27 protein-coding genes are annotated in these 51,230 nt (G+C 49.2%); 6 read left to right on the top strand and 21 right to left on the bottom strand.

Going from position 1 to position 51,230, the window contains the following annotated elements; genetic code table 11:
• Positions 1 to 350 precede the first annotated feature (350 nt).
• From QZ327_RS00340 to QZ327_RS00285, 12 genes are all read right to left on the bottom strand, one after another.
• On the bottom strand, positions 351 to 1,403 hold the full coding sequence (locus QZ327_RS00340) for a DUF4831 family protein (RefSeq protein WP_294616147.1): 1,053 nt from the start codon (positions 1,401 to 1,403) through the stop codon (positions 351 to 353).
• A 403-nt stretch (positions 1,404 to 1,806) separates the two neighbouring features.
• A complete protein-coding gene (locus QZ327_RS00335) occupies positions 1,807 to 2,241 on the bottom strand; it encodes a hypothetical protein (RefSeq protein ID WP_294616146.1) in 435 nt (144 codons plus the stop codon).
• A gap of 35 nt (positions 2,242 to 2,276) precedes the next feature.
• Positions 2,277 to 3,974 carry a RagB/SusD family nutrient uptake outer membrane protein gene (locus QZ327_RS00330; RefSeq protein ID WP_294616144.1) on the bottom strand — a complete coding sequence of 566 codons (1,698 nt, stop codon included), beginning with the start codon at positions 3,972 to 3,974 and terminating at the stop codon, positions 2,277 to 2,279.
• 26 nt (positions 3,975 to 4,000) lie between these two features.
• Positions 4,001 to 7,009, bottom strand: a complete 3,009-nt coding sequence (locus QZ327_RS00325) for a TonB-dependent receptor (RefSeq protein WP_294616143.1) — start codon at positions 7,007 to 7,009, stop codon at positions 4,001 to 4,003.
• Between the two features lie 337 nt (positions 7,010 to 7,346).
• Positions 7,347 to 10,184 carry a beta-glucosidase gene (locus QZ327_RS00320; RefSeq protein WP_294616141.1) on the bottom strand — a complete coding sequence of 946 codons (2,838 nt, stop codon included), beginning with the start codon at positions 10,182 to 10,184 and terminating at the stop codon, positions 7,347 to 7,349.
• A 99-nt stretch (positions 10,185 to 10,283) separates the two neighbouring features.
• On the bottom strand, positions 10,284 to 11,438 hold the full coding sequence (locus QZ327_RS00315) for a metallophosphoesterase (protein WP_294616139.1): 1,155 nt from the start codon (positions 11,436 to 11,438) through the stop codon (positions 10,284 to 10,286).
• Positions 11,439 to 11,456: 18 nt separating this feature from the next.
• Complete coding sequence (locus tag QZ327_RS00310) at positions 11,457 to 12,932, bottom strand: RagB/SusD family nutrient uptake outer membrane protein (protein WP_294616137.1); 1,476 nt, start codon at positions 12,930 to 12,932, stop codon at positions 11,457 to 11,459.
• Between the two features lie 21 nt (positions 12,933 to 12,953).
• Entirely contained in the window at positions 12,954 to 16,004 is a 3,051-nt protein-coding gene (locus tag QZ327_RS00305; RefSeq protein ID WP_294616316.1) for a TonB-dependent receptor, read from the bottom strand.
• Positions 16,005 to 16,403: 399 nt separating this feature from the next.
• Complete coding sequence (locus tag QZ327_RS00300) at positions 16,404 to 18,740, bottom strand: glycoside hydrolase family 3 N-terminal domain-containing protein (RefSeq protein WP_294616136.1); 2,337 nt, start codon at positions 18,738 to 18,740, stop codon at positions 16,404 to 16,406.
• A gap of 43 nt (positions 18,741 to 18,783) precedes the next feature.
• The gene (locus QZ327_RS00295) at positions 18,784 to 20,604 is read right to left on the bottom strand and encodes a glycosyl hydrolase family 18 protein (protein ID WP_294616135.1); all 1,821 of its coding nucleotides are present in this window, start codon (positions 20,602 to 20,604) and stop codon (positions 18,784 to 18,786) included.
• Between the two features lie 108 nt (positions 20,605 to 20,712).
• The gene (locus QZ327_RS00290; RefSeq protein WP_294616134.1) at positions 20,713 to 22,935 is read right to left on the bottom strand and encodes a glycoside hydrolase family 3 C-terminal domain-containing protein; all 2,223 of its coding nucleotides are present in this window, start codon (positions 22,933 to 22,935) and stop codon (positions 20,713 to 20,715) included.
• Positions 22,936 to 22,966: 31 nt separating this feature from the next.
• Positions 22,967 to 24,235 carry a glycoside hydrolase family 5 protein gene (locus tag QZ327_RS00285; RefSeq protein WP_294616133.1) on the bottom strand — a complete coding sequence of 423 codons (1,269 nt, stop codon included), beginning with the start codon at positions 24,233 to 24,235 and terminating at the stop codon, positions 22,967 to 22,969.
• Positions 24,236 to 24,852: 617 nt separating this feature from the next.
• On the opposite strand from QZ327_RS00285, the gene QZ327_RS00280 reads away from it, so the two are divergent.
• The gene (locus tag QZ327_RS00280; protein ID WP_294616132.1) at positions 24,853 to 27,735 is read left to right on the top strand and encodes a two-component regulator propeller domain-containing protein; all 2,883 of its coding nucleotides are present in this window, start codon (positions 24,853 to 24,855) and stop codon (positions 27,733 to 27,735) included.
• A gap of 98 nt (positions 27,736 to 27,833) precedes the next feature.
• Here QZ327_RS00280 and nifJ read toward each other — a convergent pair whose 3' ends face one another.
• Complete coding sequence (gene nifJ / locus QZ327_RS00275; protein WP_294616131.1) at positions 27,834 to 31,391, bottom strand: pyruvate:ferredoxin (flavodoxin) oxidoreductase; 3,558 nt, start codon at positions 31,389 to 31,391, stop codon at positions 27,834 to 27,836.
• Positions 31,392 to 31,541: 150 nt separating this feature from the next.
• Positions 31,542 to 32,720, bottom strand: coding sequence for an AAA family ATPase (locus tag QZ327_RS00270; protein WP_294616130.1), 1,179 nt, complete (start codon positions 32,718 to 32,720; stop codon positions 31,542 to 31,544).
• A 211-nt stretch (positions 32,721 to 32,931) separates the two neighbouring features.
• Between QZ327_RS00270 and QZ327_RS00265 the strand changes: the two genes are divergently transcribed.
• The gene (locus QZ327_RS00265; protein ID WP_294616129.1) at positions 32,932 to 34,110 is read left to right on the top strand and encodes a hypothetical protein; all 1,179 of its coding nucleotides are present in this window, start codon (positions 32,932 to 32,934) and stop codon (positions 34,108 to 34,110) included.
• 74 nt (positions 34,111 to 34,184) lie between these two features.
• Here the strand turns inward: QZ327_RS00265 and QZ327_RS00260 are convergent, their stop codons facing one another.
• Positions 34,185 to 35,639, bottom strand: a complete 1,455-nt coding sequence (locus QZ327_RS00260) for a family 10 glycosylhydrolase (protein WP_294616128.1) — start codon at positions 35,637 to 35,639, stop codon at positions 34,185 to 34,187.
• A gap of 219 nt (positions 35,640 to 35,858) precedes the next feature.
• Here QZ327_RS00260 and QZ327_RS00255 point away from each other — a divergent pair, with 219 nt between their 5' ends.
• From QZ327_RS00255 to QZ327_RS00245, 3 genes are read left to right on the top strand one after another with little or no spacing between them, the layout of a single operon-like run.
• Positions 35,859 to 37,280 (top strand): carbon starvation CstA family protein, encoded by a 1,422-nt coding sequence (locus QZ327_RS00255; RefSeq protein WP_294616127.1) that lies wholly within the window; start codon positions 35,859 to 35,861, stop codon positions 37,278 to 37,280.
• Between the two features lie 3 nt (positions 37,281 to 37,283).
• Positions 37,284 to 37,508: a hypothetical protein gene (locus tag QZ327_RS00250; protein WP_294616126.1), complete on the top strand. Its 225-nt coding sequence runs from the start codon at positions 37,284 to 37,286 to the stop codon at positions 37,506 to 37,508.
• Between the two features lie 25 nt (positions 37,509 to 37,533).
• Positions 37,534 to 38,013, top strand: coding sequence for a hypothetical protein (locus QZ327_RS00245; RefSeq protein ID WP_294616125.1), 480 nt, complete (start codon positions 37,534 to 37,536; stop codon positions 38,011 to 38,013).
• A 67-nt stretch (positions 38,014 to 38,080) separates the two neighbouring features.
• On the opposite strand, the gene QZ327_RS00240 is transcribed toward QZ327_RS00245, so the two are convergent.
• Positions 38,081 to 38,329 (bottom strand): hypothetical protein, encoded by a 249-nt coding sequence (locus tag QZ327_RS00240; protein ID WP_294616124.1) that lies wholly within the window; start codon positions 38,327 to 38,329, stop codon positions 38,081 to 38,083.
• A gap of 265 nt (positions 38,330 to 38,594) precedes the next feature.
• The gene (gene uvrA, locus QZ327_RS00235; protein ID WP_294616123.1) at positions 38,595 to 41,441 is read right to left on the bottom strand and encodes an excinuclease ABC subunit UvrA; all 2,847 of its coding nucleotides are present in this window, start codon (positions 41,439 to 41,441) and stop codon (positions 38,595 to 38,597) included.
• A gap of 71 nt (positions 41,442 to 41,512) precedes the next feature.
• On the opposite strand from uvrA, the gene QZ327_RS00230 reads away from it, so the two are divergent.
• A complete protein-coding gene (locus QZ327_RS00230) occupies positions 41,513 to 43,012 on the top strand; it encodes a family 10 glycosylhydrolase (RefSeq protein ID WP_294616122.1) in 1,500 nt (499 codons plus the stop codon).
• Positions 43,013 to 43,048: 36 nt separating this feature from the next.
• Here the strand turns inward: QZ327_RS00230 and QZ327_RS00225 are convergent, their stop codons facing one another.
• The 4 genes from QZ327_RS00225 to purL form a co-directional block, all read right to left on the bottom strand.
• Positions 43,049 to 43,618 carry a chromate transporter gene (locus QZ327_RS00225; RefSeq protein WP_294616121.1) on the bottom strand — a complete coding sequence of 190 codons (570 nt, stop codon included), beginning with the start codon at positions 43,616 to 43,618 and terminating at the stop codon, positions 43,049 to 43,051.
• Between the two features lie 16 nt (positions 43,619 to 43,634).
• Positions 43,635 to 44,195 (bottom strand): chromate transporter, encoded by a 561-nt coding sequence (locus tag QZ327_RS00220; protein ID WP_294616120.1) that lies wholly within the window; start codon positions 44,193 to 44,195, stop codon positions 43,635 to 43,637.
• Positions 44,196 to 44,220: 25 nt separating this feature from the next.
• Positions 44,221 to 48,282, bottom strand: a complete 4,062-nt coding sequence (locus QZ327_RS00215; RefSeq protein ID WP_294616119.1) for a response regulator — start codon at positions 48,280 to 48,282, stop codon at positions 44,221 to 44,223.
• Between the two features lie 214 nt (positions 48,283 to 48,496).
• On the bottom strand, positions 48,497 to 51,230 hold a 2,734-nt coding region (purL, locus tag QZ327_RS00210), incomplete at its 5' end, for a phosphoribosylformylglycinamidine synthase (protein WP_294616314.1).

The following is a 51,230-nucleotide window of genomic DNA, read 5'->3' as shown; positions in this document are numbered from 1 at the left end:
CTCCCGGTTTTACGACTACGGGCAAAGTGACTACTTATTTGCCTACAAATATGAAATTCTAAGAACAGGTTGTCATTCTAATGGATATAATAGGGTACGTGTGATTATGAAGAAAAGTGAGGATGGTGTTTATTTAATTAAAAAATCGCACATTTCTATACATGATAAACTTAAGGCGGAATGCCAAAGGATTTTATAAATTAATGAAAATCAGGTAAGGTTTGAATTATTTGATATTAAAAACAGGATTATAACATACAAGGCTGTATAGTAAGATGCCATTACATTTTTCCCGAGGGTTGAAAGTGGATGAGATATTACCCTACTTTCAACCCTCGGCTTTGAAGTTCTTAATTGTTTTCCCTGTCTACCTTTATCAGTCCGCCGGTAGCTGTATCGAACAGCACCTTTACGGTAGAGTTCTTGTTGAACAATACGGGCGCAAGATATTCCGTGGTGCCAAACTGCGTGACAGGCAGCTCGTCGTCGAACAGTTTCTTGTTGTTTGCAGTCAATGTGATGTGGGCGCGTCCCGGAACATTGTAGGCAATGCCGTCCACTTTCTTCTTGCCGTCGTCTTCGGGGATTGCCGGCGTTTTCATGTCGGTGATGGAGATATAATACGGTTCGCCTGCCAAGTCGTCATTGTCCACTACTCCTAAGTGCTTGGAGAAGCGGAAAGCCACTTCGTTGTTCATTTCCTTAGGAGTGAGACGGATGGTGAATGTTTTCGGTTCTTCTTTCAGCGTGCCGGAAAACATCTCCGTCATGGCGCGTTCTTGCAGATTCAGGTTGTCGAGCATAATTTTGAGTTGTGCGCCATCCTGAGGCATATTGTCGGCTTCGCCACGGAGGAGAGCGTTTTTGCTTTCGCGGATGTTGTAAATTTCTTTGGCTACCAATTCCGCCATTTTGGCTCTGGAACTTGCCATAAGTATCTCTTCCGTAAGAAATTTGCGTGGGTCTGTAATCTCCTGTGCCGCAGCGGTTATCTTGGTTGCCGGTATCGCACGGTTGTCGAGCGGCATGTTGATGGAACGGACAATGCCGTCTTCGGTAAGTTCCATGAGCGGTGCCACGGTCTTGTCTTTCAGTTTCACGAAGTAAACATTGTCTTTGTCTGGCACTCCGGCAACACGTGTCTGCACCTTGTCGATGGTCCAATAGATATCCGGGTCGGCAGATACGTTGTTCAGGTGCAGATAGCGGTCGGCATACTTGCAGAACTCTCCGGGCATATACGTATGTTTGGTAGTTTCCACTACAATCTCTATTTCGGTTTTGGGCAGGAGATAGGTTACTCCGTACTCCTTGCCGCGCATAATGCCGGTGGTGACATCCGTCTGGGCATGGGTGCTTGCGGCTGTCAGGAGCGCGGCAAGCCATATCGTCTTTCTTTTCATCTTTCTCTTTCGGTTTAAGTAAGCAATATAGACATCCGTACTTAATAGGTACAAATGACTAACAAAGTTAACGAAGTTCTTTGGTTTTTGGAAATTTATTTACGAAAGATTAACTAATTGTTAGGAGCCTGACATAACCTCGGGATACACTGAAGACCTGTTGCGGCTTCATGTAATATTCTTACCGAATATAAAGAACCTGTTTAAATTTTCTTCAAAAAGTTTTTCTTCAGCTTCTTCCCAAGTCTCTTTCCGGTCTGTTTTCCTCTTTTTATTCGTCACATAGCCCCCGCTATGCTCCTCATAAAATAGAAAAATATCTTCGGAAAGAACTCTCAAAATAATGCTGAACCAAATTTAAACAGGCTCTGAAACCGCAACAGGTCTTTCTGTTTTTCAGGTTTTATTCCGTTTTTATCGTCACCTTGTATTTAAGCACATTCTTTCCGCTTTGCGAGGTAACTGTAAATTCTTGTGGAGTGCTAAAGTCCATCAGTTTCCCCATTACGGGAGAGATTTTCGCGTAAGAAGATTGTGATGATAAAGTGGCTGTGAGTATCAGCTGTGACAAATCGCTTTCGGGTTTCACTGTCAGTTCTATTTCGGGCGCCGTATCTGCCTCTTTGAAACGTTCGATGCCGTCGGCGTCTACTTTGGTGGCGGGAATGTTTTTGGACACCAGTACACTTTTCATATCTTTGTCATACACATTCATGTTGGAAATGAAAGCTTGGTCGGAAGCCTCACCGATTTCGTGTGTCACATCATTGTAATCGTAGCATGCGCCCGCCAGCAATGACATCAAAACCAGCACTATATGGAAACTATATTTTTTCATTTTTTTCTTGCATTAAAATTCAACATATCATTAACTTACCATTCGGAGTTTTGAATCAAGGCCGGATTTTTGGTCAGTTCGCTGTAGGGAATCGGCATCCAGTACATATAATCTTCAAAGACACAACTGAAATTCGCACCTCCCAGGAATTTGTCTATATCCATTTCTGGGTCATATTCCCAAATGTAGTTACCCTCTTCATCCGTCAGCGGTTTGCCGCTTTCATCCCTTTTGGCGGTGATTCTCATTCCATGCATGCGCTTGCCGTCCATCACTTCCTTGGCTATTTTCCAGCGGCGGATATCGAAGTAGCGATGTTGCTCGAAACATAACTCTACGCGGCGTTCGTTGTAGATAAGTTTGCGTACTTCCTCTTTATCCGTTGTATCGTCCAGAATATCTTCGACATTGGTGGTGATGCCTGCCCGGTGGCGTACTTCGTCCAAAGCCCAAAACACCTCATCGCCGGGACCTTCATATTCATTCAGTGCTTCTGCATAGTTCAGCAGTATTTCCGCATAGCGGATTTCAATGAAACTCTGGTCGCAACCTGTTTGGCGGTCGTATAGAGTGTTCTTTTCGTTGATACCCTTACGGATGTAATAACCGGTATGCGAGCAGAATGATGTGCCGCAGGCATCCACAAAACCTAAATCCGCCCCCTCTACCGAGCAGTTTTGCGGACGTCCGCAATAGTCACTCAGGTGATAGACAATGTCTGCATAGAAGCGTTTGTCACGTCCGGCATATGGGTTCTGGTCATCGTATCCCGAACCTTCCTGATGAGGCAACAGACCGTTTGCCATCGGGAAAGCGTCTACCATTTCTTGTGTCGGATTTGTTTTTGTACCTACGTTGTGGGCGATGGAGAGCGGCTTGTGCATGCCGTCCCAGCCGTGCTCTTTGAATCCCAGCAGATATTGTTTCTCGAAGATGGTTTCACGGTTGTCACGGGTCAGCCAGATGTTGAGATCGTCAGACAGTTCGTAGTCGCCGGCTTTTGCCAGTTTGATTACTTCGTTGGCTGCATCTGCCGCATCTTTCCAACGTTGGGGGTTGTTTCCGGAATTGAACAGCGGGCTTGCCCAGTAGAGCAATACTCGTGAACGCAATGCCCAAGCGGCACCCAAAGTGGCGCGTCCTGCCTCTGTGTCATCCCTGCGTGGCAGATTGGTTATGGCTGTCTGCAGGTCTTTCAAGATAAACTCGAAGGTTTCATCCACTGTGGCGCGGGGAACAAACAGGTCATCGTCCAGTTTTTGGGGTTTGTCAATGATGGGTACTCCTCCATAGCGTTTCACCATGTCGAAATAGAGCAGTGCACGGAGGAACTTCGCTTCTCCAAGATAGACTTTTTTGATATCTTCGCTGAACGTGGCTTTCGTCTCCAGTCCGTAGATATATTCATTGGCCTTCCGCACTTGTGTATATACCCAAAAGCCCATCCAATTGCCCAAAGAGGTAGATGAAGTCCATGCTCCTCGCAGTACATCATCGGCTGTGGTTTTGGCATGGCCGTTGCGCCCTTCATCGGTTATGTTGTTCAGGAAAGGATTATTGCTGGCTTCGTAACCCGGACGATCGGCATACAGTTCGTTCAGGAATTGTTTGGCAAGCGCTGCATCTTCCCAAACAAATGTCTCACTCATACTTGACAAGTCCTTGACGTCAAGCATGTCTGCGCAGGAGGTACAGAGGAAACCTGCAAACAGCGATAAAAATATATATTTCATTCTATTCATAATTGCAAAACGATTAATTAAAATGTTATAGATGCACCGATATTGAAAGTTCTCTGTTGAGGATAGTAAGATCCGCTTCCTTCTGTCATTTCAGGGTCAAAGTGTTTGAGTTTCGACCAAGTCAGCAGATTGGTTCCGGAGACATAGACTCTTAACTTCTGAATTCCGGATTTGGCTATTCCCGGCACCGTATATCCTACTTCGAGTGATTTCAGACGTAAGTATCCCGCTTCTTTCAACCAGAAAGAAGAGTCTCTGTTGTTGTTCGAGTTTGCTCCGAGCCATGCTCTTGGGTATTCTGCATTTCTGTTTTCCGGAGTCCAGTAATCAGTCATGAAGGCATAGTTATTGGAGTATCCTCCGTTAGTGAAGAAGTTACGTGCTTCATCTTTCAGCATCACATTGACTTTGGCTGCTCCTTGTAGCAATGCGGAAATGTCGAATCCGTTCCAGTCTGCATTCAAGAACAGACCATAGGTCAGTTTCGGTGTCTCATGGTTGTATGACAGGATAGTCTTGTCATAGTCGTTTACTACACCATCACCATTCAGGTCGGCATAGCGGATATCACCTACCGTCACAGTCTTGTCGTTGTATTGCAGGGGGGCGTTTGCAACTTCCTCTTCTGTTTGGAAAATTCCCATGGCAACCAATCCTGTGCGATAGTCCAGCGGATAACCGATGTATCGTCCGTGGGGGGCGGCATTGGCGGCTTCGTCCAAGATTACTGCTTTGTTGTTGGCGAATGCTACATTGCCGCGTATTCCGTAATTCACTTTACCCACACGGTTATTGTGGCTTAAAATCAATTCGAAGCCCTGATTATCTACGCGTGCATAGTTTTCGTGCGGAAGGCTTCTGCCGAAGGTTCCGGGGATAGAACGTACACGGCTTCTGAGGATATCGACTGTCTTCTTCCGGAAGTAATCGAATTCCACTCCAAGTTTACCGTTCCACAGGACGGCATCCAGACCGAGGTTCATTACTTTGGCCTTTTCCCAGGTAATGTCATAGTTTGGATAAGTTCCGTATAGGATAGACTGTTGGTGTTTTCCATCGAAGATGGCACCATACGCATTGTCTTTTGTGGTGTAAGTGTACTTGTCGAGATATTGGAAAGCGGTCACCCGGTCATTTCCCACCAATCCGTAGGAACCGCGCAATTTCAGTTGGTCTACGAAAGAGAGGTCCATGTTTTTCCAGAACTCTTCTTCGGACAGCCGCCATCCCAGTGAGAAAGCAGGGAAGAATCCGAAGCGTTTTCCTTTCGGGAAGTTGGCAGAACCGTCATAACGGGCTGAGACTTCTACCAAATAGCGTTCGGCGTAGTTGTAATTGATACGGCCTACATATCCCAGTCGTGCGTTTTCTCCGCCGGTTCCGGTAGTAGACATTTCGTCTGTGCCGCCGGCAAATAATTGGTCGATTGCATTGGAACTGTATTTTGTGCGATAACCTTCGAGGTTGTCCTTGTTGCTGACAAAACCTTCGGTGAGCAACAATACGTTTATATCGTGCTTGCCGAATTTCCGGGCATAGTTCAGACTGAGATTATAGGTGATTTCCTGTGACTGTCCGAAGTATTCTTTCAGAGAGGTTTCCAACCCGTCGGCACCGTTTACTTTCGTTCCTGTAATCTCGTTGTTTTCATTAAAGTCATACGTTGTATAGGGAACGCTGAATGTTTTTTGAAAATCGTAGTATTTTCTGTACGAAGCAAGTCCTGAGACAGAAAGGCCTTTCAGTATAAAAGGCAATTCGTGCTTGAAAGAAATCGTACCGTAAAAGTTGTTATAGTCGTGGTTGTTGTATCCTTTTGTCTTCAACATCTCTGCCGGATGCTCACCGGTGGTATTGATAGGCAGTCCGGTGGCTTGGTTGTAGGCTGTCAGAAACGGACGTTGTTGGATGATGTTGTCGAATATCTTGCCTTCCGCATAGTCTCTTGCTTTCGCTTTACTCAGGTAAGCATCTACATTGACGCTGACTGTCAGGTATTTTGTGATGGCAGCATCCACATTCGAACGAAAGTTGTAGCGGGTATATCCACTTCCGTCAAACATGCCTTCCTGATCGGTATATCCTAAAGAGAAGAAATATTTCACGGCATCGGTACCACCGTTGACGGTCAGGTTGTGTGCCTGCTGGAAAGAGAAATCCTGCATACAGAGTTCCCACCAGTCCGTACCGACCGATCCGTTTGCATACGATGTCAACTGCTCGTTGGTGAAATAGCGCGGGTCGGTATCTTTTATGCCCATGTTACGTAGACCATCGTTGTAGGTTGAAGCATATTCGTAAGCATTCATCAGCCGCGGAAAACGGGTAGGCTGCGTCATACCTACACGGCCGTTGTAAGAGAAACGGGGTTTGCCCGATGCACCGCGTTTGGTGGTAACCAAGATGACACCGTTTGCTGCACGAGCACCATAAATGGCTCCTGCCGAAGCATCTTTCAGAATAGTAATGTTTTCCACTTCATTGGGATCAAGGTCTTTGAAATCTCTGACGATGCCGTCCACTACAGTCAGTACCGAGTTGTTTCCCCATGTACTCTTGCCACGGATAGATATGGAAGCCGAAGCTCCCGGTTTGCCCGTATTGTTGGTTGCAATCAATCCCGGCAGCATACCGGCCAGAGAGTTTGCGATACTGGTATTGGGCATAGAGGCAAGTTGCTTGCTGTCCATTGTAGCTACGGCACCGGTCAGGTTGGCACGTTTCTGTGTACCGTATCCCACTACAACCACTTCTTCCAATTGTTCCAAATCTTCCTGCATGACTACTTTCATGGCACTGTTTACGGTTGCCGGAATTTCCTGTTCCTTATAGCCGATAAAAGAGAAGCGGAGAACAGAACCTTGCTTGGCGTTCAATCGGAAGCTGCCGTCCATTCCTGTTACGACTCCGTTGGCAGTTCCTTTTTCTACTACCGATACTCCGACCATTGGTTCTCCTGTAACGTCCGTTACGTTTCCTGTCACTTGATTTCCCACTTGTCCCTGCACATTTAATATGTTAGCCAAAAATATGGCTGACATTATCAGTTGCCTCAGAAGTGGTACTGACATCCTTTTTGTGTCTTTCATACAAAACATAATTTAAATTTATAAGTAAAAAACAGTAAAAAATAATTTCCGTAAATGTATACTGTTTAATACCGGGTGATATGAAAGATATTTCTCTTTGTTGTCTCATGTTTGTTTTTTGAGACGCTAAAAAAAGGATAAGAGATTTTAATGATAGTAAAAAGAGACTTTGAAAGGAGAGTGCATGAAAATTATCTCTCCTTTCAAAGTCGGGAAATGATGTCGTGTTACGTATTCTTTGGTAATTTTAAACTGGTTCTTATTATTGATTTTCTTATTTTCTGAAAATAACTACTTCCGCTATCTTCACACGGTCATCGTTCAGCACGATGCGCAGGTCGCTGGCAGTGGTTCCTTTGAACGGGTAGGAGACGGGGTGCCCGTATTGGTGGACGGTGCCCGAATAGACCGTGAGGAATTGTCCGCCGCCGCCCGAAAGTTGTATCTCGAATTCTGCCGGCAGTTTGTTGTCGCGTTCGAAGGTAATGGATATTTCGTCTACTTTGGCACCTTTCTCCAGGGCAAAGGTGATGTAATCTCCCTTGTTGCCTTGCCATGCGGTATCGATTTTCCCGTCGAGCACGTTCGCGGCATTTTCCATGTCGGTGCTTGCCGTTACGGGGCTGGCAGGTTTCCGGTTTTCGAGCATTTGCAGGCGGTTCCGGTAATCTTCTACGGTGAGTATGCCGTTTAGCCGGATGTCCTCGGACGAGGCACCTGCCATAATGGCAAATTCTCCCGGTTCCACCGTCCACTTCATGTCGACGTTCAGAAGTTCAAGATGCTTGCGCTCGAGGGTGAAAGTCACCTCTTTGCTCTCTCCCGGTTGCAGGTGGATACGTTCGAAGCCGGCAAGGTTCTTTTCGTAGGTGGTGACGCTGCTCAGCACATCGCGCGTGTAGAGTTGTACCACTTCATCACCCGCACGTTTGCCGGTGTTGGTCACTTTCAAGCGTACCGTGGCTTTTTGGTCGGGGGTGATGACGGCGGGAGTGATCTCAAGGTCGGAATATGCGAAAGTGGTGTAACTCAGTCCGTAGCCGAAGGGGTAGAGCGCGCCGTTGATGCGCGACATATTGCCGTCCGGTCCGGGATTTTTTCCGCCGTCAATCTGCGAAGCCGGTTTGTAGGGAAAGTTGAATGGGATTTGTCCCACGCTTTTAGGAAAGGTCACCGTCAGCTTGCCGCCCGGATTGTAGTCGCCGAAGAGGATATCGGCTATCGCCGTACCACCTTTCGACCCCGGATACCACGCTTCGAGAATGGCGGGTACGAACTTCTCCGCCCAGTTGACGGACAACGGACGCCCGTTAATCAATACCAATATTACGGGCTTGCCCACAGCATGTACTGCTTGGAGCAACTTTAATTGATGTCCCGGCAATTCCAGGCTCGTACGCGACTTGTTTTCGCCGCAAGTACGCTGACCGCCGCCCAGCACCACTACCGCCACATCCGCTTCGCGGGCGTTGGCTGCGGCGCGGTCTATTTCGGCTTGTTCACCGGGAGTAAGGGGATACGCTATGATTTCGCTTTCGGGCCAGTGGGCATCCACGAGGTCGCAGCCTTTGGTGTAGAGCACTTCCGCCTTGCCTTGTACTTTTGCACGGATGCCTTCGAGTACGGTGGTGACCTCTACGGCAAGCGGTCCGTAGTGGGTCAGGGCATAGCCTTCTTCATCGGCATTCGGACCGCAAACGGCAATCTTCTTTATCCGGTTGATATCCAACGGCAGGGTGCTGCCTGCGTTTTTTAGCAATACGACAGACTCGCGGGAGGCTTGCAAGGCAATAGCTTCATTGGCGGCGCTCTCTACCTCCTTGTCCGCACCGGCAAGATCGGTCTGATAGGGAGCGTCGAACAGCCCGATAAGAAATTTTACCCGCAGGATGTCACGTACGCGGTCGTTGATAAGTTCCTCGCTCAGTCCTCCTTCCTTTACGAGTTCGCGCAGCGGAAGTACGAACGAATCGGGCGAGCGGAACGTGCAGCGTACGTTAAGTCCTGCTTCCACACTTTGGCGCACGGCTTCTTTCATATCTTTGGCGGTGTTGTGCTTGGTATAGAGATACTCTACCGCATCGCTGTCCGACACCACGTAGCCGCGAAAACCCATTTCCCGGCGTAGCCGTGTGGTCAGCCAATAATAACTGCCCTGAATGGGGATGCCGTCATAATCGTTGTAGGAACTCATTATGCCCAACAATCCGGCTTCACGGATGACTCGCTTGAAAGGGTAGAGGTGAATGTTCTCCACTTCGCGCGGCGACATTTGCGGGTCGACGCGCGACATGCCTTCGCGTGCACCCTTGTTATTGCTGTATGCGGCAAAGTGCTTGGCAGTAGCCGCTACCTGATGGTTGTGTTGCAGTCCGCGCACCATTTCGATACCCAGTTCGGCAACGAGGTAGGGTGACTCGCCGTAGACCTCCTCATAACGTCCCCAGCGCTGGTCGCGTCCGACATCAAGGATAGGGGCGTAGACATTGGTGTAGCCCAACATACGGGCTTCACGTCCGGTGATGAGTCCCACTTGGCGGATTAATTTGCGGTTCCACGTATGTCCCAATCCCAGTTGGGTAGGGAAGTTGGTGGCTTTATAACTCTCTACGCCACGGATACCCTCGTTGGTGAAATCTACAGGAATACCGAGGCGGGTATCTTCTACGAAGAAGCGTTGCACCTCGTTCAGTGCCCAGGCATGGCGCGAGGCGGGCCATACATTTTCGTTGTCCGAGGGCGGCAATCCCCATTGCTGGAAGCCGTTCAGATGTTCGTCTATGGCGCCGATGCCGTCTTTCCAAAGCATCTGTTTCCATTCGGGAGTGGGCAGGTCGTCTTTCAATACCCGTTTGTAGCCGTAGAGGGTAACCATCTGGCAGGTCTTTTCTTCGAGTGTCATCTGCTGCAAGAGGTTTTCGATGCGGTCATCGAGTGGTGCGGCGGGGTCTTCGTATATATCTTTGATTCCGTTTTTGTTGAAGTCTATCCAACCTTTGTGATACATTTCGCTTCGTGCCGGTTTGTAGTGTGCCGACGCTTTGGCGGTTTGCTGTGCGGGCAGCAGCGTGCCGCTGCCCAGTAGCAAAGCCGCTACAATCAGTTTTTTCATGGCATCTCTTTTATGATTTTCTTCGGATGCCAAAGGTAGGACGTTTTAAAGATAGGAAGAGGGTAAAATAGTCCGAAGTACGGGTACTTATCGTACATTCTACCGTTCTTCGTTCAATAGCTTTTGCATCACTCCCTCATCGCCTACAGCATAGATACCGTCGTTTGTGATGAGAATGCCGCGGCTGCGACGTGCTTCGCGATTTTCGTCATTATCTACGTTGACTCCTATTACCCTGCCGTCATAAAAAGTAGAAACAGCATCGAAGATTGTATGGCCTACGATGATGCGCTGTACCGCATATTTTTGCAGAATCAGGTCTAACGTATCGGAAGCCAATGGCTTGTATTTGGCATCTTTGCGTACCATGCCACGATACCAGATAGGACCTTGGTTGCCGAATAGGAAATAGACCTGCGGGGAAAGGGCTTTTCGTTCGGCTTTCTTCTTGTAAAGACCACGGCTGATCAGTTCATTGACTGTCGGAATATCGAAATCTTGCTCCAAGAACTCACGGCTCACCCCGGCATGGGTAAAGAGGTAATGACCGGTCTGCTGCATCGCATTGCGCGTGCAGAGCCAGCGTCCTAATTCGGATGTCGGGTTGAAGAGGGTGCCGTACTCTATTCCCAACTTGCCGGCAAGGGTGAGGTATTTTTGGGTAACATATCGCAGGTCGTTCATCAATATCATGGGTTCGTGGTTACCCAGCAAAAAGGTGACGTTACCACCGACACAACGTGCTTCTTCTTCCAACTGATAAATGAGCCAAAAGATGGGGAGGACATCATTGCCACGGTCGAATACATCGCCGATAATCACGAGTTGGTTGCGGCCGAAAGTCCAGTGATACTCCCGGTCGATGATGTCGTTGCCTTGCAGCAGGCTGACGAAGCAGTCTAAATCGCCGTGCGGGTCGGACATTACAAAGATTTTCTCCGGCTGTTCGTACTTCCATTGCGGACGGCTTACGGAGTGTAGCTGTACGCGGAAACCATGTTTGCCGCTGTGTGAGGTTACCTCAAAGCTATACTTTTCGGGCAAACGCTCATGCCATTCTTGCTTGATTTTTCCTTGTTGGTCCACTGAGATAATTTGTGCCGCTCCGTTCGGCTCATGCAGGATGTAAGGACCATCGGGGGCAAAGAGCGAGTCTTCGGATACGGAAAACTCTGCCGTTTGTGCTCCGGTCGGCAGACCGGAGCCAAGCAGGCAGAGTATCAAAAAGAGAGAATAATATCTGAATACTTTCATAGACTGTTCAATGGGATTTTATTCGCCATATTCAGGATTTTGAGCGATGTTGGGATTGGCGTCACGTTCGGCCTTGGGCACAGCAAGCACACACTTGAAGTAGTCCCAATTGAAACGTTTCTTCTGCTGGTCGGATAAAGTGAGATGTTTGGTAGTCAGTTCTTCACCCAAGTCCACATCGCGGCGTTCCACATAGCCTCCATCGCGTAAGGCATCATACATGCGGTGGCCTTCACCTACCAGTTCTTTGCGGCGTTCCAGCATTACACGTTCCAGTGTCACGTTAGTGCCTTCTACCGTATTGGCAGGGTTGGCACGGCTTACGATAGCATCAAGATACTTCACCGCCTTTGTGTTATCGTTTGTCTTCACGGCAGCTTCGGCTGCATTGAGGTAAGTCTCCGAGAGACGGAGCAAAGGAACATTGGCATTGTCAATCGTTTCGCCCGCTTGAGGTTGGTATTTGAACAAAAAAGCCCATTTGTTTCCGTCCAGGCGAAAAAGCTGATTGCGCACATCATCGGGGTCTTCCTTCATCATGGCATAGAAACTGCTGGTTACGGCAATGTCGCTGTAGCCATTGGCGTTGTGCAGATAGCCTAAAGATTCTTTACCCGGACCTTCTTCCGTGGTATTTACGATTTCAAAGAGAACTTCGCCTTTTTTAGACTTGCTGGCATCATTGCTCCAGGCGGTAGCATATTCTGCATTGGTCCACAGGGCATACCCTTCGGCTTCGGCGCCTTTAATGGCTTCCTCCGCTGCCTGTAACGCCAAAGCATCGTTGCCATGATAAAGGTATATGCGGCTCAGGAGTGTCAGGACGCCCCAGCGGTTGATGTGCCCTTTGTAATAGCTGTTGCCTTCATCATTGTCCAGCAGGGTGGCAGCACTTTTCAAGTCTTCGATTACTTGGTTGTAGCACTCGGCTACGGTTTTGCGTGAAGGTTTTGCACTTTCCTTCAATACTTCAGTCACAACAGGCGCACCCAGCGAAGCACCATTGTCTTTCTTGTACGGATAGCCGTAGAGACGGGTCAAATCAAAGAGAAACATGCCTCTCAATGCCAGGGCTTCACCTTTATAAGCGTCTCGCAGTTCTGTATCGGCTTCATTGATTTTAAGTTTGTCAATCTGGGTCAGAATAATATTACACATGGTAATCATCTTGTAGGGATATGCCCAATAGCTGGAGGGGGAATTGTCTTTTGTAAAACCGAACGTATAGGCATCGCCGGTACGCTTGGTTGTACTGACAGCTTGCATATCATCGCCTGTGGCGTCGCCGTAATAAACCAGGCGTCCCGTATAGGCTGATGAACTTTGCATAGTGCTGTAAATTCCATTTAGAGCAAGATTTACGTCTTTCAACTCCTTGATGGCTCCATCAGTGCTGACCGATGTGGAGGATTCGAGGTTAAGCCAACCGTCTCCGCACGAACTACCCGCCAGCAGGATAGCTCCCATTATGATGTATTTACTAAAATTCTTCATACTTTAAAGTCGTTTTGTGATTTAGAAATTAACATTGATACCGAATGTAACAGTTTTCAAAGGAGGTGTACCCCAAATGGCTGTACCGCCGCTTACGGCTTCCGGATCGTAGTAATCGTGTTTGGCCCATGTCCAAAGGTTGTTGGCAGAAGCGTACAGACGGACGTATTCCATACCGGCTTTCTTGGTCCAGTTCTTAGGTAATGCAAAGCCGAAAGTCAGGTTCTTCAGACGGATAAAGTCGCTGCTGTGTACACGGCGGGTAGTTGCATAGTCCTTCATCGCATATTGAGGGTCTTCGATAAATACTTCGTACTGCGTAATGTCGCCCGGTTTCTTCCAGGAATCCAGGTAGTAGATGGGAATGTTCAATCCCAGTTCCGAACCGCTGTGTTCGGTCTTCTGTGCCCAGTTGTCGTAAGAGTACCCGCCAAACTGGTAAGTGAACATAAAGTTGAGGTCGAACCATTTGTAGCGCAGGCTGTTGGAAAAACCGCCGGTGATGGTAGGATCTGCATGTTTGTAGGGGATACGTTGGGCATTATCCGCATTTTCGGTAATCTCCTTGATGTAGTTTCCGTTTTCATCCTTCTTATTGGTATAGAAGAGCGGGGAACCGTTGTCGGGATTGATTCCCGCAAATTCAATGAGGTAGAATGTGCGGTAAGGATTGCCTACCTTGCGGATTTGAGAGCCGCTTGGAATTTCAGTTTGGATGCCGTCCAGCGTCGTAATCTTGTTCTTGTTGTGAGCCAGGTTCAGCGTAGTGTTCCAGGTGAAATCCTTTGTGCTGAAGTTGCGGGAAGTGATTTCCAACTCCACACCCTTGTTCTGCACCTCACCGATGTTGTACAGATAACTGTTGAAACCGGTAGTCATGGATACGGGATAGTCCATCAACAGGTCTTTTGTTGTACGGGTATAATATTCTACCGTTACATTTAGGCGATTCCAGAAGCTGAAGTCAAAACCGAGGTTGAAGTTATGGTTGGTTTCCCAAGAGAGGCGGTCGTTGGCTATTTGCGACAGTGAATAAGCAGGACTTCCCATGTAAGAAGAAGATACGCTCATCAAGCCTAGGTAGCCGTAGTAGTCGGAAGGCAACGTACCGTTCACACCGTATGAGGCGCGTACCTTCAAATCGGTCAACCAGTCTTTCACCGGTTCCATGAAATTTTCTTCAATGGCCCGCCAGGCTCCCGATACCGACCAGAAATTACCCCAACGGTTGGCGGCTGCCAAACGTGAGCTGCCATCTCTACGGAAACTACCGCCGAGGAAATATTTGTTCTTATAGTCATAGTTTATACGGCCGAGGTAAGAAACCATACGTGTACGTACGTCAGAGCCGCCGGCTGAAGTAACGGTTGCACCGTTGCTCAAGGCATTCTTGTTGGGATTGGAAAAGTCGATGGCTTCACCACTGACGTATTCACGGGCTTGGTCGTCGATTTCATATCCAATCAACGCATCCAAGTTGTGGTTTTCGCCAATAGTAACGGCATAAGCAAGTTGATTGGCCCATACAAGTTTCTTGCGTTCGTATATATTGGCATACATGATACCGTTATCATCGTCACCGTTGGAAGTATGCGGGTCGCTCCATTCCTTGCCTTTATTTATATTGTAATCGTAACTCAACGTGGTTTTGAACGTAAGGTTGGGAATGAACTCGTATTGTCCGTAAACGGTATTGAAGTGACGGGTAATATATTCTCGTTTGTAGTCATACATCATGGAGAGCAACGGATTACGGTCTTTCAGGTCTATGAAATGACGGTTCCAGTTGCCTTCTTCATCATAGATGGGATCGGAAGGGGTGGCTTTACTTACCGAGGCATAGAAAGGAGCCGTATAAGTGGTACCTTCACTATAGACATCCTGATTGACTTGTGAGAAGAGTATCTTGGTGCCTAAAGTCAACTTGTCATTAGCTTTGTAGTCTACGTTTACGCGACCGCTGACACGTTCCAAACCTGAGTTAAGGGTAATACCCTCTTGTTTGAGATAAGATAGGGAGGTATAGTATTTGATACGGTCTGTACCACCTGAGATAGAACCTTCGTACGTCTGGTGCGAACCTTTTTTAAATAGGGCATCGTGCCAGTCCGTGTAGCCGCTCCAGGGAATGGGGGCATAGTCGTCAATCTCCTTGTCTGCGTATGCAATGGCTTCTTCTTCTGTAGCACCGTCGCGCAATTGTCCCCGTTTCAAACCGTTGTAGATGTACTCACGACGCTGTGCCCCGTTCATTACAGGACGGAATTCCATGGCGAAATCGGAGAAACCCCAGTCGGCTTTCAATGATACTTGCGGTTTGCCCGCCTTACCGCTCTTGGTGGTAATCAAAATCACACCGTTGGCGGCACGTGAACCATACATGGAAGCAGCGGCGGCATCTTTGATTACGGTGATATTCTCAATATCCGTATTGCTTAATGTAGACATGATGTCAAAACCGCCATCCGTATCCAGGGCGGAAACGTTGCCGGACATGACGGGTACACCGTCAATTACATAAAGCGGAGAGTTGGAAGCATTGAATGAGCCCATACCGCGGATGTTCAGTGAGACGGCGGAACCCGGCTGGCCGGAACCGCTGCTCATCTGCACACCGGGTGCTGCACCTTGCAACAAATCCGAGAAACTGGTAGCAGGCACATCTTTCAATTCGGCGGTCTTTACCGTAGAGGCTGAACCGGCATAGGCGGACTTCTTGAATGTACCGTAACCGGTAACGACTACCTCGTCCAACATTTGTGTATCCGGACATAATACGATACGAACCGGCTTGTTGTTTTCTACACTTATTTCTTGTGTGATATATCCAATATACGAAATCTGCAAGGTTACCTTACGGCTGTTGTTAGGTAGACTGAATTGCCCGTTCAAATCCGAACTGACACCGGTTCCGGTTCCTTTTATCAAAACACTGGCGCCGATGATCGGCTCGCCGTTTTCATCTACAATCTGACCTTTGATACCGTTGGTTTGTTGTACACTTTGCAAAGCAATTACATTCCCATTCTCTGTAGCAAATGTCTGTGTGGTGTTCATCAGACAAAATGCCATTGATAAGGAGACAAGACATGTTTTCCCTCTACCAAATCGAATTTTGTAACTTTTCTTTCTCATTACTTGTTTTTTTTAATAAATCGTTCTCTTTAAACGAATATTATCATTTGCGGCAAAAGTAATAATTTTCTAATTTTAGAAAAAAAAAGCTGCAAAAAAGTGATAGCTTTTACGTAAAAAAGTTGCTTTTACAATATTTTCTTACCGATTCTTGCTATTTCTGTTACAAAATATAAGCAGAGAAGGTATTTGACCATTCATTATTCACAAGATGTATTCTATATCTGTATTGTGAATATATGAGAAATTTCTTGAGTAAATAGAAAAGACCGGTTCGGGAAGTTTCCGACTCCGGTCTTTCTATGATTGTTCAGTGCAGATATGTATACCGGTACCTTATTTGTTGGGCGTTTCCCATTTGTGGGTATTCGCACAGGTGACATTCACGGTTTGATTGCCTGTTTGGATGCGGAAGTCGCCTTTCTCCAAAATCCATTTGCCGTCATACCCTACAAAGGCGAGGTCGGAACCTTTCAGTTTTAGTGTCACGGTCTTGGTCTCTCCGGGTGCCAGTTCTATTTTCTCGAAAGCACGCAGGCGTCTGGTGTCGGGAGTGAGCGAGGCGACTAAGTCGCTGCTGAATAGCAGGACGCTCTCTTTGCCTATACGGTTGCCGGTATTTTTCACATCAACGGTAAACGTCAGTATGTCATTGGCTGTGAAGTGCGTTTTGTCCACTTTCAGGTTGCTGTATTCGTAGGTGGTGTAGCTTAAACCGTAGCCGAAAGCCCATTGGAAGGATACTTGTGCATCGTAGTTGTAAGCGCCTTCCATCTGACTGCCGATGTGCTCACAGGGTTTGTAATCGTATGTGTTCAGCGAACATACGTCTTTAGGATATGTATAGGGCATTTTCCCGCTGAAGTTTGCTTCTCCTGCCAGAAGGTTTGCCAGTGCGTCACCACCGTAATTGCCCGGAAGCATGATGTCTACTACCGCATCTGCCAAAGGTTCTATTGAGTTGATGACACGCGGACGTCCTTCATTCAGTATCAGGATAATGGGCTTTCCGGTTTCGGAGAGTGCTTTCACTAAGTCGAGCTGGTTTTTCGAAAGCGTCAGGTCGTTTAGGTTGCCGGGCGTTTCGCAGTAGGAGTTCTCGCCGATGCAGGCAATGATGTAGTCGGCGCTGGCGGCGGCAGCTACGGCTTTGTCTATTTCGGGCATGTTTTCTTCTTGCCAGTTGCCTCCTTTTTTGTAGGTTACGCCCGGTTCGTAGATGATGTGGTCTGTGCCAAACTTGTTGGTAAAGGCTTCGAGGATGGTATTATAGGCTTCTGCGCATTGGTCTGCCTTGTCGCCCTGCCAGGAGTAAGACCAGCCACCGTTCAGTGTGCGCATGGAGTTGGCGTTAGGACCGGTAAGCAATATCCTCTTGCCTTTCTGCAACGGGAGTATATTGTCTTTGTTTTTTAGTAATACCAGCGATTCTTCGGCGGCAAGAAGGGCTGCTGCTGCGTGTTCGCTGCTGCCGAAGCGTGAGAAGTCCTTGCGGTTATAGAACGGCATGTCGAACAGTCCCAAACGGAATTTCATACGCAGGATGCGGCGCACTGCATCGTCAATGCGGGTGAGCGGCACTTCCCCTTCCTGTACCAGTTCCGCTAGGTAGGTACAGAAACTTGTTTCGTAAGGTACCATAGACATGTCGATGCCGGCATTGATGGCGATTTTGACAGCCTCTTTCTTGCTGGCGGCAATGTGGTCGCGGCTGTAGAGGTTGTTGATGTCCGCCCAGTCGGTTACGATGACGCCGTCCCATTGCAAATCTTGTTTCAGCCATTCGGTCAGCAGTTCGTAGTTGGCGTGGAAAGGGAGACCGTTGTTCATACCTGAATTTACCATAACGGAAAGCGCTCCCGCTTTGATACACTCAAGAAAGGGGGTAAAGTGCTTTTCGCGCATGTCTTGCACGGTGATGGAAGAGGGGGTACGGTCTTTGCCGGATACGGGTACGCCATAGCCCATGTAGTGCTTAAGGCATGCCGCTACATGCTGTTTGCCTATCCGGTTCGGATTTTCTCCCTGAAAACCGAGCACTGCTTCGCGTCCCATTTCCGCATTCACGTAGCAATCTTCGCCAAAGTTCTCCCAGTGGCGGGACCAACGGGCATCCCGTGCCAGGTCGAGCACCGGCGCATACGTCCAGGGGATACTTCCGGCTTTTGTCTCATACGCGGAGATACGTGCACCTTCCCGAACCAGTTTCCGGTTGAAGGTGGCAGCCATGTTTATGTTTTGCGGAAAGAATGTGCCGCCCTGTGTGTAGGTCGTTCCGTGTATCTGGTCCACTCCGTAGATGCAGGGGATACCTATCTCACGCATTGATTTTTCCTGTATCTTCCGAATGACCTCTTCCCACTTTTCCGGTGTTTGGGCGATGCCGTTGGGAACATTCAGGATAGAGCCCACTTTGTATTTTCCGATTACGTTGTCGAGTTTCGCATCGTCTATCTGGAATCCGTCGGAAGGATTTCCGCCCTGTTTGGCGATGACATCGATAGCCAGTTCACACATCTGCCCTACTTTCTCTTCCAGTGTCATCTTTTTCAGTAAAGTCTCTACTTTGTTTTCAATTTCTGCATCCCGGGCGATTGCTGGTTTTGCAGGCTGTGCGGTGGTAAGCAGGGTATAGCCTGTCATCACCAGTGTCAATAATGTTTTTTTTGTCATGGCAGTTTATAAGTTTTTTTTAAGTTGGAAAGATTTGTTATTTCTATTCGAAAGGATTTCCTTTTCGGTCCGTGCTTACAATCCAGCGGAAGGCATTGATGAAAAGTAGCTTTTGTGTAGCATCCTGGTACTCTTCATCGCCATGTCCCATGTTCAGGTAAATCATGCGATATTTCCTGTTGGTCCACACCACGGGAAAATCACCATGTTTCACCACATCCTTAATGCCTAAGGGATAGTTCTTTGGAGATATGGAGAGAAGCACCTCAATATTTTTCCCGCATCTTGGGGAAGGAGTCCACATATACCATTCGCTGGCGGGAGCAACAAAGGATTCCGGCAGGTTTTTGGTGACCGGATGTTGCTTGTCAGTCTCTAGCAACACGGGCTGAGGCGGCCAGTTGTTACAATAAAAGACGCCGTTCCCTAAAAACGTCACAAACCATGGCCAGTTGGTGTTCTTGTCGTTGTAAGCAGCGGCATGAAATCCCATCCAGCCACCGCCGTTCTCCATATATTTTTCAAAGGCGGCACGTTCGTGCGGTTGCATGGGATATCCGTTCGGCATGATGATGACTGAATATTCCTGTAATTTCTCGTAACTGTAATGTGAGAAATCGGTCGTAATGTCGAGGTTGAAACCTTGACCGTAGTTCAGTTTCTTAAAAAACTCAATGGTCTGTTTGGCAAACTGCACGTGCGCCTCTTCTGCATGTTCCGTATAATAGATTAACGCTTTGAAGCGGGGACCGTGTGCGTAATTGCCCGGATACTCTTCTTGCGACATGGTATGTGGCCGTGCTTTTTCCTGAACTGCCTGCTGTCCGGCAAGGCATTCGTAAACGGTGCGTTGCAAATCGCCCTGTTCGTTGTCGGCGGCATACTCCCAATACATGCCTCCCAACAGTCCTTTTTGCAGGATATACCGGCATTTGATGGCAAGTGAGCGCGGGTTTTCAAAACCAAACGTAAATTCTCCTTGCGAATTGACCAAGTAGGGGACTTTGGCTCTATTGTCCCATTGTTCTGTGTATTCCGTGGTGGTATTTATCAGTTTATAGTCCCGGAAATCGGCATATTCCTTTGTGCCACGTCCGTAAAAGGGAAGTCCCATTGTCAGCATGGAAGCAGGCACGCCGGCAGCCAGATGCGCATCGACGGCTTGAGAGGCGGTAATCCAACCGCTGTTGTCGGATGGATAAAGGGCAGCATGGTGTTTGCCGGGGCTTCCCATGTCGTAGGACATGATGTTGACAAAGTTGATGTAGGGGAGTATTTCCTTGAAATTGATATATCGGGCTGAGGCTACGGTAGCCAGGGTCAGCAGTCTCTTTTGTCCGATAGCTTTGCGGATATCGCGCATCAGGAGTGTAAAGTTCTCCGTATCGGCAGGCGATGAGGAAATGCCTGCTGCGTTACTCGTAGGATATTCCCAGTCGATATCTATACCGTCCAATCCGTATGTCTTGATTATGCGCCGGCAATCTTTGGCAAAAGTTTCCCGTTTTTGGGTGTCGGCTGCCATCTCGCTAAAACCGCCACTTCCCCAACCTCCGATGGAGAGCATGATTTTCAGTCCGGGCTTCTGCTGTTTCAATGCCAATATTTGCCTGAGACGCGGTTCGTTGGCTATGTGTATGCCGTCGCATGTCTTGTTTACATGCCCGAAAGCATAATTAATGTGAGTCATATATCGGGGATTGGGCATTACGTCACTCCAGGACGTCACATAGGCTACGATGATTTTTCCGGTTTCTTGAGGATTTGCATATCGGGCAGGCTTGCCGGCAGCTTCCGTGCCATAACATTTGAAGCCGGTCATAAGCATCAGGATGGCGCAGTATTTTATTAACAGGGACCTCATGTCTTGGTATTGATTTTAGGTGAGGGCGTGTCAAAACGCAGACAGAATGATATGGCTGCCGGCGTTTTGGCACATCCTCGTTTTTGTTATGTGTATTTGGAATAACCGTTATTTCAGTTCAAAAGTCGCAACTCCTCTGATGTCAGTGGCGGAAGCGGCTATGATAGCTTCAAACTTTCCGGGTTCTGCCGTCCAACAGTGCCGGGCATCATCGAAGTAACTCAATGCCTCCTTGTCGATAGTGAAGGAAACCTCTTTCTCCTCACCCGGGGCAAGGAGGATTTTCTTAAATCCCTTCAACTCCTTTACCGGACGGGGAAGGGTGGATTTTTTGTCGCTGATGTATAACTGTACGACCTCTTGGCCTTCCCGGTCGCCGGAATTCTTGATATTGATTCTTACGGTCAGTGTGCCGTCGGCAGTCATTTCTTTGCTGCTGAGTATCGGTTTGCCGTAGGTGAAAGTGGTATAGCTCAAACCATGTCCGAAGGGGAAGAGCGGTTGCACCTTTTTCTGTTTGTCGCTCCAGCGATATCCGACAAAGATGCTTTCGTTGTACTTGATATCCACTACATTCCGGCTTTTTTCACCGATATATTCTCCCAAGGCATGTGCGGAGCAGTCTTCCAGGCGTGCGGGGAATGTGAAAGGCAGTTTGCCGCTGGGGTTTACATCCCCCATCAATACATCCGCCAGCGCGTTGCCTGCTTCCGAACCTATGTACCAAGCTTGTACGATTGCCGGAACTTCATTTACCCACGGCATGGCTATGGCATTGCCGGAAATGTTCACGACAATCAGGTTTTTGTTGGCTTTTGCCAATGCTGCAATCAGTTCGTCTTGTCCGTAGGATAAGTTTATTCCTTTCCGGTCAGAGTCTTCGCAATCTTGTCCGTTGCTTTTGTTCAATCCTCCGATGAAGATTACGTAGTCTGCATCAGCAGCCGCTTTCACGGCTTCTGCGGTCAGTTCTTGCGGAGTACGGTCATCTTTCAGGTTTTGTCCGGTCACCACGCCGTTGTATTCGCCTCCGGCATCGCCTACATAGCCGCGTGCATAAACAATTTCCGCTTTTCCTGCCACCCGTCGGCGGATACCGTCGAGCGGTGAGATTTCACGCTGTACCTTCAGTGAGGAAGAACCGCCGCCTACTGTCAGCATCTTGATGGCATTTTCGCCGATGACGGCTATCTTCTTTGCCTGTTCCAGACGTATAGGCAGTACGTTGTTCTTGTTCTGCAACAGTACAATGCCTTCTCCGGCTATCCGGCGGGCGGCTTCATAGTGTGCCGGCGGGCAGAGTGCCCCGAAAGGACGGTTGGTGTTCATGGAAGTGCGGAAGCAAAGGCGCAGAATGCGGCGCACTTTATCATCCAGTTCTTGGGTGCCTGCTTCACCGGAACGGATACGTTGCAGGTAGGGATGTGCCAGATAGTAATTGTCGTAAGCATTGCTGGCACCGTTCGACAGACCGTTTGTCCAACTGCCGAACTCCAGGTCCAGGCCGTTTCGGATTGCCTGGTCGGTATCATGCGTGCCTCCCCAGTCGGATACAACTACTCCGTCAAAATTCCACTCTTTTTTCAGAATATCATTCAGCAGATAGCGGTTGTGGCAGCAATGCTCGCCTTTGTACAGGTTGTAGGCTCCCATGATAGACCATGCTTTTCCCTTTTGCACGGCAGCTTTGAAGGCAGGCAGGTAGATTTCATAGAGCGCGCGGTCGTCCACTACCACATTAAGTGTGTGGCGGTTGATTTCTTGATTGTTCAGTGCGAAATGTTTTACGCAGGCAGCCACACCGTTCTGTTGCACGCCATGTATGTAGGGAACCACCATTTCCGACGCCAGATAAGGGTCTTCGCCCATGTATTCGAAATTGCGTCCGTTCAGCGGGGTGCGATAGATATTCACACCGGGACCCAACAGGATGTTCTTGTTACGGTAACGGGCTTCTTCGCCAATGCTTCGTCCGTACAGGAAACCCATTTCCGGATTCCATGTGGCGGCGAGGCAGGTCAGGGCAGGGAATGCCACGCAGGAGTCATTGGTCCATCCGGCTTGTTCCCATTCGTCCCACAGCACTTCGGGGCGGATACCGTGAGGTCCGTCGGTAGTCCATACCTCAGGTATTCCCAAGCGGGGAACTCCTGCGCTGCTGAACTTGGATTGGGCATGAACCATTTTAACCTTTTCTTCCGTTGTCATTCTGCTCAATGCATCTTCCACCCTCTCCTCGAGCGGCTTGTCTGCATCCAGATAAACGGCTTTTTGCTGTGCCGCCACCGTCAGTGTGGCGGCAAGTGATAAACTGAATACTAATCTTTTCATTATAGATACCTTTTTAAAAATTTCCATCTTTTCATTGTTCGGCCCGCCGGGTTGTCATTCCGAGCGATTGGATATATCCTTCCTGTACTTGGCAGTTCTTCAACTTGCAGGCTTCTATAAGTTCCGTCAATATCTTGCGTGAACGCTTTTGTTCGGGGCGTGCTTGGCGTATGTCTTTATAGGAGATACGCGGCGCTTCGGCAAACGTGACGATATCATCCCAACCTTCGGGCGCCACGATAGCCACGAATGAGGAACCGTCCATTTTTTTATAAGGCCAGAAAGTGTATCCTATGTTGTTTTGGCGCATCACTTCGCAGAAAGCAGCCTGCCATTCGTTCGTGTTGTGTCCTATCTCGCCCATATACATCGGCAGGTTTACACTGTCGCGGAAATTGATAATGGACCCGATTGCCTCTTTTGTAGGAGCTCCGCCGTAACGGTGGCAGGTGTACATGATTTTATTGTCGAACCTGGAGTCTTTGAAAGGTTTGAAGTTGCCGTTCCATTGTGCGCCGCCCAGCAGGATGATGTGGTTATTGTCCACCTCCCGAATGGCTGCCACCCCTTTTTTGTAGACGTCTTCCAATTTCGAGTTCAGCTCCTCCATGTTGCTGAAGTAAGGTGCGATAGGTTCGTTGAAGAGTTCATAACCTAAGATGACCGGTTCGTTCTTGTAATGTTCCGCAATGCGCCGCCAAATGTCGCAGTAGAGTTGTTGGCTCTCTTCACTTTCCAGTAACCAAGGATATCCGTAGCTGTCGTCAATGTTGTCACCCGTCTGACCCCCAGGGGCATCGTGCATATCCAAAATCAGATAAAGTTCCGCTTCACGACACCACTCTACAAGTGTGTCTACACGTAAGAATCCGTCTTGATTGGCGGTAATTCCCATATAATCTTCGTCTGTGAACAGTTTGTAGTGAAAAGGGAGGCGTATGGTGTTGGCTCCCGTACTTTTAATGAAACGTATGTCATCGCGGGTGATATAGTTGTCTTTAAAATCTTTCCAGAACTTGTTGGTGAAATCCGGTCCGACTAACTGGCACAGCATTTCATTGATAAATCTGGGAGAATTTGTTTTGCCAAATCGGAACATGTATCCTTCCGGGTTCAACCAGTTGCCTAAATTGGTTCCTTGTATGAAAAGTTTTTCTCCGTTAGGTTTCAGTAAGTCTTGTCCCTGAATGGTGACGAATGAGTTGGCATGCGCGAGCTCTTTGCTCTGGCTTCCGCTGCAACTGCCAAGGCTTGCCAGCAACAGGCAGACAGCACAGCATTTTACTAATATTTTTTTCATAATCTATAATATCTTTGTGTGAGCCAAATTTACGAATAATAAAGATTGTTTTTGGTGAAGATACTCCTTTATATGAAATAATATGCTTCTGAGAAACTTATTATATGACATAAAATGTTTTTTATTAGAACTTTATGCTCTTTTAAGTGAAAGTTAAAATGGGGCATTTGAGAAAGTGAAGATGAGCCGGTCAATTGTGATATGCCCTGATTGGCGGGTTCTTTTCGTACAAGCGGGATGCTTGTGTTGCCAATAGAGTGGCAAGACTCTACTAGTAAAGTGGCAACAACCACCTTGCATAGCCTTCGGTTTGCGGATATGTCTTTTTGAGGAATGCCGTCCGCTCTTCAGGTTTTCTCATTGTCAATACAATTTAAAGGTTTAACAAATATTTTTTCGCTGCAAATGTATATCGCCCAAGAGAAGAATACTTAAAAAATGCTACTTCATAACTTACTCATGAATGTTTCTCGGATACTACATGACTTTCTCTTTGAATTAATAAGGATTTTATAATCAGTGGTATAATCGGAACGTTTGATGCCGGTTACAAAATGCTTTTGTTTTTGTGGGCAAAATGTTTTATTTTTGTTTTTGTTAAAAGAACGTTAACTGCTATGAAACAGAAGATCTCTTGCCTTTCTATTCTTTTTTTACTTATATCCGTCTCTGTAAATGCGGGCTGGCAACGTCCGGTAACCAATTATACCCGCCATGCCTATAAGGCAAGTAACCAAAATTGGAATATCCGTCAACACGATAATGGCTGGATATATTTGGCAAATAATAAAGGGTTGCTCGAATTTGACGGTGTGGAGTGGAACTTATATCCGATTCATAATTCAAAAGTGCGTGCGGTAAAAATAGGGAATGACGGACGGATTTATGTCGGTGGAATGGGGCAATTCGGTTATTTCACCCCGAATCGCCTGGGCGGGTTGGAGTATACTTGCCTTTCCGACAGTTTGCCTTCCGATGTATATGTGGGAATTATATGGAACATTTTGTTGGACAGAGACCGGGTCTATTTCCAATCGGACCGTTGTTTCTTTTATATGGAGAATGGTGCGGTGCATAAGATAGATTATTCATCGGGAATTTATTCTTCACTGGTTTTGCAGAACAAACTGTATATCGTTTCCGATGAAGGACTGTTGATGTTGAACGGCACGGAATTTCGGCGGGTATGTGATGCTTCGGAGATAGGGGCTACGGTGAGGATTGAAGGAGTATTGCCTTATGGAGACAACCTGCTGGTGGTGACCCGCAACAATGGTCTTTTTATGTATGATGGCACTTCTTTCAGGAAATACCTCACGGTGGCGGAAGAGTTCTGCCGTAAGAACCGGGTTTTCTGCGCTGCATTGCAAGATTCGTTGTTGGCGTTGGGCAGCATTCGGAGCGGGGTGTGCCTGTTGGATTTAGCTACAAATGAAATGGAAGTGATATCTACGGAGAATGGTTTGCAAAACAACACGGTGCTGAGCATGATGTTTGACAAGACCGGCAATCTTTGGTTGGGACTGGATAACGGAATCGATTGTATCCATTTGAACGCACGTCTTGTTTCATTGTATGGCGGTAAACCCGTAATCGGTTCGGGGTATGCTTCTTGCAGCTATCGGGATAAGTTCTATTTTGCAACCAATCAGGGCTTGTATTGTTCTCCGCTTTCCGGACAATTGAACGGGAAGGAGCTTATTAAGTTCGTACCGGGAACAAGTGGGCAGATATGGTCACTCAGCCAACATGATGACAAGCTTTTCTGTTGCTCGGACAATGGTATCTTTATAATAGACGGAGAGCGCATGGAATATCTCGGCAATCCAAAAGGAGTGTGGAGGGTGGTTTCGGTAGGTGCACGGAAAGATGTGTTAATCGCTGGAACTTATAGCGGATTGTATTTACTTGCGAAGAAAGGGGAGAAATGGACGTTAGCAGAGCGTATACCGGGCTTTTATCACTCGTGCAAGGATATGCTGGTGGAAGATTCTACCGGTATTCTGTGGGTAGGGAATAAGGAGAATGGGGTGTCGCGTCTGACTTTGTCGTCCGACCTGCGGAGAGTGGAGAAGGTGAAATACTACAATAACGAAGATTTCCCGCGCGGTTATGATGCGTGCCTGTTGCGGATGAAGGACGAAGTGGTGATAGCATCGCACTATGGATTGTGGCGTTACGACCAAAGCCGCGATTGCCTGGAAGCATACACCGGGCTTGAACAACGGTTGGATGGCAAAGCGGCTTATACTTATGTGAAAGCGGATACTTTGCAGAACATTTGGTATGTGGCGGACGGTACCTTGAAAGTACTGCATTATGACCCTGTCAAGCAGGAATATTATCGGGTAAACAATGAATTGTTTTTGAAAGGCGCAATGATAGAGAGCTTTGAAAACGTATATTTCTATAAATCCGATCTGGTCATTGCCGGAACCGAAGAGGGCTTTTCACTGATTAGAATGGATAGCCTGCAGGCACAACATGCACCGCTGACCCTGCAAATCAGAAAAGTCTATCTGACAGGATTACGTGACTCGCTTATCTACGGTCGCAGCTATCAGTATGATGCCGAGCCGATAGTAATTCCTTATTCCCGGAATTCCATAAGAATAGAATACAGCGTGAATGATTATACTAAGGCACAACCGGTTTTATATTCATATCAGTTGAGTGGTGATAGTGAGAAAGGGGTTTGGAGCGAATATAGCGAAAATAATGTAAAGGAGTTTACCGATTTGCATGAAGGCAATTATGTATTCAGGGTGAAGCTGCAGACTGCCGGAGAGCAGGAACCGATAGAGACTTCTTTTGCTTTCGAGATTTTACCGCCCTGGTATTGTACATGGTGGAGCTATCTGATGTATCTGGCGCTTGCCGCGGCATTGTTCTACTATGTATATTACCGCATTTCAGAGGGACATAAGCGCCTGCTGATACAAAAGAAATTGGAACTCTACGAACAGGAACAGAAGTTCCAAAGGGAGAGTGAACTGAAAGATAAAAAAATAGATATTCTGAAGGAAGAGAAATTGCAGTCCGAGTTACGTTATAAATCGGAAGAACTTATCCGTACTACGCTCAATGTCGTGCGTAAGAACGAACTCTTGTCCGACATCAAGAGAGAGGTGCTGGGCATTTCCCGTTCCATTAGCGAGGAAAATCTTGTTTCCTTACGCCGGAAAACGCTTCAGTTGCTGAGCCAGATAGAAACAAATATAAAGCATGATGACGACTTGCAGGCGTTTCAAACTACGTTTGATGCGGTGCATCACGATTTCTTCCGAAAGCTGGAGAAGGCGTATCCGGAGCTGAACAACAAAGACAAACAACTGTGTGCCTATATAAAGATGAATTTACTCTCTAAAGAGATAGCTCCCTTGATGAATATCTCTTTGCGCGGGGTTGAAATCAGCCGCTATCGCCTACGGAAGAAACTGGGATTGGAAGAGGGAGAAAATTTATCGGAATTCTTGCAAAAACTTACCAAGTGCGAGTGAATAGAACCGGACCTCTTATTGTCTAAAAACAAATAGAGACTGTCTTTTTGATTATAAGACAGTCTCTATTTTAGTGTGTATTATTTCAATTACAAGAATTATTCGGCAACTTCAGCGCCCCAGTTTTCTTTGGACAGACGCTTGTAGCTGTTGTAACGCCATTTTGCATTTTCCTCGGCTGCTTTGAACAATTCTTCAGCTTCTTGCGGATACTGTTTCATTACGGATGCGTAACGAACTTCACCCTTCAGGAAGTCTTGGAAACCTGACCAATCCGGTTCTTTGCTATCCAGCGTGAACGGGTTCTTACCTTCAGCTTCCAAAGCCGGGTTGTAACGCCACAAGTGCCAATAACCGCACTTAACGGCTTTTTCCTCTTCTGCCTGGCTCTTGCCCATACCTGCTTTCAAACCGTGGTTGATACACGGAGCGTAAGCGATGATGAGTGACGGACCGGGATATGCTTCTGCTTCGCGGATAGCCTTCAGAGTCTGAGCTTGGTCGGCACCCATAGCGATTTGAGCAACATATACATAACCGTAAGTAGTAGCCATCAGACCGAGGTCTTTCTTGCGTACACGCTTACCGGCAGCGGCAAATTTGGCGATAGCACCTACCGGAGTAGCCTTGGAAGACTGACCGCCTGTGTTGGAGTAAACCTCCGTATCCAGTACGAGGATATTTACGTCCTTGCCACTTGCGATTACATGGTCGAGACCACCGTAACCGATATCGTAAGAAGCACCGTCACCACCGATAATCCACTGGCTGCGTTTTACCAAGTACTGAGCCAAGTTGGCGATAGTCTTGCAGCTGTCGCACTTGTCTTTGGCAGCTTCTACCATCGGAATGATCTTTTCAGCCAATTCCTTAGTCTTGTCTGCATCGTACATGTTTTCAATCCAAGCCTGGAATACTTCTTTGTATTCAGCCGGAGTACCTTCGGCTGCAATGGCTTCTTCCATAGCTTTCACGATACGTGCACGCATCTTTTCGTTGGCAAGTTCCATACCCAGACCGAATTCGCAGAAGTCTTCGAACAGTGAGTTGGCCCAAGCCGGACCGTGGCCCTTTTCGTTCTTTGTATAAGGAGTGGAAGGAACTGAACCTGAGTAGATAGAAGAACATCCTGTTGCGTTGGCTACCATTTCGCGGTCACCGAACAACTGGGAAATCAGTTTCACGTACGGAGTTTCACCGCAACCGGAGCAAGCGCCCGAGAATTCGAACAACGGAGTAGCGAACTGGGAGTTCTTAACGTTAGCCTTGATATCGATCAGGTGTTGTTTGCTCTTCACGTTTTCTACGCAGTAAGTCCAGTTGGCTGCTTCCGGCAACTGACCTTCCAGATGTTTCATGGTCAGAGCCTTGCCGCCCTTCTTCGGATTGCCCGGACAGATGTCGGCACAGTTGCCGCAACCCAGACAGTCGAGAACGTCTACCTGAATACGGAATGTCATGCCTTCGAATGCCTTGCCTACGGCCTTCAACTGAGTGAAGTTGGCACCCTGTTGCTCTTCGGCATCGAGTACGAACGGACGGATGGCAGCGTGAGGACAAACGTAAGCACACTTGTTACACTGGATACAGTTTTCAGCGTTCCATTCGGGAACGAATGCAGCCACACCACGTTTTTCGTATTTGGCAGTACCTTGTTCCCAAGTACCATCTTCGATACCCTTGAATGCTGATACTTTCAGCAAGTCGCCATCCTGTGCGTTGATAGGACGAACCACTTCGTTGATGAATGCAGGGTCGTTGTTTTCTGCCTTGGCGTCGTCAGCCAGGTTAGCCCATGCCGGATCGATAGCCAAAGTCTTGTATTCGCCACCACGGTCTACGGCAGCGTAGTTCTTGTTCACCACGTCTTCACCCTTCTTGCCGTAAGACTTGACGATGAATTTCTTCATCTGCTCAACAGCCTGTTCAACGGGGATTACACCTGTGATACGGAAGAATGCAGACTGAAGGATAGTGTTGGTACGGTTGCCCAAACCAATCTCCTGTGCAATCTGGGTTGCATTGATGTAGTAAACAGAGATATTGTTCTGTGCGAAATATTTCTTCACTCTGTTAGGCAGGTTCTTGGCAAGCTCTTCACCTTCCCAGATAGTGTTCAGCAAGAATGAACCGTTCTTACGCAGACCACGGGTCACGTCGTACATGTGCAGGTAAGCCTGAACGTGGCAAGCCACAAAGTTCGGAGTGTTTACCAAATATGTAGAACGGATAGGAGTATCGCCGAAACGCAAGTGAGAGCAAGTGAAACCACCCGATTTCTTGGAGTCGTAAGAGAAGTAAGCCTGGCAGTGCTTGTCGGTGTTGTCACCGATAATCTTAACCGAGTTCTTGTTGGCACCTACCGTACCGTCTGCACCCAGACCGTAGAACTTGGCTTCGAACATGCCTTCACCGCCCAATGCGATTTCTTCTTCCTGCGGAAGAGAAGTGAAGGTAACATCGTCCACGATACCGATAGTGAAGTGGTTCTTCGGCATCGGCATAGCCAGATTCTTGTAAACTGCGATGATTTGTGCGGGAGTGGTATCCTTAGAACCCAAACCGTAACGGCCGCCTACGATAACCGGAGCATTCTCTGCACCGTAGAAGCAGTCTTTTACGTCAAGGTACAACGGTTCGCCGTTAGCGCCCGGTTCTTTCGTACGGTCGAGTACGGCAATCTTCTTGGCAGTCTTGGGAACGGCAGCAAGGAAGTGTTTGGCAGAGAACGGACGATACAAGTGAACGGCAACCAAACCTACCTTTTCGCCATTGGCAACGAGGTGGTCGATGGCTTCGCGGGCAGCTTCCGTTACAGAACCCATAGCGATGATTACGCGTTCCGCATCTTCTGCACCGTAGTAATCGAACAAACCGTATTTGCGGCCTGTGATTTTGGAAATCTCGTTCATGTATTCCTCAACGATGGCAGGAACTGCATCATAGTAGTTGTTGCAAGATTCGCGATGTTGGAAGAAGTGGTCGGGATTTTCAGCCATACCACGTGCCACCGGGTTCATCGGGTTCAGTGCGCGTGCACGGAATTCAGCCAAAGCTTCCTGGTCAACCAGCGGAGCGAGGTCTTCGTTCTCCAGCATTTCAATCTTCTGGATTTCATGAGAAGTACGGAAACCGTCGAAGAAGTTAACGAACGGTACGCGGCTCTTGATAGTAGAGAGGTGGGCAACGCCTGCCAAGTCCATAACTTCCTGTACGGAACCTTCTGCCAACATGGCGAAACCTGTCTGGCGTGCAGACATTACGTCCTGGTGGTCACCGAAGATACACAGTGCATGGCTTGCCAAAGTACGTGCGGATACGTGGAACACGCAAGGCAGGAATTCACCGGCAATCTTGTACATGTTCGGTATCATCAGCAACAAACCTTGTGAAGCGGTGTACGTGGTAGTCAGCGCACCGGCTTGCAAAGAACCGTGAACGGCACCTGCGGCACCGCCTTCGGATTGCATTTCCTGTACCAATACTGTTTCGCCGAAGATGTTCTTGCGACCTGCGGCAGCCCATTCGTCTACGTATTCAGCCATCGTAGAAGAGGGTGTGATGGGGTAGATAGCAGCTACTTCCGAGAACATATACGAGATATGTGCAGCAGCCTGGTTACCATCACAAGTAATGAATTTCTTCTGTTTAGTCATAACTAAATTGAATTTATTAATAAAAAAATCTCTTTCTCTTTCTCTTTTTTAGATATGAAGAACATAAGTACATATTTTAAAGTCATCCTTTTTTAAACTTTTCTTTTGCTATGTCTTTTTGTTCTTCTGTCTGTAAATCTCCTGTCCGGGCTAATAAAGGAATCCGAACAGCCAGAGCGGTATCTGGTTTCCCCTGCCTATCTCTGCCTTGTGCAAGGCATACGTCACTCCCGGATTGTTCTTGATCCTCATGCCTTCCTGGCAAATCTTGAAAGGCATCACCTCGTCCACCATGAACGAAATGTTTTTGTCGCCCTTGTTCACTTTGTGGTCTTTCCACATGGTGTTTACGAAGAACGTCTCCAGTACATCCTGTTCTTCCACCTTTACGGGATAGATAGAGTACATCAGGTTGGAGTTGTGCATCATTATCTTCGACGGCTTTTTAGGAAATTCTTCTCCTTTGGGATATACCATGTTGATAAGACGTGCGTCCGCCAGATACTTGATGTAGTTCATCACCGTAGCCCTGGATGTCTGTATGTCGTTTGCCAATTGGCTGACGTTGGGTGCTTTCGGTCCTTCCACTGCCAGCAAATATAGCAACTTTTTTATCTTCGACAGATATTTCAGTTCTATTTGTTTGATGAGCAGGATATCCACTTCCACCATCATGTTCATCGTTTTCAACAGATTTTCCGAGAAGTTTCGTTTCTCAAGGAAGAATGGATAGAAGCCGTGGTGCATATAGTCCTGAAAGTAGTCCAGCGGGCGTACTTTGGAGAGGATGCCTTTGGCAATCTGCTCGTGGTTGCTTAGGATTTCTTCCAGTGAGTAGGCATGGAATTTCATGCCGGTCTGCAGGTTCAGGTACTCACGGAATGAGAAACCGCGCAGGTTGTAACTTTTCGCTATGTCGCGCAATTCCAGATTTTCCTCTTTCAGACGCATTACGGACGAACCGGTGAAGACAATCTTCAGATTGGGAAAGTTGTCGTAACATAAGCGCAGTTCCTTGCTCCAATCGGGATGTTTGAATACCTGGTCTATCAACAATACTTTTCCGCCCCGGCGCTGAAATTCGTAAGCAAAGTCCACGATGCTGTGGCCGGAGAAGTAGAAATTGTTCATGTTGATAAAGAGACAGGAGCGGTCGGTACCGAATTTCTCTTTGGCATATTGCAGCAGGAATGTGGTCTTGCCTACACCTCGGGTACCTTTGATACCGATAAGACGGTCGTTCCAATCAATCTCATCCATGAGGTCGCGGCGAACGGGGGCATTTGTATGCTCTACCAGATAAGCGTGTGTTCGGTAAAATGCTTCCATGCTTTAAATTCGGTTTATCAGGCGACAAATATACACCTTTTTTATAGAATTGCAAAGTAGAGATAGCAAAATATCTTTTATTAAAGGACATCTTCCGGAAGAGCGCTCTGAGTAATGCAGGACGATAAACAGGCTATGTGTTTCGTATATTTGTGTGCTGTTCTTTTTCTCTGTAAGTTTGCAGCTTCGAATCATTAATGGACCGTAATCAATGAAACTGTATCTTTTCAATCCGGACACTGATTTGGCGCTTGCCAACAACGAGGCGAATTACATGGCGCCTGCTTCCGCCCGCTGCATGGCACAGGATTTGGCATTGCTGCCGGTATGGTATGCGACGGCAGGCAGTGCGGTACTGGCACCTTCCGCCTATAATGCGGACTTTTTGAAGCGGATGTGCGGACTCTTCCCGTTGCAGGTGCGCTTGGCCACCGAACCCGAACTGCCCGATTATGCCCAAGCCGAGGTCGTGCCGTGGGGGTGGAATCCCTCTATCCGAAGATATCTTCTGAAGGGCGGGATTAGTGAAGGCAGCCTGCCTGCCCCTCGGTTGATTGCGGAATACAGGGTACTCTCTTCGCGCCTGCAAGCCGTGGCGGTGGCGCGGCGTATGGCAGACCGCCATCCGGAAGATACCTGTGGCGGACATTGCATCATGGAGAGTCTTACGGATTGCGAACGGACGGTAAATGAGATGCCGGCATGCTTGCTCAAAACGCCTTGGTCCGGTAGCGGAAAGGGGCTGAACTGGTGCTTGCACGGGTTTACGAAGCCTGTATCCAATTGGTGTGAACGTGTTTTAAGAGAACAGGGTTGCCTGACGGCGGAGCCTATATATAATAAGGTGGAAGATTTTGCCCTTGAATTTTATTCCGACGGGCAGGGCGAGGTGCTCTTTGCCGGCTATTCCATGTTTTCCACCAATGAGCATGGCGCTTACACGGGCAACCTGCTCGTATCGGACGGACAGATAGAGGAGCGCCTCGGAAATTATCTGCCTCTTGAGAAACTGGTTGGAATACGTGAGTCTCTCCATGCGGAACTGGTATCAATCTACGGGAATACCTATACCGGCTATCTGGGGGTGGATATGATGATTTGCCGTCGGGAAGAGGGGGATGGATACCTTGTGCATCCTTGTGTGGAGATAAACATGCGTATGAATATGGGTGTTGTTGCCCGTCTGTTTTACGATAGGTTTGTGGCTTCCGGCAGCAGAGGATATTTCAACGTCGAATACTTTCCCGATAATGAAGCATTGCGTGCGCGGCACGAACAGGACGTGCGCGATAATCCGTTGATAGTGGACAACGGCAAGCTTGTTTCCGGTTATCTGCCATTGGTGCCGGTTACGGGCAAAAGCCGCTACAGGGCGTATGTCCGGATATGATTTTTCAGTAAAACACGATACGTGGCAAGGCTGCCGGACCCCCGTTAGGGCATCCTTGTCTCCCTTGCCTTTTTTTATTGGCAGACGGCACTTTCATTGCCGCAACGGTCTACGGCGGTCACCGCAAAGTATTTCCGGGTGGTCCAGGGACGGATGGGGGCATACAGGTATTCCGTTCCCTGTATGCGTTGTGCCAGGATATTCTCCGGGTTTGTGGTGTCTACGGGATAGGTGTTGGAACCATAGACTATGTAGGTCGGTGCGTTCTGCTTGTCGTTGTCGGTGGCGGGTTGCCAGGTGATTTTCCAGTATCCTTCCGCCTGCTTCTCGATGTTGAGCTGTGTGGGGGCGGTTGGCGGCACGTTGTCTATCCACGGCATGGCGGGTTGCAGGGCGGGGGCGGTGTAATAGTTTTCTCCAAGTATGTCGTACAGTTCCTGCGTGTTGTCCATAAGATATTTCACGCGGTAGTGTCCTTCGCCTGCCAGGCGGTGCGCGCGGATAAAGTTCAGCTGCCGTTCTATTTCGTCTACCGTCCAGTTTCCTTCGGCGGGGTCCAGGAAGTAGATGCCCAGTCCGGGAATAATCTGCCTGCCGTTGCTCTGTTCCTGCCAGTCGAGGGCGAACGGGTAGAAACCGTTGCCCCGGAAATACATCATGGGGTAGACCTGGTCCTGTATGCCTTCGCCCAACCAGCCTTGTACATCCTGGTAGACGGTGTGGAAAGCATTCCAGCCACGGGACGGGTAGCGTGAAGTATCCCGGTATTTGCCTACGGGGCAGGTGCTGACCTTTACCCAAGGCTTCAGCGCCTTGACACCTTTATAAAGGTAACGGACAATCTCCGTGATATTGTCCCGCCGCCACTGTGCGAGGTCACGTCCGTTGCCGTACTTCTTATACATATAGCTGTCGGAGAAGCGCAGGGCATGTTCGGGATAGCGCAGGTAGTCGAAGTGCACGCCGTCTACATCGTAGCGTTCCACAACTTCACGGACAAGGCTCATCAGGTACTCTTTGGTCTGGGGGTGTCCGGGATTGAGGAAATATTCGCGTTTGTAGGGCACGCAGATAGCCGGTTTGCGTTTGGTGACCGACTCCTTGCCGAGGGCGGCAACGTGCTTGCGGTTGCCTAAAGGGATGGTAACCATCCAGGCGTGGCACTCCATGCCGCGTTTGTGGCATTCGGCAACGGCAAAGGCAAGCGGGTCGTAGCCGGGGTTGCCGCCGGTTTTTCCTGTCAGGATGGAGTTATAGGGTTCGATGGCGGATTTGTAGAGTACATCGCCTCGGGTACGGGTCTGGAACAGTACCGTGTTGAAGTTGGCGGCTTTCAGTTTGTCCAGTATCTCTATAAGTTCCGCCTGCTGCTTGCGGATGCTCTCGGGAGTGGTGGCGCGCGTACGGGGCCAATCCAGTCCGTAGACGGCGGTAATCCATGCGGCACGCACCTCGTGCTTGGGCAGATGGCGGGCGGCAAGAGGAAGCAGGCAGAAGATATATAATAGTATAAGGCTTGATTTCTTCATAACAATATGTTGTTTCCGGATAAATGATTGTTGGCGGCACGTTGCGTTGTATTGTCTCAGGCGCGTGTCAAATTCCCACTTACTTCTTTATTTCTGTTATATTCCACGGCGAAGATAGGTAAATCACTTGATAAATTTGCGTAGTTTGGTCGGAAACTGCTACATTTGCGTGGCTAAAATACATTAACACTGAACATCTACATTAAACATTAGCACATTATGGTTACATTTACGCTTTGCCTGCTGGCGTTGATAGCAGGCTATTTCATCTACGGACGCTTTATGGAACATGTCTTCGGACCGGACGCCCGCAAGACGCCCGCCATTACCAAAGCCGACGGGGTGGATTATATCCCGTTGCCCGCATGGAAAATCTTTATGATACAGTTTCTGAACATTGCAGGCTTGGGACCCATCTTCGGTGCAATAATGGGTGCCAAGTTCGGTTCGGCATCCTACCTGTGGATTGTGCTGGGCAGTATCTTCGCGGGAGCGGTGCACGACTACTTTGCCGGGATGCTTTCGTTGAGGCATGGCGGTGAGAGCCTGCCGGAGATAATAGGACGTTATTTGGGCGCCACCGCCAAGCAGGTGATGCGTGGGTTTACCGTTGTCCTGATGATATTGGTGGGAGCCGTTTTTGTGGCGGGGCCTGCCGGGTTGCTTGCCAGCCTGACACCGGAGACGCTGGACACTACTTTCTGGATTGCGGTGGTGTTTGTCTACTATGTGTTTGCCACGTTACTGCCGGTAGATAAGATTATCGGCAAGGTATATCCGCTGTTCGCCATTGCGCTGCTGTTTATGGCGGTGGGCATTTTGGTGATGCTTTATGTCAACCATCCGGCACTGCCGGAGGTGTGGGACGGATTGCAGAACACCCATCCCAATGCTTCCGCGCTTCCCGTCTTTCCTATCATGTTTGTCAGCATAGCATGCGGGGCAATCAGCGGTTTCCACGCCACGCAAAGCCCCTTGATGGCACGCTGCATGACGAGCGAACGCCACGGACGTCCCATATTCTACGGAGCCATGATTACAGAAGGCATCGTAGCCCTTATCTGGGCTGCCGCCGCCACCTGTTTCTTCCATGAGAACGGCATGGAGGAGACGAATGCCGCCGTCATTGTGGATGCCATCACGAAGAACTGGCTGGGGACGATAGGCGGCGTGCTGGCGATACTGGGTGTGATTGCAGCCCCCATTACCAGCGGCGACACTGCGTTCCGCTCGGCACGGCTCATCGTTGCGGATTTCCTGGGGATGGAGCAAAAAACGATGCGCCGCCGTCTGTACATCTGTGTGCCGATGTTCTTGGCTGCTATCGGACTGCTGCTGTACAGCCTGCGCGACAAAGACGGGTTCGACATGATATGGCGTTACTTCGCATGGGCTAACCAGACCTTGTCCGTCTTTACCTTGTGGGCAGTCACCGTCTATCTGGTACGTGCCGGTAAGCAATATCTCCTGACCCTGGTGCCTGCCCTGTTCATGACCTGCGTCTGCACCACCTATATCTGCATAGCGCCCGAGGGCTTCGGGCTTTCGCATCCGTTGGCATACGGCATAGGAGCGGCGGGTGTCGTGCTTGCTTGGGTGTGGTTCGTCCTATGGAAAAACAAACAGATTAAAACACTTTAACCGATGAGGAAATTCAAGAAATCTACCGGGCTGACCGTAGCCCTGCTTATTTATGTTTCCGTCACTGCGGCATATTTCCTGCCGCGCAACACGGAAATCAGCAATACGGAGAAGTATGTCACCGTAGTCGCTTCGTACGTTATCGTGTTTGTGTTGTGGCTGGTGCTTCGCAAGAAAGAGCAGCTGCAGCGCAAGCGTCGTGAAGAAGATACTATGGAACGGAAATGATTATTTACTTAATAATGAAAACAAGATGAGAAGATTTGTATTACTCGTGTGCCTGCTTGTAGGCACTGTGGCTGCCCACGCGCAGTTTGAAAAAGGAAAATGGTTCGTAAACCCTTCCATTACCGGACTCAACCTTTCTTATAATACCGGTACGGACAAAGGGCACTTCGGACTTGAAGCCAAAGGCGGTGCGTTCTTGGCGGATAATGTGGCGCTGCTGATAGGTGCCGGTGCAAAGTGGCAAGGCGGCGGAATGGATGTCTATACGTTGGGCGTGGGCGGACGTTATTACATCGACCGGGTCGGTGTGTTTTTGGGAGCTGACGTCAACCTGCACCGTTATGCCTGGGATGGCGGCGACAGAACCCGTCTCGGTTTCGGCATGGAGGGCGGTTATGCGTTCTTCCTGTCGCGTACGGTCACTATCGAGCCTGCCGTTTATTGGGATATCAATAAAGACCGTTCGGAATTCGGGCTGAAAGTAGGATTTGGTTTCTACTTCTAAGTGAAACCGGATACTTCCGGATAACGGAAACAAGTGTGTGCCAAGCAGGTTGTATTTTGTCTTTTTGTCATTCTGCCTGTATCTCCTGACAATTTGTATTTTCCGTCCCTGCAGAATCGCCTGTTTCCGTCCTGATGCACTGCCGGTCGGAAAAAACGAAACGGGAAACGTCCATCTTCCCTATAATCAGTGTGATAGCGAAATCCTTACAAACCAACCGGCGCGGAAAAGTATCGGAAATGCCCTGTACAGGCGTTCCGTTTGCCCGATATCGGTGTTTGTGGCGATGGACATTAATGTCTGTCGCGAGCGGCATTAATGTCCATCACGAGCGGTATTAATGTCCCTCGCCACAGACATTAATGTCTCTCGGCTGAAACGCCAGTATCCAGCGGAAGAAAAAAACTTTTTCCGCATAAACAACGCATTTTTATCGGGAAAAGAAGCATATCTATCCGTGCTTTATGCAAAGTGCTTCCGCTTTGGGAGAAAGGCGGAAGCGCGGGAGTAAGCAAAAAGACGGTTTAACCGTCTTTTTGTCATAAACAGGAGCTGATACGGAACAAGACTCAAACGGCTCCTCAGCATTCCAACTTCTCTTTCAGGAACTGTCCGGTGTAGCTTGCCGCGCATGCCGCAACCTCTTCCGGCGTGCCGGTGGCAACGACGTATCCCCCCTTGTCTCCGCCTTCGGGACCGAGGTCGATTACGTGGTCGGCACACTTCACCACGTCCATGTTGTGTTCGATGATGACGATGGAATGTCCGCGCCGTATCAGCGCATCGAAGGCTTCCAGCAGTTTGCGGATGTCGTGGAAGTGCAGTCCGGTAGTAGGCTCGTCGAAGATGAAGAGCGTAGGGTCGGCTTTCTCCATACTGAGGTAATAGGCAAGTTTCACGCGCTGGTTCTCGCCGCCGGAGAGGGTGGAGGAGGACTGTCCGAGTTTGATGTAGCCCAGACCCACGTCCTGTAACGGTTGCAGGCGCTTCACAATCTTCTTCTGTCCGTGCAGGGTAAAGAACTCCACAGCCTGGTTGACGGTCATTTCCAACACGTCGTATATATTGGTGTCGTGGAACTTCACTTCCAACGTATCCGCCTTGAAGCGTTTGCCGTGGCAAGACTCGCACTCCAGCACAAGGTCTGCCATGAACTGCATTTCTACAGTGATGGTGCCTTCGCCCTTGCATTCTTCGCAGCGTCCGCCTTCGCTGTTGAAGCTGAAGTGTCCGGCGGTGTAGCCCATCTGCTTGGCAAGGGGTTGTTCCGCCCATAGCTTGCGGATTTCATCGTACGCCTTGATATAGGTCACGGGGTTTGAGCGCGAGGATTTGCCGATGGGGTTCTGGTCTACGAACTCTACATTGCGCAGGTTACGCAGGTCGCCGCCTATGGAGGCAAACTCTCCCGGACGGTCGTTGCACTCGTCCAGTTCGCGTTTGAGGGCACGGAAAAAGATGTCGCGCACCAGTGTGCTCTTGCCCGACCCCGATACGCCGGTGATTACCGTCATCACATTGAGCGGAAAGCGTACGTCCACGCCTTTCAGGTTGTTCTCGCGGGCTCCTGTGATTTCGATGTATTGGTTCCACGGGCGGCGGCTTTCGGGCACGGGGATGGTCTCCTCGTTCCGAAGGTAACGCACCGTATATGATTGGGTAGTTGACGAGGAGGCAACTTCTTCGTTCCCTTCTCCTCTTGTCTTCTTGTAAATTTGTCCCCTTGTCAACTCGTCCCCAAAAATATCCTTCATGTCTCCCTGATACACCACTTCTCCCCCCAGGCGTCCGGCGTCGGGGCCGATGTCGATGATGTAATCCGCGGCACGGATTATTTCCTCGTCATGTTCCACGACCACTACCGTGTTGCCCAGTTGTTGCAGTTGGCGCAACACGCGTATCAGCTTGTCCGTATCGCGGCTGTGAAGCCCGATGCTCGGTTCGTCCAGGATGTAAAGGCTGCCCACAAGGCTGCTCCCTAACGAGGTTGCCAGGTTGATGCGCTGGCTCTCGCCGCCGGACAGCGAGTTGCTGAGGCGGTTCAGCGTAAGGTATCCCAAGCCTACGTCTATCAGGAAGCGTATGCGGTTGTTGATTTCTATGAGGATGCGGCGGGCTATGTCGGCATCGTGCTTGTCCAGTTGCAGGTTGTCGAAAAACAGTTTCAGTTCGGTAATAGGCAGGTCCACCAGTTCGGAAATGCTGCGTCCGCCCACCCGTACGTAGCCGGCTTCGGGCTTGAGCCGTGTGCCGTGGCACTTGGGGCAAAGCGTCTTGCCGCGATAGCGTGCCAGCATCACGCGGTATTGTATCTTGTACTGGTTCTCCTGCAGCATCTTGAAGAAAGCGTTGATGCCCTCGAAGTAGCGGGTACCTTCCCACAACATGCGGCGTTGCTCGTCTGTCAGTTGGTAATAAGGGGTGAAAATGGGGAAACCGGCTTTCTCCGCACCGCGTATCACCATGTCCTTCCATTCACCCATCTTCTCTCCGCGCCAGCACACCACGGCTCCGTCGTATACGGAGAGGGAACGGTTGGGCACGACCAAGTGTTCGTCGATGCCTACTACACGCCCGAACCCCTCGCATTCGGGACATGCCCCGATAGGGGAGTTGAACGAGAACATCTGGTCGCCGGGCTCTTCGAACGTGATGCCGTCCGCTTCGAACTTGGTGCTAAAGCGGTACAGGCTGGTGGTGCCGTCCGGTTGATAGAAGCGCAGCAGGCAAGCGCCGTCTCCCTCGTACATGGCAGTCTCGGCAGAATCGGTCAGGCGGCTCACGGCATCTTTGTCGCCGGAGACCGTCATACGGTCTACCAACAGGAATACGGTGTCGCCCTCTTTGGGACGGTATTCGTCGATGCGCACCATCTCCCCGTTTACTTCCAGGCGGTTGAACCCTTGCTTCATATCTATTTCCAGCTGCTGTTGCAAGGTACGTCCTTCACGGAGCAATATGGGGGTAAGCACGGTGTAGCGTGTCCCCTCGGGTTGCTGCAACATGCAGTTCACGATGTCTTCGGCGGAGTGCTTCTTCACTTCCTGCCCGCTGACCGGGCTGAACGTCCGCCCTACACGGGCGTAAAGCAGGCGCAGGTATTCGTAAATCTCGGTAGAGGTGCCTACGGTGGAGCGCGGGTTGCGGCTGCTCACTTTCTGCTCGATGGCGATGGCGGGGGGGATGCCTTTGATGAAATCGCATTCGGGTTTGCTCATACGTCCCAAAAACTGGCGGGCATAGCTGCTGAGGCTTTCTACGTAACGGCGCTGCCCTTCGGCGTAGAGCGTGTCGAAGGCAAGCGATGATTTGCCGGAACCGGACAGGCCGGTGATGACGACCAGTTTGTTGCGGGGTATCTCCACATCGATGTTCTTCAGGTTATTGACGCGGGCTCCCTTTATGACGATGGATGTATTTTTTGCCATAGACTGTTGAAAATGAATTGGGGTACAAAGATAATCATTATCTTTGCCATGCAATATTTAAAAAGAACAAAATGAAATTTAGAAACCTCCTCTTGCTGTTGTTGCTGTGCGTGCAAGCCCGGGCGCAGCAAACTACGAATGCTTATCCTAAACGTGAATTTCGCGCCGCATGGATACAGACGGTGAACGGGCAGTTTAGCGGCATGTCTGCCGGCAAACTGAAACAGACTCTGACAAGCCAGTTGAACTCCTTGCAGGGTGCGGGCATCAATGCCATTATCTTCCAGGTGCGCCCCGAAGCCGATGCGCTGTATGCCTCGCAATACGAACCGTGGAGCCGCTTCCTGACCGGAGTACAGGGCAAGGCACCGGAGCCTTACTGGGACCCTATGCAGTTTATGATTGAAGAGTGCCACAAGCGGGGTATGGAGTTTCATGCCTGGATTAATCCCTATCGGGTGAAGACTTCACTGAAAAACGAACTTTCTCCTATCCATATCTATAATTTGCATCCGGAATGGTTTGTGACGTATGGCAACCAGCTCTACTTCGACCCGGCATTGCCCGAAAGCCGTGACCACATCTGCAAGGTGGTGACCGATATCGTCTCGCGCTATGACGTGGATGCCATTCACATGGACGATTATTTCTATCCTTATCCGGTCAAGGGACAGGAGTTTCCGGACGATGCGAGCTTTGCGCGCTATGGCGGTAGCTTCAGCAACAAGGCGGACTGGCGCCGTAACAATGTGGACATCCTGATACGGAAGATACACGAGACGGTGCGCGGGCTGAAGCCCTGGGTGAAGTTCGGGGTGAGCCCTTTCGGCATCTATCGCAACCAGGGCAGCGACCCGTTGGGCAGTAAGACAAACGGCTTGCAGAACTATGATGATTTGTATGCCGATGTGCTTCTGTGGGCGCGTAAGGGATGGATTGACTACAACATACCGCAGATATATTGGCAGATAGGGCATCCGGCAGCCGATTATGAGACGTTGGTGGAATGGTGGGCGAAGCATACGGAGAACCGTCCACTGTTCATCGGGCAGTCTGTGATGAACACGGTGCAGAATGCCGACCCGAAGAACCCTGCCATGAACCAGATGCCTCGCAAAATGGCTTTGCAGCGGGCGTATCAGACAATCGGCGGCAGCTGCCAGTGGCCGGCAAGCGCCGTAGTGGAGAATGCCGGCAAGTATCGCGACGCGCTGGTTGCCGAGTATCATAAATATCCTGCCTTGCCGCCTGTGTTCGACTTTATGGACAATGAGGCTCCGGGCAAAGTGCGCAAGGTGAAACCTGTGTGGACTGCCGACGGCTATATCCTCTTCTGGACGGCACCGAAGTTCGAGGATGAGATGAACCGTGCGGTGCAGTACGTTGTCTATCGTTTCGGTTCGAAGGAGAAGGTGGATATTGATGACCCTTCGCACATTGTGGCGGTCACGCGCGATACTTTCTATAAGTTGCCTTATGAGGACGGAAAGACGAAATACCGCTATGTGGTTACGGCGCTCGACCGTTTGCACAATGAGTCCAAGTCGGTGGGCAAGAAGGTGAAACTTTAGACCTTGCCGGCAGGGCTTCTGCTCTATTAACTCCGGCTAATAGAGCAGAAGCCCCGCTATTCCGCACGCTATAATCATCAGTATGGGATTTGCCTTGTACTTCTTCGTTCCGATAAACGCTACAAGGAAGATGATGACGCTGATTATGAAAGCGCGTACGTCATCTTGGGGAGAACCGAAATTCTCCGTGTTCATCAGCACCAGCGCCGCCGATGCCAGCAATCCGACCACTGCCGGGCGGAGTCCGCTGAACACCGCCTCTACCGACGGATGTTTCTGATATTTCAGGAAGAATTTGCTGATGGTGAGCATCAGGATGAACGAAGGCAGCACTACGGCAAACGTGGCTATGAAGGAGCCCAGCACTCCCATGCTTGTGCCGTATTGTTCGGCTATCGTGGAATAGCCTACGTAGGTTGCCGAATTGATGCCGATAGGTCCGGGGGTCATCTGGCTGATAGCTACGATATCCGTAAACTCCTGCGGCGTCAGCCAGCCGTAGCGGGTGACCACTTCGCCCTGTATCATGGAAAGCATGGCGTATCCGCCGCCGAAACCGAAAAGCCCGATTTTAAAGAATGTGTAGAACAGTTCGAGGAAAAGCATGGTAATCTATGTTTTTTTATTGATTGGTTCTTCTTGATTGGTTCTTCTTGATTCGTGAAAACAGGTATCCGCCTGTGCCGGCTGCTATGATAATCCAGATAGGGGAGAAGCCCAACAGCCAGATGAGCAGTGCCGAAACAATAGGTATCCATATCGTACGGCGGGTGATTTTGGCGGATTTTGCCATACTGAAAGTGGGAGCGGCTATCAGCGCGACCACTGCCGGACGGATGCCCTTGAAGATACGTTCTACGTAAACGTTGTCTTTGAAGTTATGGAAAAACAGCGCTATGGCAAGGATAATGAGGAAAGAGGGCAGTATCGTTCCTAAAGCGGTGACGATGCTTCCCCGTATTCCCCGCAGGCGGTAGCCTATGAATATGGATATGTTGACCGCAAGAATACCCGGTGTGGACTGGGATATGGCAAGCAGGTCTATAAAATCCTCTTTGGCTATCCACCGGCGTTTTGTCACTATTTCGTCCTCAATCAATGGAACCATGGCATATCCGCCGCCAATGGTGAATGCGCCTATCTTAAAAAAGATGGAAAAAGCTTCGATGTATATATTCGTCATATCTTATGTAATGTTATAATTCGGTTTATTGTCCGGCTTCGCCGTTATTCCTCTCTTCTTTTGCGTACTGGCTCGGGCTTACATTGAAATGCTTCTTAAAAACCTCGCGGAAATACTTGGCATCGTTGAACCCGGTCATTTCGGCAATTTCAGTGATGGTGTACTTTTGTTCCTTCAGCAGTTGCACGGCACGTTTCAGGCGGATTAGCCGTACATAATCTCCCGGTGCCTGGTCGGTCAGTGCCTTTAGTTTGTTGTAGAAACTTGTACGGCTCATATTGAGCTGCGTACAAAGCATATCAATCGTGAAGTTCGGGTTGTTCATGTTGTCCTCTACATTCTTCCGGATGCCGGCGATGAACTTCCAGTCCAAATCCGTAGAGCAGTTGATGCACTCCGTGTTGTGCGTGTCGTCATTCAGTTCCAGGTTTCCGTATTTGCGGCGCAGCAAAGCACGGTTGGCAAGCAGGTTGGCGATGGTGGCACGCAGAATTCCGATATTGAAGGGCTTCACGACGTATTCATCCGCCCCGGTCTGCAATCCGTCAATGATGTTCTCGTCCGTATTGAGGGCTGTAAGCAGGATTACGGGGATGTGGGAAGTGGCGATGTCATTCTTTATAATCCGGCACAACTCGTCGCCCCGCATTTCGGGCATCATGATATCCGATATAATCAAGTCGGGGAAATACTCTTTCACGATGTGGAGTGCCGCTTTGCCGTTGGCGCATACCTGTACGCTGTAACTTTCCGCCAGTGTGCGTTGCAGGTATTCCCTCAGTTCGTCATTGTCCTCTACCACCAGTATCTTCCGGCAGTTACCGGCATCTTGGCTTTTCTGCAGGGCATGTTCATAATCTTCTGCAGGTGGCGTACCGATGGCAAGAGTGTCGGTGGTGTCTTGCTCCGGAGCAACGACCGGTTCCGGTCCGTTACCGTTTTCCCGCTCTTCTGCCTTTGCGGAGGCAGAGTGGCGCATGGCTTTGCGATAACGTTGCTCGTCTTTGGGGAAAGACACTTTGATGCAGGAACCTTTTCCCTCGGTGCTGGTAAAATTGAGCTTTCCTTTATGTATATGTACAAGTTTCCATACCAGCAGCAACCCGATTCCACTACCGGTAATTTTGGAGTTGATGGCATTGCTGCCACGGAAGTGCATCTTGAACAGCTTTTTCTGTTCATCCGGCGGAATTCCGATGCCCGTATCGCTGATTTCCACGTCCCAGCTGTCTTCCGTTTCGTAGGCATGTACGTGTATGCTTCCGCCATCGGGAGTATATTTCAGTGCATTGGATAGGATATTCTTCAGGATGGAGTCCATTTTATCCTTGTCCAACCAGACGTTCAGGTAGTGGAAATTGCTGTCGTAAGTCAGATTGATGTGCTTTGTGGCGGCGTAGGGGCGGAAAGTGTTGATAATGTCTGCCAGATAAGCCCCTAATTCGTATTCGGATACGTGGAAGTTGTTCGAATAGCTGTCTGCCCGTTCGAAGTTTATGAGGTTGGTGGTGAGACGCAGCAAGGCGTTGACATTGCGGAGTGCCGTGTTGAGGTTTTCCGTCCCGTTCTCGGTAAGCAGCTCGCGGGTGGAAAGTTCTTCCAACGGAGCTTTGATAAGTGTCAGCGGAGTGCGGATGTCGTGTGCCGTGTTGATAAAGAAACGGATTTTGTCATCGGATATTTTCCGTTGCCTGCGCAGCACGATGATACGCAGTGCAATGCTTACGAGGGCTATAAGAATAAGGGCATACAGCAGCAAAGCCCATATACTGAGCCAGATGGGCTGTTCGATGATGATATCCATGCTGCGCTCTTCCAGGATAATTCGCTGGTCTTCGTTGGATATGGCACGTACGCGCAAGGTGTAATGACCGGGACCCAGATTGGTGAAGCGGATGATGTTCTCTTCTCCCGGACGGCTCCAACCGTCGTAAAATCCTTCCAGTTTCCATGAATACAAGACGAGGGAAGGATAGTCATAATTGATGGAGGAAACCCGAAGAGAGAATATGTTCTGCTTGTATTTCAGTGTCAGGCTTTTTGTCTCGTCGATGTCCAGAACCAAAGGCGAGCCTTCGTCTTTGGGATATACCGTTTGGTAGAAGATGCGTAAATCGCTGAAGACCATGCGTGAGTTATACTTACGGGGCAGGACCATGTTTTTGGGAAATTCGATGGTGCCGTCCATGCTTCCGAAAATGACATTCCCGTTCTTGCGTATGGTTCCCGAGTTGGCATTGAAATGGTCGGAGTGCAATCCTTGCTCTTTGGTCCAGTTATGGAATATCTTTTCTTTGGGATAGAAACCGCTCAGTCCATGCTCCGTACTTAGGATAATCTCCTCTTTCCCGTCTGATAAGATGGTGTAAATGTTGTTGGAGATAAGCGTGGAGTTATCTTTATGGTAGTGTTCGAACGCTTTTCGGACAGGGTCGTAAATCAACAGGCCGGAGTTACTTGTTCCGATATACAACAGCCCGTCAGTTGCTTGATACAGGCAATGTATATAGGAAGACTCTACCGGCATTGCAATGTATTGGTATTTGCCGGTTGCTTTCTCCAACAGGTACAGTCCGTTGGTGGTACCTATCCACATAAATTCCTTGTTTTTCTCTTTGATGTTTGTTATCCCTTCCAGCCCGGGTATGGATTCTGTTTTTTTATCTTCGAGGTTTATCTTTTTAAGGTTGTAGTATCCTCCCGACCAGATATAGCCCTCGCTGTCCTTGGTGATGGAACGGATATACTTGTCGGGGCGGATTGCCGTACCGCTGAATTGGGCGGGGGCGAAGATGCTGACAGAATGTTTTTTCTTGTCTATTTGGTAAATGCCCGAACTGTAGCCTCCTGCCCAAATGATGCCGGGGCTTACTTCGCACAAGGATATGAACGTGTGGTTACGGCTCTTGTGTTCCTTGTCGAAAACACTCATAAACGAATGCCATTGCCGTGTGCAGTGTTCGTACAGGCTGATTCCGTTGTTGGTGGCATACCACAAATCGCCCTCTTCATCTTCGATGATGGCGTTTACCTGGTCGTTGACAAGGGATTGTTCGTTGCCGATGGAATGCTTGACCCATTGGTAATCGCTGTACCGGTTGTTGCGTACGGTAATGCCGATAGGATAATTTGCCATCCAGATGCGTTCCTCATCGTCAACGTATATGTCGTAGATGGTATTGCCGTTCATGGCATTGCACCGGTTAAAGTCCGCCACGATGTACGGTTCGGATTGGTGGGTATATACATCCATTTTATAGACGCCTGCGCCGTCTGTCGCTATCAATATCTCATTCTCGCCGAAGGCACAGATGCGGTTGATACTGACGTCTGTCAGTCCCGACTTGATATGAAATGCTTTATGGAGGTTGAGGTCATACACATAAATCCCTCTTTGAAAAGTTCCGATAAAGATTTTGCGGCTGCTTTTATGGAAGAAAAGTTCGTTGATTTGCAATTTTAGCGTATCCAGCTTCTCGCAAGGGCTTAGTGAGAGTATGTTGTTTTTCAGTTCGGCATAATGCACGCCTACATCCGTTCCTATGAAATAGTGGTTCTCGCCTATTTGTTCAATGTCCGTGATGCTCTCGTCGATTGCATTTTTGATGATAACGGTTTCTTTCGTTTCGCTGTTGTATAGGTAGATGTTTCTTTGGTTACAAAGCCATATTATATTATTGTCGTCAATAAACCCGTAGCTGACAGGGGTATGCAATCCTTCCGTTTCGCTTTTAGGCAGTTTGTATATCAGTTGGAAACGGTCGTGCTTGCTTTCGTAGCAGAAGATGCGCCCTTGTTTGCCGATTTCCCACAACCTGCCTTGCGAGTCCGAATACAGCCAGCTGAGGTTCTTCATGGAGTTGATTTCCTCTTCGCCATCCATGAGTTTGTATTGCTTGAAGTCCTTTCCGTTGTAACGGTTGATGCCGTCGTTCGTGAGGAACCACATGTATCCCTTGGCTCCCTTTTGGATGGCATACACACGCCTGTTGCTCAAACCATCTTCTACGCCGATATATTTATATGTCTGGGCAGTAGCGAAAAAGGATGATACTAAAAAAATCAAGAAAAAGAAAAGCTTTTTCATATCAGCCGATTTTGAAATATAAGTTTGATAAACGCCTTAGGGAACTTAATATTAACACAAAAGTAGTCAATTTGTTTGAGATATGCAAAAAGGCGGAGGGAGGTCAGAGACGCGGGAGGATATAAGAAATGTGCCGAAATCCTTGCATTGGCAAGCACTCCGGCACACTGTCCTGATTATTGCATGATAGCTTTACTCATGCTTGTGGCACTATTTACTTTGTCTTTTCTTCCACCCACTTGCGTGCGTTGACAAATGCTTCTATCCACGGGGTAACCTGGTCGCTGTGTACACGGTCCAGAGGATAGTAGCCGTTCTGCCACGGGAAGATGGAACGTTCCAAGTGAGGCATGATAGCCAAATGGCGTCCGTTGGTGCTGGCTATTGCCGCAACGGAGTAGTCGGAACCGTTCGGATTACCCGGATATTCGTTGTAGGTATATTTTGCCACTACGTTGTACTTATCTTCATCGTAAGGCAATGAGAACTTGCCTTCTCCGTGTGCCACCCAGATGCCGAGCTTGCTGCCACTCAAAGAGCCGAACATTACGCTGCGGTTGGTGGGGATAGTGACGCCGACAAAGGTAGACTCGAACTTATGCGAGTTGTTATGCAGCATCTTGCCTTTCTGCTCATGTTCGGGCGTGATAAGGCCCAGCTCCATCATCAGCTGGCAACCGTTGCATACACCGAGCGACAGCGTGTCTTCGCGTGCATAGAACTTGTCGAGCGCCTCTTTGGCTTTCGGGTTGAAGAGGAAAGCGCCTGCCCAACCTTTGGCTGAACCCAATACGTCGGAGTTGGAGAATCCGCCGCAGTAAACTACCATGTTCACGTCTTCCAGTGTCTCACGGCCGCTGATAAGGTCGGTCATTGTCACGTCTTTCACGTCAAAGCCGGCAAGGTAGAGCGAGTATGCCATTTCGCGTTCGCCGTTGGTTCCCTTTTCACGGATAATGGCGGCGCGGATGCCGGTCGGAGTACGGCGGTTGGGGTCGATGCCGTATTGCGACAATTTGCCTTTGAATTCCGGCAGGAATGCCAAATCCAGCGGCTGCATCTTGTAGTTCTCGAAACGCTGCTTGGCACATCCGTTCATCGACTGCTTGCGGTCGAGCAGGTAGGATGAGGAGTACCATACATCACGCATGTGGTCTATGCCGAATTGGTAAGTGGCACCGTCCTTGTTTACGAGGATGTGGCGTTCGTCTGTCGGCTTACCTATGTTGATGTAACCCACACCGGCGTCTTCCAGCATCTTCTTCACCTCTTCCTTGTGCTTGTCGCTGATTTGGATAACGATACCCGGGTTTTCTGCAAACAATATCTTGACGAGGTCCTGTTCTTTTATCTTGTCGAGGTTGATTTCCATACCGCCCTCTACATTGGCGAAGCACATTTCGAGCAACGTAGTGATAAGGCCACCGGCTGAAATGTCGTGTCCGGCAAGAATAAGTCCCTTGTTGATTAATCCCTGTACGGCAAGGAAAGCGTCGCGGAAGTATTCGGCATCTTGCACGCAAGGCACTTCGTCACCCACTTTGCCCAAAGACTGTGCAAATGCCGAACCGCCCAGTTTCAACTTGTCGAAACTGAAGTCGATGTGGTAAAGGGTGGTCTTGCTGTCGTTGACAAGCACGGGAGATACCACTTTCTTCACATCGGAAACTTCACCGCCGGCAGATACGATGACCGTGCCCGGAGCGATGACCTTGTTCCCGTTGGGGTATTTCTGCGTCATGGACAGAGAGTCCTTGCCGGTAGGAACGTTGATTTGCAGGGCGCAGCAGAAATCGCTCAATGCTTTGACGGCGGTATAGAGACGTGCGTCCTCGCCTTCTTGCGAGCGGCACGGCCACATCCAGTTGGCTGACAGAGATACGCTGTCCAGACCTTCGGCAAGCGGTGCCCATATCAGGTTGGTCAGTGCCTCGCTGACGGAGAGAATGGAACCTGCTGCAGGGTCGGCAAGTGCTGCCTGCGGCGCGTGTCCCAAAGAAGTTGCGATACCTTTTTCGCCACGATAGTCCAGAGCTACCACGCCGCAGTCGCTCAACGGCAACTGGAGTTCGCCCTGACACTGCTGGCGGGCAATCTTACCCGTTACGCTACGGTCTACCTTGTTCGTCAACCAGTCTTTGCACGCCACGGCTTCCAGTTGGAGCACATTGGTAAGGTATTCGTGCAACTGCGACAGTTCGTATTTCGGCATTTCGTAGTGGCGTTCCACGGTTTTGTCCACCATGTAAGTCTTGGGTGAAGAACCGAACATCTGTTCTACGGCAAGATCGAACGGACGTACGCCGTCGGCTTGCCGGAAAGCGAATCGGTGGTCGCCGGTAGTTTCACCTACTACGTACATCGGTGCGCGCTCGCGTTCGGCCACCTTGCGTACATGTTCGATAGCTTCTTCCTGAATGAGCAGACCCATACGCTCCTGGCTTTCGTTGGCTATGATTTCTTTGGCGGAGAGAGTCTTGTCGCCGATAGGCAGTTTGCTCATGTCGATAAGCCCGCCGCACTCTTCCACCAGTTCGGACAGACAGTTGACGTGTCCGGCAGAACCGTGGTCGTGGATGGAAACTACCGGATTGGTGTCTTCCTCGCACAGTGCGCGTACTACGTTGTAGGCGCGTTTCTGCATTTCCGCATTGGCGCGTTGCACGGCGTTCAATTCGATACCGCTACTGTAACGTCCCGTATCTACGGACGATACGGAGCCGCCGCCCAAACCGATGCGGTAGTTGTCGCCACCGATAACGACCACCTTGTTGCCGGCTTCGGGAGCACCTTTCAGGCAGTCGCGTTGCGTACCGTATCCCACACCGCCGGCAAGCATGATGACTTTGTCGTAACCGTAGAAAGTTTCTTCGGTTGACGGGTTGGCGAGGCTTTCCTTGTCTCTTTCTTGATGCTCGAAGGTCAGTACGGAACCGCAAATCAGCGGC

Origin of the sequence: uncultured Bacteroides sp., assembly GCF_910578895.1 — a bacterium.
In the GTDB taxonomy this organism is placed as follows: Bacteria; Bacteroidota; Bacteroidia; order Bacteroidales; family Bacteroidaceae; genus Bacteroides.
This window is presented reverse-complemented; position numbering and strand designations above follow the sequence as displayed.

Excerpts from the sequence above, each read along its gene's own strand:
- QZ327_RS00340 (WP_294616147.1), bottom strand. The coding sequence starts at position 1,403 with ATGAAAAGAAAGACGATATGGCTTGCCGCGCTCCTGACAGCCGCAAGC.
- QZ327_RS00335 (WP_294616146.1), bottom strand. The coding sequence starts at position 2,241 with ATGAAAAAATATAGTTTCCATATAGTGCTGGTTTTGATGTCATTGCTG.
- QZ327_RS00330 (WP_294616144.1), bottom strand. The coding sequence starts at position 3,974 with ATGAAATATATATTTTTATCGCTGTTTGCAGGTTTCCTCTGTACCTCC.
- QZ327_RS00320 (WP_294616141.1), bottom strand. The coding sequence starts at position 10,184 with ATGAAAAAACTGATTGTAGCGGCTTTGCTACTGGGCAGCGGCACGCTG.
- QZ327_RS00315 (WP_294616139.1), bottom strand. The coding sequence starts at position 11,438 with ATGAAAGTATTCAGATATTATTCTCTCTTTTTGATACTCTGCCTGCTT.
- QZ327_RS00310 (WP_294616137.1), bottom strand. The coding sequence starts at position 12,932 with ATGAAGAATTTTAGTAAATACATCATAATGGGAGCTATCCTGCTGGCG.
- QZ327_RS00305 (WP_294616316.1), bottom strand. The coding sequence starts at position 16,004 with ATGGCATTTTGTCTGATGAACACCACACAGACATTTGCTACAGAGAAT.
- QZ327_RS00300 (WP_294616136.1), bottom strand. The coding sequence starts at position 18,740 with ATGACAAAAAAAACATTATTGACACTGGTGATGACAGGCTATACCCTG.
- QZ327_RS00295 (WP_294616135.1), bottom strand. The coding sequence starts at position 20,604 with ATGAGGTCCCTGTTAATAAAATACTGCGCCATCCTGATGCTTATGACC.
- QZ327_RS00290 (WP_294616134.1), bottom strand. The coding sequence starts at position 22,935 with ATGAAAAGATTAGTATTCAGTTTATCACTTGCCGCCACACTGACGGTG.
- QZ327_RS00285 (WP_294616133.1), bottom strand. The coding sequence starts at position 24,235 with ATGAAAAAAATATTAGTAAAATGCTGTGCTGTCTGCCTGTTGCTGGCA.
- QZ327_RS00280 (WP_294616132.1), top strand. The coding sequence starts at position 24,853 with ATGAAACAGAAGATCTCTTGCCTTTCTATTCTTTTTTTACTTATATCC.
- nifJ (WP_294616131.1), bottom strand. The coding sequence starts at position 31,391 with ATGACTAAACAGAAGAAATTCATTACTTGTGATGGTAACCAGGCTGCT.
- QZ327_RS00270 (WP_294616130.1), bottom strand. The coding sequence starts at position 32,720 with ATGGAAGCATTTTACCGAACACACGCTTATCTGGTAGAGCATACAAAT.
- QZ327_RS00265 (WP_294616129.1), top strand. The coding sequence starts at position 32,932 with ATGAAACTGTATCTTTTCAATCCGGACACTGATTTGGCGCTTGCCAAC.
- QZ327_RS00260 (WP_294616128.1), bottom strand. The coding sequence starts at position 35,639 with ATGAAGAAATCAAGCCTTATACTATTATATATCTTCTGCCTGCTTCCT.
- QZ327_RS00255 (WP_294616127.1), top strand. The coding sequence starts at position 35,859 with ATGGTTACATTTACGCTTTGCCTGCTGGCGTTGATAGCAGGCTATTTC.
- QZ327_RS00250 (WP_294616126.1), top strand. The coding sequence starts at position 37,284 with ATGAGGAAATTCAAGAAATCTACCGGGCTGACCGTAGCCCTGCTTATT.
- QZ327_RS00245 (WP_294616125.1), top strand. The coding sequence starts at position 37,534 with ATGAGAAGATTTGTATTACTCGTGTGCCTGCTTGTAGGCACTGTGGCT.
- QZ327_RS00240 (WP_294616124.1), bottom strand. The coding sequence starts at position 38,329 with ATGCCGCTCGCGACAGACATTAATGTCCATCGCCACAAACACCGATAT.
- uvrA (WP_294616123.1), bottom strand. The coding sequence starts at position 41,441 with ATGGCAAAAAATACATCCATCGTCATAAAGGGAGCCCGCGTCAATAAC.
- QZ327_RS00230 (WP_294616122.1), top strand. The coding sequence starts at position 41,513 with ATGAAATTTAGAAACCTCCTCTTGCTGTTGTTGCTGTGCGTGCAAGCC.
- QZ327_RS00225 (WP_294616121.1), bottom strand. The coding sequence starts at position 43,618 with ATGCTTTTCCTCGAACTGTTCTACACATTCTTTAAAATCGGGCTTTTC.
- QZ327_RS00220 (WP_294616120.1), bottom strand. The coding sequence starts at position 44,195 with ATGACGAATATATACATCGAAGCTTTTTCCATCTTTTTTAAGATAGGC.
- QZ327_RS00215 (WP_294616119.1), bottom strand. The coding sequence starts at position 48,282 with ATGAAAAAGCTTTTCTTTTTCTTGATTTTTTTAGTATCATCCTTTTTC.